Origin of the sequence: Collimonas rhizosphaerae, from assembly GCF_038896935.1 — a bacterium.
Lineage (GTDB): Bacteria > Pseudomonadota > Gammaproteobacteria > Burkholderiales > Burkholderiaceae_D > Collimonas > Collimonas rhizosphaerae.
This window is the reverse complement of record NZ_JBANDC010000009.1, coordinates 55,979-112,744: the sequence shown is the minus strand read 5'-3', so window position 1 is coordinate 112,744 and position 56,766 is coordinate 55,979. Positions and strand designations below refer to the sequence as shown.

At 60.6% G+C, this 56,766-nt stretch carries 53 protein-coding genes (2 of these 53 only partly in view); 25 read left to right on the top strand and 28 right to left on the bottom strand.

The genetic code is table 11. The annotated features are described in order from the left end of the window. The 14 genes from V8G57_RS14515 to V8G57_RS14450 all read right to left on the bottom strand — a co-directional run. On the bottom strand, window positions 1-148 hold the start of the coding sequence (locus V8G57_RS14515) for an energy transducer TonB (RefSeq protein WP_342829997.1). It extends 533 nt beyond the left edge of the window; 148 of the gene's 681 nt are visible here — the first part of the coding sequence; its start codon is at window positions 146-148; its stop codon lies off the left edge, out of view. A 23-nt stretch (window positions 149-171) separates the two neighbouring features. Continuing rightward, entirely contained in the window at window positions 172-402 is a 231-nt protein-coding gene (locus tag V8G57_RS14510; protein WP_092397171.1) for a (2Fe-2S)-binding protein, read from the bottom strand. Window positions 403-500: 98 nt separating this feature from the next. Next, window positions 501-821, bottom strand: coding sequence for a hypothetical protein (locus tag V8G57_RS14505; protein ID WP_092396957.1), 321 nt, complete (start codon window positions 819-821; stop codon window positions 501-503). A gap of 92 nt (window positions 822-913) precedes the next feature. Beyond that, on the bottom strand, window positions 914-1,111 hold the full coding sequence (gene hemP, locus V8G57_RS14500; protein ID WP_061541685.1) for a hemin uptake protein HemP: 198 nt from the start codon (window positions 1,109-1,111) through the stop codon (window positions 914-916). 286 nt (window positions 1,112-1,397) lie between these two features. After that, window positions 1,398-2,633 (bottom strand): THUMP domain-containing class I SAM-dependent RNA methyltransferase, encoded by a 1,236-nt coding sequence (locus tag V8G57_RS14495; RefSeq protein WP_342829996.1) that lies wholly within the window; start codon window positions 2,631-2,633, stop codon window positions 1,398-1,400. Window positions 2,634-2,708: 75 nt separating this feature from the next. After that, window positions 2,709-3,311 carry a 2-hydroxychromene-2-carboxylate isomerase gene (locus V8G57_RS14490; RefSeq protein WP_092396953.1) on the bottom strand — a complete coding sequence of 201 codons (603 nt, stop codon included), beginning with the start codon at window positions 3,309-3,311 and terminating at the stop codon, window positions 2,709-2,711. 19 nt (window positions 3,312-3,330) lie between these two features. After that, entirely contained in the window at window positions 3,331-3,753 is a 423-nt protein-coding gene (locus V8G57_RS14485) for a CopD family protein (RefSeq protein ID WP_092396951.1), read from the bottom strand. 175 nt (window positions 3,754-3,928) lie between these two features. After that, on the bottom strand, window positions 3,929-5,194 hold the full coding sequence (locus V8G57_RS14480; RefSeq protein ID WP_342829995.1) for a glutamate-5-semialdehyde dehydrogenase: 1,266 nt from the start codon (window positions 5,192-5,194) through the stop codon (window positions 3,929-3,931). An 84-nt stretch (window positions 5,195-5,278) separates the two neighbouring features. Further along, on the bottom strand, window positions 5,279-6,301 hold the full coding sequence (gene holA, locus V8G57_RS14475) for a DNA polymerase III subunit delta (protein WP_342829994.1): 1,023 nt from the start codon (window positions 6,299-6,301) through the stop codon (window positions 5,279-5,281). 13 nt (window positions 6,302-6,314) lie between these two features. Continuing rightward, window positions 6,315-6,884, bottom strand: coding sequence for an LPS-assembly lipoprotein LptE (locus V8G57_RS14470; protein ID WP_342829993.1), 570 nt, complete (start codon window positions 6,882-6,884; stop codon window positions 6,315-6,317). Between the two features lie 83 nt (window positions 6,885-6,967). Beyond that, on the bottom strand, window positions 6,968-9,613 hold the full coding sequence (gene leuS, locus V8G57_RS14465; protein WP_342829992.1) for a leucine--tRNA ligase: 2,646 nt from the start codon (window positions 9,611-9,613) through the stop codon (window positions 6,968-6,970). A gap of 258 nt (window positions 9,614-9,871) precedes the next feature. Beyond that, a complete protein-coding gene (locus V8G57_RS14460) occupies window positions 9,872-11,332 on the bottom strand; it encodes a DUF535 family protein (protein WP_342829991.1) in 1,461 nt (486 codons plus the stop codon). Window positions 11,333-11,716: 384 nt separating this feature from the next. Continuing rightward, window positions 11,717-12,523: a 4-hydroxy-tetrahydrodipicolinate reductase gene (gene dapB / locus V8G57_RS14455; protein ID WP_092396940.1), complete on the bottom strand. Its 807-nt coding sequence runs from the start codon at window positions 12,521-12,523 to the stop codon at window positions 11,717-11,719. Between the two features lie 31 nt (window positions 12,524-12,554). Beyond that, entirely contained in the window at window positions 12,555-13,133 is a 579-nt protein-coding gene (locus tag V8G57_RS14450) for an outer membrane protein assembly factor BamE (protein ID WP_342829990.1), read from the bottom strand. A 74-nt stretch (window positions 13,134-13,207) separates the two neighbouring features. On the opposite strand from V8G57_RS14450, the gene fur reads away from it, so the two are divergent. After that, complete coding sequence (gene fur / locus V8G57_RS14445) at window positions 13,208-13,633, top strand: ferric iron uptake transcriptional regulator (protein WP_014007830.1); 426 nt, start codon at window positions 13,208-13,210, stop codon at window positions 13,631-13,633. Between the two features lie 9 nt (window positions 13,634-13,642). Here fur and V8G57_RS14440 read toward each other — a convergent pair whose 3' ends face one another. The 3 genes from V8G57_RS14440 to V8G57_RS14430 form a co-directional block, all read right to left on the bottom strand. After that, window positions 13,643-14,014 (bottom strand): TfoX/Sxy family protein, encoded by a 372-nt coding sequence (locus tag V8G57_RS14440; RefSeq protein WP_144739355.1) that lies wholly within the window; start codon window positions 14,012-14,014, stop codon window positions 13,643-13,645. 13 nt (window positions 14,015-14,027) lie between these two features. Beyond that, entirely contained in the window at window positions 14,028-15,050 is a 1,023-nt protein-coding gene (gene hrcA / locus V8G57_RS14435) for a heat-inducible transcriptional repressor HrcA (RefSeq protein ID WP_092396933.1), read from the bottom strand. A gap of 66 nt (window positions 15,051-15,116) precedes the next feature. Next, window positions 15,117-15,866 (bottom strand): HAD family hydrolase, encoded by a 750-nt coding sequence (locus V8G57_RS14430; protein ID WP_342829989.1) that lies wholly within the window; start codon window positions 15,864-15,866, stop codon window positions 15,117-15,119. A 46-nt stretch (window positions 15,867-15,912) separates the two neighbouring features. On the opposite strand from V8G57_RS14430, the gene V8G57_RS14425 reads away from it, so the two are divergent. From V8G57_RS14425 to can, 8 genes are all read left to right on the top strand, one after another. Then, a complete protein-coding gene (locus V8G57_RS14425) occupies window positions 15,913-16,839 on the top strand; it encodes an NAD kinase (RefSeq protein WP_144739353.1) in 927 nt (308 codons plus the stop codon). 84 nt (window positions 16,840-16,923) lie between these two features. Next, entirely contained in the window at window positions 16,924-18,594 is a 1,671-nt protein-coding gene (gene recN / locus V8G57_RS14420; RefSeq protein ID WP_342829988.1) for a DNA repair protein RecN, read from the top strand. A gap of 23 nt (window positions 18,595-18,617) precedes the next feature. After that, window positions 18,618-19,718 carry a ferrochelatase gene (gene hemH / locus V8G57_RS14415; RefSeq protein ID WP_342829987.1) on the top strand — a complete coding sequence of 367 codons (1,101 nt, stop codon included), beginning with the start codon at window positions 18,618-18,620 and terminating at the stop codon, window positions 19,716-19,718. Between the two features lie 494 nt (window positions 19,719-20,212). Continuing rightward, window positions 20,213-20,752: a nucleotide exchange factor GrpE gene (gene grpE / locus V8G57_RS14410; RefSeq protein WP_092396928.1), complete on the top strand. Its 540-nt coding sequence runs from the start codon at window positions 20,213-20,215 to the stop codon at window positions 20,750-20,752. A gap of 104 nt (window positions 20,753-20,856) precedes the next feature. After that, complete coding sequence (gene dnaK / locus V8G57_RS14405; protein WP_092396927.1) at window positions 20,857-22,791, top strand: molecular chaperone DnaK; 1,935 nt, start codon at window positions 20,857-20,859, stop codon at window positions 22,789-22,791. Between the two features lie 117 nt (window positions 22,792-22,908). Further along, window positions 22,909-24,033 carry a molecular chaperone DnaJ gene (dnaJ, locus tag V8G57_RS14400; protein ID WP_092396925.1) on the top strand — a complete coding sequence of 375 codons (1,125 nt, stop codon included), beginning with the start codon at window positions 22,909-22,911 and terminating at the stop codon, window positions 24,031-24,033. A gap of 224 nt (window positions 24,034-24,257) precedes the next feature. Continuing rightward, the gene (locus V8G57_RS14395; RefSeq protein ID WP_092396923.1) at window positions 24,258-24,857 is read left to right on the top strand and encodes a chalcone isomerase family protein; all 600 of its coding nucleotides are present in this window, start codon (window positions 24,258-24,260) and stop codon (window positions 24,855-24,857) included. 134 nt (window positions 24,858-24,991) lie between these two features. Beyond that, a complete protein-coding gene (gene can, locus V8G57_RS14390) occupies window positions 24,992-25,660 on the top strand; it encodes a carbonate dehydratase (protein ID WP_092396921.1) in 669 nt (222 codons plus the stop codon). Window positions 25,661-25,757: 97 nt separating this feature from the next. Here the strand turns inward: can and purM are convergent, their stop codons facing one another. Then, entirely contained in the window at window positions 25,758-26,810 is a 1,053-nt protein-coding gene (purM, locus tag V8G57_RS14385) for a phosphoribosylformylglycinamidine cyclo-ligase (protein ID WP_342829986.1), read from the bottom strand. A gap of 263 nt (window positions 26,811-27,073) precedes the next feature. Between purM and V8G57_RS14380 the strand changes: the two genes are divergently transcribed. The 7 genes from V8G57_RS14380 (at window position 27,074) to panB (ending at window position 33,031) form a co-directional block, all read left to right on the top strand. Beyond that, entirely contained in the window at window positions 27,074-28,156 is a 1,083-nt protein-coding gene (locus V8G57_RS14380) for an AI-2E family transporter (RefSeq protein WP_342829984.1), read from the top strand. A gap of 52 nt (window positions 28,157-28,208) precedes the next feature. Continuing rightward, window positions 28,209-28,910 (top strand): DnaA regulatory inactivator Hda, encoded by a 702-nt coding sequence (gene hda / locus V8G57_RS14375; RefSeq protein WP_092396915.1) that lies wholly within the window; start codon window positions 28,209-28,211, stop codon window positions 28,908-28,910. Further along, the gene (locus tag V8G57_RS14370) at window positions 28,907-29,581 is read left to right on the top strand and encodes a histidinol-phosphatase (protein ID WP_342829983.1); all 675 of its coding nucleotides are present in this window, start codon (window positions 28,907-28,909) and stop codon (window positions 29,579-29,581) included. The genes hda and V8G57_RS14370 overlap by 4 nt, the downstream gene beginning before the upstream one ends. Beyond that, window positions 29,578-30,969: a polynucleotide adenylyltransferase PcnB gene (gene pcnB / locus V8G57_RS14365; RefSeq protein ID WP_092396911.1), complete on the top strand. Its 1,392-nt coding sequence runs from the start codon at window positions 29,578-29,580 to the stop codon at window positions 30,967-30,969. The genes V8G57_RS14370 and pcnB overlap by 4 nt, the downstream gene beginning before the upstream one ends. Next, window positions 30,966-31,466: a 2-amino-4-hydroxy-6-hydroxymethyldihydropteridine diphosphokinase gene (folK, locus tag V8G57_RS14360; RefSeq protein WP_342829982.1), complete on the top strand. Its 501-nt coding sequence runs from the start codon at window positions 30,966-30,968 to the stop codon at window positions 31,464-31,466. The genes pcnB and folK overlap by 4 nt, the downstream gene beginning before the upstream one ends. A gap of 84 nt (window positions 31,467-31,550) precedes the next feature. Next, complete coding sequence (locus V8G57_RS14355; protein ID WP_342829981.1) at window positions 31,551-32,198, top strand: deoxynucleoside kinase; 648 nt, start codon at window positions 31,551-31,553, stop codon at window positions 32,196-32,198. A gap of 2 nt (window positions 32,199-32,200) precedes the next feature. Then, on the top strand, window positions 32,201-33,031 hold the full coding sequence (gene panB, locus V8G57_RS14350) for a 3-methyl-2-oxobutanoate hydroxymethyltransferase (protein ID WP_342829980.1): 831 nt from the start codon (window positions 32,201-32,203) through the stop codon (window positions 33,029-33,031). An 86-nt stretch (window positions 33,032-33,117) separates the two neighbouring features. Here panB and V8G57_RS14345 read toward each other — a convergent pair whose 3' ends face one another. The 6 genes from V8G57_RS14345 to V8G57_RS14320 form a co-directional block, all read right to left on the bottom strand. Continuing rightward, window positions 33,118-33,990: a proteasome-type protease gene (locus V8G57_RS14345; protein ID WP_092396903.1), complete on the bottom strand. Its 873-nt coding sequence runs from the start codon at window positions 33,988-33,990 to the stop codon at window positions 33,118-33,120. Between the two features lie 114 nt (window positions 33,991-34,104). Continuing rightward, entirely contained in the window at window positions 34,105-34,917 is an 813-nt protein-coding gene (locus tag V8G57_RS14340; protein ID WP_342829979.1) for a transglutaminase family protein, read from the bottom strand. Between the two features lie 8 nt (window positions 34,918-34,925). Further along, on the bottom strand, window positions 34,926-35,921 hold the full coding sequence (locus tag V8G57_RS14335) for an alpha-E domain-containing protein (protein ID WP_092396901.1): 996 nt from the start codon (window positions 35,919-35,921) through the stop codon (window positions 34,926-34,928). A 1-nt stretch (window position 35,922) separates the two neighbouring features. Continuing rightward, window positions 35,923-37,338, bottom strand: coding sequence for a circularly permuted type 2 ATP-grasp protein (locus V8G57_RS14330; RefSeq protein WP_342829978.1), 1,416 nt, complete (start codon window positions 37,336-37,338; stop codon window positions 35,923-35,925). Between the two features lie 238 nt (window positions 37,339-37,576). Next, on the bottom strand, window positions 37,577-38,020 hold the full coding sequence (locus V8G57_RS14325; RefSeq protein ID WP_342829977.1) for a cupin domain-containing protein: 444 nt from the start codon (window positions 38,018-38,020) through the stop codon (window positions 37,577-37,579). 35 nt (window positions 38,021-38,055) lie between these two features. Further along, window positions 38,056-38,709: a glutathione S-transferase family protein gene (locus tag V8G57_RS14320; protein ID WP_092396895.1), complete on the bottom strand. Its 654-nt coding sequence runs from the start codon at window positions 38,707-38,709 to the stop codon at window positions 38,056-38,058. 142 nt (window positions 38,710-38,851) lie between these two features. Here V8G57_RS14320 and V8G57_RS14315 point away from each other — a divergent pair, with 142 nt between their 5' ends. The 5 genes from V8G57_RS14315 to V8G57_RS14295 all read left to right on the top strand — a co-directional run bounded on the left by V8G57_RS14315 (window position 38,852) and on the right by V8G57_RS14295 (window position 48,742). Further along, window positions 38,852-40,084, top strand: coding sequence for a polyhydroxyalkanoate depolymerase (locus tag V8G57_RS14315; RefSeq protein WP_342829976.1), 1,233 nt, complete (start codon window positions 38,852-38,854; stop codon window positions 40,082-40,084). 82 nt (window positions 40,085-40,166) lie between these two features. Then, window positions 40,167-43,538, top strand: a complete 3,372-nt coding sequence (locus V8G57_RS14310) for a transglutaminase family protein (protein WP_342829975.1) — start codon at window positions 40,167-40,169, stop codon at window positions 43,536-43,538. Window positions 43,539-43,664: 126 nt separating this feature from the next. Further along, window positions 43,665-46,211: a circularly permuted type 2 ATP-grasp protein gene (locus tag V8G57_RS14305; protein ID WP_342829974.1), complete on the top strand. Its 2,547-nt coding sequence runs from the start codon at window positions 43,665-43,667 to the stop codon at window positions 46,209-46,211. Then, the gene (locus V8G57_RS14300) at window positions 46,208-47,143 is read left to right on the top strand and encodes a transglutaminase family protein (protein ID WP_092396887.1); all 936 of its coding nucleotides are present in this window, start codon (window positions 46,208-46,210) and stop codon (window positions 47,141-47,143) included. Before V8G57_RS14305 ends, V8G57_RS14300 begins: the two co-directional genes overlap by 4 nt. A gap of 45 nt (window positions 47,144-47,188) precedes the next feature. Next, window positions 47,189-48,742 carry a M20/M25/M40 family metallo-hydrolase gene (locus V8G57_RS14295; RefSeq protein ID WP_342829973.1) on the top strand — a complete coding sequence of 518 codons (1,554 nt, stop codon included), beginning with the start codon at window positions 47,189-47,191 and terminating at the stop codon, window positions 48,740-48,742. Between the two features lie 91 nt (window positions 48,743-48,833). On the opposite strand, the gene V8G57_RS14290 is transcribed toward V8G57_RS14295, so the two are convergent. The 4 genes from V8G57_RS14290 to V8G57_RS14275 are packed head-to-tail and all read right to left on the bottom strand — an operon-like array spanning window position 48,834 to window position 53,464. Next, a complete protein-coding gene (locus V8G57_RS14290) occupies window positions 48,834-50,870 on the bottom strand; it encodes a sodium:solute symporter family protein (RefSeq protein WP_342829972.1) in 2,037 nt (678 codons plus the stop codon). After that, a complete protein-coding gene (locus tag V8G57_RS14285; RefSeq protein ID WP_425458278.1) occupies window positions 50,867-51,139 on the bottom strand; it encodes a DUF4212 domain-containing protein in 273 nt (90 codons plus the stop codon). The genes V8G57_RS14290 and V8G57_RS14285 overlap by 4 nt, the downstream gene beginning before the upstream one ends. A gap of 18 nt (window positions 51,140-51,157) precedes the next feature. Beyond that, the gene (locus tag V8G57_RS14280; RefSeq protein ID WP_342829971.1) at window positions 51,158-52,708 is read right to left on the bottom strand and encodes a sensor histidine kinase; all 1,551 of its coding nucleotides are present in this window, start codon (window positions 52,706-52,708) and stop codon (window positions 51,158-51,160) included. Between the two features lie 12 nt (window positions 52,709-52,720). Next, window positions 52,721-53,464 carry a response regulator transcription factor gene (locus V8G57_RS14275; protein ID WP_092400667.1) on the bottom strand — a complete coding sequence of 248 codons (744 nt, stop codon included), beginning with the start codon at window positions 53,462-53,464 and terminating at the stop codon, window positions 52,721-52,723. Window positions 53,465-53,670: 206 nt separating this feature from the next. Here V8G57_RS14275 and V8G57_RS14270 point away from each other — a divergent pair, with 206 nt between their 5' ends. The 4 genes from V8G57_RS14270 to V8G57_RS14255 form a co-directional block, all read left to right on the top strand. Next, window positions 53,671-53,949 carry a hypothetical protein gene (locus V8G57_RS14270; protein WP_342829970.1) on the top strand — a complete coding sequence of 93 codons (279 nt, stop codon included), beginning with the start codon at window positions 53,671-53,673 and terminating at the stop codon, window positions 53,947-53,949. Window positions 53,950-54,171: 222 nt separating this feature from the next. After that, a complete protein-coding gene (locus V8G57_RS14265; RefSeq protein ID WP_342829969.1) occupies window positions 54,172-55,095 on the top strand; it encodes a Tim44 domain-containing protein in 924 nt (307 codons plus the stop codon). Between the two features lie 128 nt (window positions 55,096-55,223). Then, window positions 55,224-56,258 (top strand): tryptophan--tRNA ligase, encoded by a 1,035-nt coding sequence (gene trpS, locus V8G57_RS14260; RefSeq protein WP_342829968.1) that lies wholly within the window; start codon window positions 55,224-55,226, stop codon window positions 56,256-56,258. Between the two features lie 360 nt (window positions 56,259-56,618). Then, on the top strand, window positions 56,619-56,766 hold the 5' portion of the coding sequence (locus V8G57_RS14255) for a hypothetical protein (RefSeq protein ID WP_342829967.1). 53 nt of this gene lie beyond the right edge of the window; only the first 148 of its 201 coding nucleotides appear in the window; the start codon lies at window positions 56,619-56,621; its stop codon lies beyond the right edge, outside the window.

Sequence of the window (56,766 nt, the reverse complement as noted above, 5' to 3'; positions counted from 1 at the left end):
TTGGGACAGCCTGCGCGGCCTGGTGGATCAGGCCGCTTTTCAATGCCCAGAAAAATGCGACGTGAAGCAGCAGGATCGTAGCCAAGGGGCCGATGCGTTTGATCTTTTTCCACGCAAGCGCAGGGGAACTGATTGTTGCTGACGACATGGTTGCGCTGATCCTGCCGGGTACTAGGCAGCTTGTATGTTTTGTTGAAATACCAATGCTTGAACATGGCGCAAGGCAGCCGGAGCACGGTTGTCCAGGCATTCGCGCAACACGCTTTTCGCGCAGGAATGGCATTTCCCGCAGCAGGTGGCAATCCCCAGGTTCTCGCGCAATTCAGACATGGAAGACATGCCGGAATCGACTGCCTGCCGGATTTTCCGATCCGACACGTTATTGCAAACACAAACAATCATTTTGTACCTCACTGCCATGGTTAAAGGCAGATTAAGAAATAAAAGTCCGCCGACAGAGATGTTCTTGCGGCGGTTGGTTGCTACTGCGCGATGCTTCTTTAACAGACCCGGCTTGCAGTCCCGAACCTGCTGAACAGGCTGTATTTCTCAGGCCGCGGCATCGTGCTCTCTACTACCGTGCCCCACTGCTCCGACAACTGCAGGCAGGTTGCCCGCAATACCGGCGCCAGGTTCGGCAAATCCGCCAGCGCCTTCAGATGCCGCTCGATCACCGAGGCCAGCTTGACGCAACCGCTGACTTCCTGGCTGTTGGCGGTGTACTGCGACATCAGGTGCAGCACCGCCGAGACCAGCAGCTCCGGCTGTGCCGGCGCGCCGTTTGGCTCCACAAAAGCCGGATTGATTTTCTCCGATACCATCAGCACTCCTATATCAGTATCTCGCTGGCTGGCGCTTGCTGCGGGCGGGCTGGTGTTGGATCAATTAAAAAATGCCGTGCTCAGGTTTCCAATCAAGCGGTCAGGATCAGCTTGTTCAGTTGCGTCAGCCGCAGCTTGTAAATCCGGCCGCCGTGATCGATTTCCAGTTCGCGCATTTGCTTGAACAGATCCTGGCTCTTGATTCGCGTGACTGCTGATGCAACTGACTTCGTGATGCTGGACACAGGGGTTTTCTCAACTTGTGTTTCGCGTCGGATCGTCTGGCTCATTATAGTCCTTTCTGTAAATGCGAACAATTCGTATTTGTATTATTCGTCACCTGAGCAGGGAATGCAAGCGTTTTTAGCGCATCTGTTGGCGTAATCTGGAAAAGATGTCAAGCGGGAAATATCAGCCGCGCCTTGCCGACGATGCACATAAGCAAGGCTGTTTCCAAGGAGGCTGAATTTTTGAGGGGGGGATGGGAATAGCGGCAGAGAGCCTAGGCGGCCAGACGTGAAACAAGCGCAAAGATTGCGCTTGTTTTATTAAAACCTCGTCAAGGAAGGCCGGCGGTCATTCTGCTTTTGGCTTGGCCGCTTCGCGCCGGTTGAAGCCTGCCACCATGTCGAAGCGGAACAGCCGGCATTCCAGCGCACCATTGAAGAAAGGCGTCTTGCGCGCTTCTTTCAGGCGCAGCAGCTTGGGCAAACCGAGGTCGGCCGAAAACAGGAAGATGCTCCAGCCGGCAAAGCGCTGCTTCAGCGTAGTGCCGAACGCGCTGAAGAAAGCGGTCAGCAAGTCGTCGCTGCTCAGGGTGCTGTCGCCGCGCACGCCGATCCGTTCGCCGTAAGGCGGATTGGTGAGCATGATGCCGTGTTCTGCGTCGGCAGGCGGTTTGACCTCTTGCGCTTCAATCTGCTTGACCGGCACTTCAAACAGGATGCCGGCATTGCGCAGGTTGTTCGCCGCGATCTGCACCATGTCGCCGGAGATGTCGCTGCCGAAGATGGTCGGCGTGGTGGGCAAAGGATTCGGCTTGAAACTGCCTTTGATCGCCAGCCATTTGGCGCTCTCGAAATCGTTGAATTTTTCAAAGGCAAAATGGCGGCGGGCGCCAGCCGGGATGCCGGCGAGGATCTGGGCTGCCTCCACCAGGATGGTGCCGGAGCCGCACATGGGGTCGAACAAGACGGTGCCCGGCTTCCAGCCGGAGGTGCGCAGCAGGCCGGCGGCGAGGTTCTCGCGCAGCGGCGCATCACCGGTTTCGGCGCGCCAGCCGCGCTTGAACAGGGCTTCGCCGGAGGTATCCAGGTACAGGGTAAAGTTATGGGCATCGAGGAAACCGACGATACGCATGTCCGGCGTACCGGTGTCTACCGAAGGCCGTTCATTGCACAGGTCGCGGAAACGGTCGCAAATGCCATCCTTGATCTTGAGCGTGGTGAATTGCAGGCTGCGCAGCGGCGATTTCACCGCGGTGACGTCAACCCGTATGGTGTGGCTGACCGGAAACCAGCTTTCCCATTCCTGTTCCAGCGTCATATCGTAGATATCGTTTTCGTTCTTGTACGCGCCATGCGTCAGGCGCAGCAGCACCCGGCTGGCGATGCGCGAGTGCAGGTTGATGCGCCAGGCGTCGCTCAGCAGGCCGGAGCAATGGACGCCGCCCGGCACCTGGTTATGGACCTTGAGGGTGACGGCGGGGGCGCTGAACTGCGCTATTTCATTCAGTTCTTCAGCCAGCGCGGCTTCCAGCCCGCGCGGGCAAGGGCAAAAATAGGAATGCGAATCTGTTGATAGATGTGACATGGGGGTACCCTTTATCCGTTGATACTGCAGTTGCACCTGGCTACCTTGACTAGCCAGGCGGTAAGAAAAATATATTTATCTGGCGAATGCACGCTCTACGAAGTCCAGCCGGTCCTGGCCCCAGAACGCTTCGCCGTCGACTACATACCAGGGCGCGCCAAAGATGTTGGCGGAAATGGCTTCCTCGGTAAAACGGTCGAATTCGCTCTGGACGCTGGCGGTTTCCGCCGATTTCAGCAAGGTCTTGCCGTCGTGCCCCAGTTCCGAGGCGATCGCGGCCAGGGTGGCGTGGTCAGCAATATTGCGCTGTTCGGCCCAGACTGCGCGCATTATAGCGCCGGTCAGCGCCAGGGCGGCTTCCGTGCCGTGCGCAAGCTGGCTGGCGATGATCAGTTTTGCGGCGTCGTCGCTCTGCACCGGGAAGAACGTCGGGTGCGGGTTCAGCGGCACCTGCAGGTATTCGCTCCAGCGCCGCAGCTCCTCCAGCCGGTAAGCCTGGCGCTGGGGCGCCCGTTTGGCCAGCGGCAAGCCGCCGGAGGTGTTGAAGACCTTGGACAAGTCGCAAGGTTTTAATGCGATCTTGACATCGTATTGATGGGACAACGCCACCAGGCGCGCATGGCCCAGGTAGGCGAATGGCGAATGCGGCGCAAAATAATATTCACAGAGCTTGCTCATGGCTGGTCCTTGGATAGGCTTAGAACGGTTTGACAACCACCAGGATAACGATGGCGAGCAGCAGCAGGACCGGGACTTCATTGAACCAGCGGAACCAGACATGGCTGCGGGTATTCGCCCCGTTTTCAAATTTCTTCAGCAGGCTGCCGCAGGCATGGTGGTAGCCGATCACGAGGATCACCAGGAACAGCTTGGCATGCAGCCAGCCGTTGCCTGGACCTTTGCCTATGCCATAGCCCAGCCACAGCCAGGCGCCGAATACGACTGCCGGCAGCGCCAGCATGGTCGTGAAGCGATACAGCTTGCGCGCCATCAGCAGCAATCTGCTGGTGGCTGCGGCATCGGTTTCCTGTGCCAGGTTGACCAGGATCCGCGGCAGGTAAAACAGGCCGGCAAACCATGATGCGATGAAGACAATATGCAGCGATTTGATCCAAAGCATGGCGTTCCTTTTTTTGATTATTGCGGGAAGGGTGATTGCGGTTGCATGCAACACCAATGCAAACCGGCGCTGCGGATATCGGGCAATAGCTTAAACGGGACCGGGGCTTCTTGCTCTGGTCCGCAAACAAAGAACCGGCGGCGGCAGTATCGGCACACCCGCCGCATGCTGCATTTTATTCGCGTACTTCGCCGTGCCCGAACACGACATATTTTAGCGAAGTCAGGCCCTCGAGGCCGACCGGGCCGCGCGCATGCAGCTTATCGTTGGAAATGCCGATCTCGGCGCCCAGGCCGAATTCGAAACCGTCGGCAAAACGGGTCGAGGCATTGATCATGACCGATGCGGAATCGACTTCACGCAGGAAACGCATGGCCCGCGAGTGGTTCTCGGTGACGATGCTGTCAGTGTGCTGCGAAGAATAGGTGTTGATATGGGCGATTGCCTCATCCACGTCGGCAACGATCTTGACTGACAGGATCGCCGCCAGGTATTCGGTGCGCCAGTCATCCTCGCTGGCGGCGGCCAGGTAGGGATAACCGGCGAGGATGGCCCGGGCTTCATCGTCGGCGCGCAGTTCGACTTCCTTGCCCTGGTACAGCTTGGCCAGCCGCGGCAACACCTGCGGTGCAACCGCGCGCGCCACCAGCAAGGTTTCCATGGTGTTGCAAGTGCCATAACGATGGCATTTGGCATTGAAGGCAATCTTCGCGGCCTTGTCGAGATCGGCCTGGTCGTCGATATAAACGTGGCAGATGCCGTCGAGATGCTTGATCATCGGCACCGTGGCCTCCTTGATCAGGCGTGCGATCAGGCCCTTGCCGCCGCGCGGCACGATGACGTCGACATATTGCGGCATGGTGATCAGGGCGCCGACCGCGGCACGGTCGGTGGTGTCGACTACCTGCACCGCGTCCTGCGGCAGGCCGGCGCCGGCCAGCCCCTCCTGCACCAGCCTGGCCAGCGCCTGGTTGCAATGATGGGCTTCGGAGCCGCCGCGCAGGATGGTGGCGTTGCCGCTCTTGATGCACAGGCCCGCGGCATCTACCGTGACGTTCGGCCGGGCTTCGTAAATGATGCCGATGACGCCCAGCGGCACTCGCATCTGGCCCACCTGGATGCCGGTAGGACGGTATTTCATGTTCGAGATTTCGCCGATCGGATCGGGCAGGCTGACAATCTGTTCGAGCCCGGCGACCATGGTGGCGATAGCCTGCTCCGACAGCGTCAGGCGGTCCAGCATCGCCGGCGCCAGGCCGTTGGCGCGCGCCGTTTCGAGATCGACCTGGTTGGCGGCGCGCAACAGGTCGGCGTCGCGCCGGATGGCGGCGGCGATCAGGCTCAGTGCGCGGTTCTTGACCGCAGTGTCGGCGCGCGCCATGGCGCGCGATGCGGCGCGTGCACGTTGTCCGACTTCGGTCATGTATTGTTGAATGTTCATATGCCTAAATTCTTCTTTGCAATTTACGCGTTTCGTCTGTCTAGTTAGTTGAGGACAGAGTAATTCGGCGCACGGCGGCGCCTCTTAAACTCTGTCCCCAATTAGTTTTAATTCCAACTGCAGCAATGCATCCCAAGCATCGCCGGAAAAGGCTTTTGCACGCAAGCCTTTCACCATCTTGTCGACTTGCGCCGCATCCTTCAGGGCCGCTTCCAGCGTCGCCAGGCTCAGGCGCCGCAGCGCCGGTTCCATCAGCCTCTCGCGTGGCCCCCAGATACGGTATTCCTTCAGCAGCGCGGGAATCGGACGTCCCTGGCTGGCTGCCGATTTCAATTTCAGCAAGGTGCGGATTTCCTCTGAAACCGCCCACAACACCAGCGGCAGCGCTTCGCCTTCACCTTTCAAGCCATCCATCATCCGCACCAGGCGTGCCGCATCGCCGGCCAGCATCGCTTCGTTGAGCTTGAATACGTCATAGCGCGCGACGTTGAGCACCGCATCGTGGCACTGTTCAAAACTCAGTTTGCCGGGTGGATGCAGCAAAGCCAGTTTCTGGATTTCCTGGTGTGCCGCCAGCAGGTTGCCTTCGACCCGGTCGGCGATGAAATCCAGCGACTGGCGATCTGCACTTTGCTGCTGGGCCGCCAGCCGCACGCCGATCCAGTTCGGCAAATGCGCCCGTTCCACCAGCGGAATATCAATATACACCGCGCTCTGCTGCAGGGTGGCGACCCAGGCCGCCTTTTGCGTCGCCCAGTCGAGCTTGGGCAGGGTAATGATGGTGACGTTGTCGGGATTGAGCGTCGCCGTATAGTTTTGCAAAGCCTGGCCGCCATCCTTGCCCGGCTTGCCGGTAGGGATGCGCAGCTCGATCAGTTTTTTATCGCCGAACAGCGATTGCGACTGGTTGGCGGCCAGCAGCTCGCCCCATTTGAAGCTGCGGTCGACCACCAGCACGTCGCGCTCGCTGCAACCGTTGCTGCGCGCGCTCTTGCGAATCTTGTCGGACGCCTCCAGCGCCAGCAGATGCTCGTCGCTGGTGATCACATACAAGGGCGCCAGGGTTTTCGCCAAATGGCCGTCCAGCGCGTCAAGCCGCAGTTGCATGCACCGGCCCTGGTTATTTGGAGGGGGCCGGAACTGGCGCCGGAGTTGCTGCCGGCGCGGTTTCAGGCTGGGTCGGCTGGGCGGTCTTGATGGCGGCCAGGCGGCGCAGGATCTGCTGCACCATGTCTGACTGCATGTCGCGGTACAGCAGGACTTCTTCCGCTGCCTTCGACAGTTCTTGCGACGAGTTGTAGCTGATATCGCGTTTCAGCGTGATCTGGGTGGCCGGCAGCAATTCCTTCTTTTGTGCGTCGACAACACGGAAAGTCAGCCGGTAATACAGCATGTACTCGCTGGCCCGGCCCGAACTGTTGGTGGTCAGGATGACTTTTTCACGCGTCTCGGCCAGCACATCCAGCGTTGCCTCGGCGCCCTCGGCAGAGCTCAGCACCTGGGTATTGCCGCTGGCCAGGATATTGCGCCTCAGCTCGATTCCCAGCGGCGAGTTGGCGCCGAAGGTCATGTACAGCGACTTGAATGGCAAGTTGGCCGTGCCGCGCAGATGGAAGCCGCAGGCGCACAGCAGCGCGGTCATGGCCAGTATCAACGGCCAGCGCAGCCAGTTGCGGGAATCGGCGGGCATTCTGAGAGGCATTCTATTCAACATTCGGGCATTCCTTGTTTCAAGATTCGAGGCCGGACCTGGTGGTCCGGCCATACGCGAGGTCAGGCGACGATATTGACCAGTTTTCCCGGCACCACGATGATTTTCTTCGGCGCGCCTTCGAGGTATTTCCGGACACTCTCGTTCGCCAGCGCAGCGGCCTCGATGCTGGCCTTGTCGGCATCCTTGGCGACGGTGATGCTGCCGCGCAGCTTGCCGTTCACCTGGATCATCATTTCGATTTCGCTTTGTTCCAGCGCCTTGCCGTCCACTTGCGGCCAGCTGGCGTCGAGGATGTCGCCGTGCACGGCGGCAAAGCCGAGCTCCTGCCACAGCGCGTGGGTGATGTGCGGCGCTATCGGATTGAGCACCCGCAGGAAAACCGACAGGCCCTCAGTCAATACCGCATTGCTGGCCGGCGACTGGTCGAGCTTGGCGGCTTCCAGGGTGTTCAGCATTTTCATGCAGGCCGACACCACGGTGTTGTACTGGATCCGCTTCAAGTCATGGTCGGCTTGCTGCAAAATCTTGTGCACTTCGCGCCGCAATGTTTTCTGCACATCGTTCAAGCCGGAAAAATCCGAGGTTGCGCTCGGCACAATATTGGCGGCGCGGGCATGGCTGAAGGCCCATACCCGGCGCAGGAAGCGGTTGGCGCCTTCTACTCCGGTGCCTGACCATTCCAGGGTCTGTTCCGGCGGCGAGGCAAACATGGTGAACAGGCGCGCGGTGTCGGCGCCGTACTGGTCGATCTGGGCTTGCGGATCGATGCCGTTGTTCTTCGACTTCGACATCTTTTCGGTGCCGCCGATTTCCACCGGCTTGCCGTCGGTTTTCAGGGTGGCGGTGAGCGGCCGGCCCTTGTCGTCGAAAGTCAGTTCCACATCTTCCGGGTTGTGCCAGGTCTTCTTGCCGCCGGCGTCTTCGCGGAAATAGGTTTCATTGAGCACCATGCCCTGGGTCAGCAGGTTGGTGAACGGCTCGTCGAACTTGATCAGGCCGAAATCGCGCATGACCTTGGTCCAGAAACGGGCGTACAGCAGATGCAGCACAGCGTGTTCGATGCCGCCGATGTACTGGTCCATCGGCATCCAGTAATCGTTGCGCGCGTCGACCATGGCGTCGTTGCTGTTTGGCGAGCAATAACGCATGTAATACCAGGACGAATCGACGAAGGTGTCCATGGTGTCGGTTTCGCGCCGCGCCGGCTTGCCGCATTGAGGGCAGTCGACATGCAGGAATTTTTCGTGCTTGTTGAGCGGATTGCCGCTGCCGTCCGGCACGCAGTCTTCCGGCAGGATCACCGGCAAGTCTTTTTCCGGCACCGGCACGTCGCCGCAATCGCTGCAGTGGATGATCGGGATAGGCGTGCCCCAGTAACGCTGGCGCGAGATGCCCCAGTCACGCAGGCGATAGGTGATTTTCTTTTCGCCCAGGCCGTGCGCCGCCAGGTCGGCGGCGACCGCATCGACCGCTTCCTGGTAGTGGAGGCCGTCGTATTTGCCGGAATCGACGCAGACGCCGTTTTCCTTGTCGGCATACCAGTCGTGCCAGCTTTCCTCGGAGTAGGTCTTGCCTTCGACGGCAATCACCGGACGGATCGGCAGCACGTATTTCTGGGCGAACGCAAAGTCGCGCTCATCGTGCGCCGGCACGCCCATGACGGCGCCGTCGCCGTAGGTGATCAAGACGTAGTTGCCGACCCAGACTTCGATCAGCTGGCCGGTCAACGGATGCGACACGTGCAAGCCGGTCGGCATGCCTTTCTTTTCCATCGTCGCCATGTCGGCTTCGATGACGCTGCCCTTTTTGCATTCGGCGATGAATTCCGCCAGCTCGGGATTGGTTTTGGCGGCAAAGGTGGCCAGCGCATGTTCCGGCGCCACGGCGCAGAAGGTCACGCCCTTGATGGTGTCGGCGCGGGTGGTGAATACCCACAGCTTGCCGTCCTGGATCAGCTTGCCGTCTTCTGCGATCTTGTGCGGGAATGCAAAGCGCACGCCGGTCGACTTGCCGATCCAGTTGGCCTGCATCAGGCGCACCCGTTCCGGCCAGCCTGGCAATTTGGTTTCGACGTGTTCCAGCAGTTCTTCGGCGTAGTCGGTGATCTTGGCGTAGTACATCGGGATTTCGCGCTTTTCGATCAGCGCGCCGGAGCGCCAGCCGCGGCCGTCGACCACCTGCTCATTGGCCAGCACGGTCTGGTCGATCGGGTCCCAGTTCACGGTGCCGGTCTTTTTGTAGATGATGCCTTGCTCCAGCATCTTCAGGAACATCCACTGGTTCCACTTGTAGTATTGCGGCGTGCAGGCGGTCATTTCGCGCGACCAGTCGATCGCCAGCCCCATCGCCTGCATCTGCTTCTTCATGTGCTCGATGTTGGCGTAGGTCCATTGCGCAGGCGGCACGTTATTGGCCATCGCGGCGTTTTCCGCCGGCATGCCGAACGCGTCCCAGCCCATCGGCATCAGTACGTTGTAGCCGTTCATCCGCAGATAGCGGTACATCACGTCGTTGATGGTGTAGTTGCGCACGTGGCCCATATGCAGCTTGCCTGAAGGATAAGGCAGCATCGAGCAGGCATAGAATTTCTTTTTCTCTTGGCCGTGCTGGTCCTTGGCATGTTCGACGGTCTTGTAGGCGTCGATGGATTGCCAGTGGTCTTGTGCTGATTTTTCGACGTCGGTAGGGCTGTATTTTTCTTGCATGACGGGAGCTAAAAGGTGAATGTTATTCCGCTTTGCAAAAGAACAAGGCGCCGCATCGTCGGCTGGAGATCAAACGTCGGCCGGGACGAATTCAGACATCTTGGTCGCTGCGAATCGGAATGTGAACTTGCTGAGCCAATACTCATGGCATCCGAACCAGTGATTATACTGGTTCGGATGCTGCTTTAGCGTATAGGTGGGGTGGAGTAGCGCTATGCGTACGCAATACCGGCCGGCCGGCAGGACAAGCGCAGCGTTTCAGATGGCGTTGAGGGGGCCGGCAAAGCCGTTCAGGGTGGCCGCGACCGCGCGTTCTGTGAGCTCAAGGCGTTTGCGTGCTTCCGAGCGCTTGTGTGACGGGATTTCCTGCAGGTTGGGGACAGGAATAACCTCGCAGCAGAGCTGGTATTCACCGTCGGGACGGCGGGTTGCCCCCATTTCTTGCCAAAAATCATCATAATCGGCGAGCACCTTGCCGGTGCGGATCTGATGAAACAAGACCCGGTTCCGGTTGCCTACCAGGATCAGCTTTTTGCAGCCGTAAGCCCGGCCGATTTCCCTCACCAGGCGCAGCATCAAGCCTTTCGGGCGCAGGCCGAACATGTCGCGGGTGGCGTTGCGCACCCGTTCCTGGGCATCGCTGCCGCGCGGGCCTTGCAGGCAGCCGACGCCGACGCAGGGGGCCAGTTCACTGCCGTAAAAGGTGAAGGCTACCGAGAACAGGCGTTGCTGGTCGCTGTACAGGTCGAGCGCCAGTTCGCCCTCGCGGTCAAGCGTGGCAATCGCCGACAGCTGGATTTCGTAGATGGCCCCGGATTTTCCGCTGAAACTGCCTAGCAGCAGCGGTGCTTGCGCCGCGCTCAGCACCAGGGGGCCGAGGCCTTGCCGGAAAATGAAGTCGTAGTGGCTGACCAGGATATTCATCCGGTCCTGGCTGCGCAGGCGCAGCGACTGGTAGGGGCGATAGATTTTTTGCAGCAGCCTGGGCGTGGCTTGCGCCAGTTTGGCGTGCATCGGCGTTGCATTCCAGTAGGCCAGCCAGCGCTGCGTCTGCTGGTAGTGGATCACGCTGCGGGCGCTCAGCTTGATCTGCTTGGCGAAATACGACAGGCCGCGCGGCGAGTGCTTCAGGCAGGTGTGCAGAGTAATGCGCGGACTGCCGTTGCCGGCGCGGGGCAAGGCTGGCTGGGGCAAGAAGAAAAGGGATATTTCCGACAGCAATGCCAGGTTTTGCAGGCGGCCGTGAAGGAGCCGCACGGCGCCGAGGCTGATGACTTTGCCATACCTGCTGTTCATGGCCAGCATCATCGCCAGGGAAACCAGGCCGGCGACAAAAATATCCAGCGGATAGTGCACGCCAAGGAAAATCTTGGCCCAGCTGACGGCCAGCGACAGCATCACCAGCAATACGCCTATCCATTTGATCTTGATGGTTTTTGCCGTCCACAGTGTCAGGCCGGTGGCCAGGATGATGGCAATCGTCACGCTGGGCGAGACGCAATGCGTGCTTTTAGCCTGGTACAGGTAATCATTCCATGCGGCCGGCACCAGGGTATCCCAGAGCGGGGGGATGAGTTTGCTGGCCAGCACCGCGGCGGCGGTCGTGACGATTGCCTTGAGGGAAAGCCGGCGGGTAGCCCTGCCACCGCTGATCCACAAGCCGACCAGGCTGGTCGGCACCAGGTAGACGCCCCATTCGGCGATCGCCAGCGCCAGCATGAACGGAATTCCGATATACCCGGGCGGGCCCGCCGACCACAAAAGGTGATTGTAAGAAGACAAAGTCATATGCGTGGGCGATCAGAATTGGGGTAAAAATGGTGCTAAAAATATATGTTTTGCAGGGCTGTACCTGCTTTGTTACTTTCAGACACATTAAGATACAAATAAAAATAGGATGTTACATGCAAACTTGCAAGCTGGAGTAATTTGATCGAATTATTGAATTGCCAAGCGGAAAGTGTTGATGCGGAAGCGGTGCAGCGGACTAGTGATGGGAAACCGCGAGAAGGAAGCGACGGCCGAGGGAAAAACCGGCAAGGCCAGGCGGCCCCACCGGATTCAGTGAATTACTTGGAGGGAGGAGTTTGCTGAAGGCCGGCGTCAGCGCAGGCCCAGTACATCCTGCATGTCATACAGGCCGCTGCTCTTGTCGCGCAGGAAACGTGCCGCGCGCAAGGCGCCCTGGGCGTAAGTGACACGGCTGGATGATTTGTGCGTGATCTCTACGCGTTCGCCGATGCCGGCAAACAGCACCGTATGGTCGCCGACGATATCGCCGCCGCGGATGGCGGCAAAACCGATCGAGGACGGATCGCGTTCCCCGGTGATGCCTTCGCGGGCATAGACTGCGACGTCGTCCAGCTTGCGCCCGAGCGCGCCAGCGACGACTTCACCCATCATCAGCGCGGTGCCGGAGGGGGCGTCGACCTTATGGCGATGATGGGCTTCGATGATTTCGATGTCGTAGCCATGGGAAAAGCTCTTGGCCGCCATCTCCAGCAATTTCAGCGTGACATTGACGCCGACGCTCATGTTGGAAGCGAACACGATGGCGGTCTTTTTCGCCGCCGCCGCGATTGCAGCCTTGCCGGCTTCATCGAAACCGGTGGTGCCGATAATCATCTTGATGCCATGGGCGGCGCAGTAATCCAGATGCTTCAGCGTGCCTTCGGGACGGGTGAAATCGATCAGGTAGGCCGCTTGCGCCAAGCCCTTGGCCAGGTCGGCTTCGATCAGGACATCGGCAGGCTTGCCGAGGAACGCCGCAGCGTCGGTTCCCAATTCAGGCGTGCCCGGCACGCCCAGCGCACCGGCCAGCAGCGCGTCGTCGGCGTTCTGGATCGCCTCGACCAGCATGCGTCCCATGCGTCCCGAGGCGCCTGCAACGGCTATTTTCATCTGAGTCATTATCAATTCGACGATCTGGACAATTTATAAATCAGTTCTTGGAAGGGCCTGGCGCGCTAGGCACGGTTGGGGCGATTTCCACATTCTTGACGCTCTTCCTGGCTTCTGCCGCGCCGCCTGAAAGCCGGTCCAGGTAGTCGTTCTCGGTAGGCAGGTTGCCGCCGTCGACGCGCGCCAGCAGGTTGCCGTTGAAGAAAACGCTGACCCGGCTGGTGGTGATTTCGCCATTGCCTTTTTGCAGGCGGAACACGTAGTCCCAGCGATCTTCATGGAACAGATCGGTCAGCAGTGGCGTGCCGAGCGCGAAACGCACTTGTTCCCGCGTCATGCCTTCTTTAACTTGTGCCAACATTTCTTTCGAGACAAAATTTCCCTGCTGGATATCGATCCGGTAAGGGGAGAAGATGCCCAGGAAGCGGCGATGCTTGACGGTTTGCACTCCGCTGGTATCGGTGACTACAGGGGCCGCCGCCGGATCTGCGCTGGCAGCGGACTGATCGAGCAGGGGTTTTTTTGAAGCGCAGCCGGCCAGGGCAGCCATCAAGACAACTGCAGCGGCTAAAGGGACGATGCGGGCGGAGGTACGGACAGGGGAGAGCAACATTCGCATAAGGATCTCAATTGATTGAGCAACTGTGCTAAAACGCTATATGATAAAGCAGATCATCCATTTGTGACCAAAACATGCCGAACAATCCATCCGAACTGAAAGCCAGCGGCCTCAAAGCCACGTTGCCACGCCTCAAAATCCTGGAAATATTCCAGAATAGCGAAGTACGCCACCTGAGCGCCGAGGACGTTTATAAAATCCTGCTGAGCGACAACCTCGATGTCGGCTTGGCGACCGTGTACCGCGTACTGACCCAATTCGAGCAGGCCGGGCTGTTGCAGCGCAATCATTTTGAAACCGGCAAGGCCGTGTTTGAACTCAATGAAGGCTCGCACCACGACCATCTGGTTTGCCTGGATTGCGGCCTGGTGGAAGAGTTTTACGACGAAGAAATTGAAAAGCGCCAGAAAATCGTCGCCAAGGAACACGGTTTCGAAATCGCCGACCATGCGCTGGCGCTGTACGGCCATTGCCGCGATTGCCGCAAGAAAAAAGGCTGATGCCAGTTCTTACGCTGCCTTGCGCTTGCGCGCCTTCGGCGCCGGCTTGGCGTTAGCCTTGCGCACCGCTGCCGCATAGGCCAGGCGCGCCCAGGGCGTCATCGCCGCAGCTGAATCCATCGCGTCTTCAGGCGCCGACCAGTAGCTCATCTCAATGGTTTTTCCTTTGCTTTCGAAGACGCAGGGCGTGCATCCGGCGGCGGCGAACTGCGGCCGGGTTTGGTCGTCGGTCTTGAGATACAGGACGCCATCGGCAACCAGGGCGATCATCACGCTATCGTGGTAGACGCCGTAGCCGCCGAACATCCTGCGCGCGCTGATGGCGCCCAGCGGCGCCAGCAGCTCGCGGATATAGTCGATGACGGCGTCGTTGCGGGACATGTTCCAGGCGGGTTCAGCTATGGCTCAAGGCGTTCGACAGCAGCTTGGCGGTGATATTGACGATCGGGATCACGCGTTCATACGCCATCCGGGTAGGGCCGATCACGCCCAGCGTGCCGACAATCTTGCCGTTGACCTCGTAGGGCGCGGTCACCACGCTCATTTCGTCCATCGGCACCAGCTGCGATTCGCCGCCGATGAAAATCTGGACGCCGGTGGCCTTGCCCGAGATGTCGAGCAGCTGCATCAGGCTGGTCTTTTGCTCGAACATGTCGAACAGCTTGCGCAAGGAATCCATGTTCGAGGACAAGTCGGTGACGCTGAGCAGGTTGCGTTCGCCCGAAATCACCACTTCGTCGCTGTTGTCGGTCATGGCGTCGCTGCCGGCTTCGACCGCGGCCTGCATCAGCCAGGTCATGTCGTCGCGCAGCTTGCGCAGTTCGCCTTGCAGGCGCAGGCGGACATCGTCCAGGCTGAGCCCGCCGTAATGCTGGTTGATGTAATTGGCGGCCTGCACCAGCTTGGCCGGGCTGTAGTCGACATCGGTCAGCAGCAGCCGGTTCTGGACGTCGCCGTTGGGGCTGACGATCACCAGCAGGATGCGTTTTTCCGACAGCCGCAGGAATTCGATCTGCTGGAAAATCGATTCGCGCCGCGGCGACAGCACCACCCCCGCAAAATGCGATAGAGATGACAACACTTGTGCCGCATTGGCAATGATCTTTTGTTGCGAATTTGGCTGCAGCCGCGCCTGCATCTTCGATTCCAGCGCGGTTTCGTCAATCGGCTCGACCGTCAGCAGGGTGTCGACAAACATGCGGTAGCCGCGCGGGGTAGGCACCCGGCCGGCTGAGGTGTGGGGACTGGCGACAAAGCCCATTTCCTCAAGGTCCGCCATGATGTTGCGTATCGTCGCCGGCGACAGTTCCAGGCCCGAGATCTTGGACAAGGCACGCGAGCCAACCGGCTGGCCGTCGGCGATATACCGTTCGACCAGGGCTTTGAGCAGGGTTTGAGCGCGATTATCTAGTTGCATATGGTTGTATTTTAGCGAGCGCCGGGCTTGCGTGCCAGCGGCTTATGCATGCACTTATACACTGTTTTAGCGGCTAACCGCGGTTTGTTCCAGCCACGCCTCCAGCTCAAGCAGGCTGGCGCAGCTGGCCTGGGCGCTGATGCCGGCCGGCAGCACGCGCTCGAAACGGTTGATCCAGACCGCCTGCAAACCGGCTTGCTGGGCGCCGGCCACGTCCAGCAAGGGGTCGTCGCCGACATACACCGCTTGTTCCGGCGCCACGTTCAGCGCTGCGCAAGCCGCATGGAAAATGCTGGGATCGGGTTTGGCGCAGCCGAAGCTGTGGGCCGCAATCGATGCCTGGAAATGCTGGGCCAGGCCGATTTTGCCAAGATCGGCGAAACCGTTCGAGACCGTACCCAGCGGCAGGCGCCGGCTGAGCCGCACCAAGGCCGGCTGGACGTCGGCGAACGGCGTCACCGCGTGGCGTGCTTCGGAAAATACCGCCATCGCCGCATCCACTTTGCCGGCGTCTTCGCCGACGCCGTTGAAAGCAATCGTCAGCGCCGCATGGCGCAGCCGCCACAGGTCGAACTTGAACACCGGGTTGCTCGCCACCAGTTCCATGCGCTGCTGGCGCAGGCTCTCGATGGTGAACTCGCGGGCGACCGCGGGAGCATTCTGGCGCAGCCAGTCGAACAGCAGCTGTTCGGCGCGCGCGATCACCGGCACGATCGGCCACAGCGTATCGTCGAGGTCGAACAGCACCGCTTTGACGGCGGGCGATTTGCCAGGCCGGAAACCAGGGAAGATAGCTGAATTATTCGTCAGGGCCATGTGCGTATCCTTCATTGCAAGCCTAAATTATGGTCTAATCGCCAGCATGTGGCCTATAAAATTACCTTCTCAAGCGGTTTTGCTAGAACCTATGCCGAAAACCATTGCGATCGTCGGCAAGTATTTCGCCGCCGGCATTTCCGAGTCGCTGACTGAAATCGCCGATTTCCTGCAAGGACGCGGCCACCATGTGGTGCTGGAGACCGAGACTGCGCAGAACGTCGCGCTGCCGATCGCTGCGATGACGCCGGCGCAGATCGGCCAGCAGGCTGACGCCGCGATCATTGTCGGCGGCGACGGCACCATGCTGGGCATTGCGCGCCAGCTGGCGCCTTACGATGTGCCCTTGATCGGCATCAACCAGGGCCGCCTCGGTTTCATCACCGATATCTCGCTGGAGCGCATGCTGCCGGTGCTGGGCGAAATGCTGGACGGTAAAGTCGAATCGGAGCGGCGCAGCCTGTTGCAAGGCTCGGTCATGCGCGACGGCCAGCAGATCTTCAGCGCGCTGGCGTTCAACGACGTGGTGGTGGCGCGCGGCGCCGGATCGGGCATGGCGGAACTGATGGTCGAGGTCGACGGCCGCTTCATGTACAACCAGCGTTCCGACGGCCTGATCGTGGCGACGCCGACCGGCTCGACCGCGTATTCCCTGTCCGCCGGCGGGCCTTTGCTGCATCCCTCGCTGGGCGGCATCGTGCTGGTGCCGATTGCGCCGCATGCGCTGTCGAACCGGCCTATCGTGATCCCGGACAGCAGCGAAATCGTGATTGAAATCGTCAACGGCCGCGACATGAGCGCCAATTTCGACATGCAGTCGCTGGCCAGCCTGCAGCATGGCGACCGCATCCTGATACGGCGCTCCGAACATACCATCACCTTTTTGCATCCGGCCGGCTGGAGTTATTACGACACCTTGCGGCAAAAGCTGCACTGGAACGAATATCCGTCGGCGGAAGGGCAGCTCAAGTAAGCCGCCGCCGATTTTGTTATGCTGGCCGACATTGCCTGGCGCTGCCAGGCCAGCGTTGTATTTACACCTATTTCGAGCCCTCCCATGCTGCGCACACTTTCCATCCGCGATTTTGTCATTGTCGATGCCATCGAGCTTGAGTTCGCCGCCGGCTTTACCGTATTCACCGGCGAAACCGGCGCCGGCAAATCCATCCTGATCGATGCCCTGGCGCTGGCGCTGGGCGGCCGCGGCGACGCCAGCGTGGTGCGCGAAGGCGCGGCCAAGGCGGACGTGACGGCGGAGTTCGCGCTGGCCGGCGAGACCGATGGCGAAGTCGGCGGCTGGCTGGCGCAGAACGAGTTCGCCAGCGAAGACGGCGTGATCCTGATGCGGCGCGTGATCGACAACGCCGGCCGTTCCAAGGCGTTCATCAACGGCGTGGCGGCAACCGCGGGACAACTGCGCGAGCTGGGCGAAATGCTGGTCGACATCCACGGCCAGCATGCGCACCAGTCTTTGCTGAAAAGCGATGCCCAGCGGCTGTTGCTGGATGGACAAGCCGGCTTGCAGGACGATCTGCTGGCCGTGGCCGGCGCCTTCAAAAGCTGGCGTTCGCTGGCGCGCCAGCGCGAAGAATTTGAAACCAACGCTAAGAACGTGCTGCTGGAACGGGAACGCCTGGAGTGGCAGGTCGGCGAACTGGAAAAGCTGGCGGTCAAGCCGGGCGAATGGGATGAGATCACCAACGAGCACAGCCGCCTGTCGCATGCCGCCAGCCTGATCGAGGGAGCGCAGGAAGCGCTCAGCGTGATTTCCGAAAACGACGCCAACGACAGCCCGCCGATGTTGTCGCAGCTGTCGGCGCTGAACCAGAAGATCGGCAAGCTGGTCGATGTCGACAGCAGCCTCAAGCCGGTGCTGGAAGCGCTGGAGCCGGCGCGCATCCAGCTGCAGGAGGCGGTCTACGCGCTGAACGATTACCTGAGCCGGGTCGAGCTCGATCCGGCGCGCCTGCACCAGGTCGAAGACCGGATGGAAGCGATCCATTCGGCCGGCCGCAAATTCCGGCTGACGCCGGACGAACTGCCGCAGGAGCTGGAAACCTTGTCGCAGCAGCTGCGCCAGCTGGCGGACGCCAGCGATCTCGACGCCATGAAGGCGCAGGAAGAAAAGCTGAAAGCAACCTACCTGGGGTTGGCGCAAAAGCTGTCGAAAGCGCGGACCAAGGCGGCCCAGGCGCTGGGCTCGGCGGTGACTGCGGCGATGCAGGATTTGAGCATGAGCGGCGGCCGTTTTGCGGTTGCGCTCAATCCTTGCGAGGCAGCCAGCTATGGCGTCGAGCAGGTGGAGTTCCTGGTGGCGGGCCATGCCGGCGTAGTGCCGCGGCCCTTGGCCAAAGTTGCCTCGGGCGGCGAGCTGGCGCGGATAGCGCTGGCGATTTCGGTGATTACTTCCAGTTCTACCGCAACGCCGACCTTGATTTTCGATGAAGTCGACAGCGGCATCGGCGGCGGCGTGGCGGAAGTGGTCGGGCGCTTGCTGAAACGCCTGGGACAGGATCGCCAGGTGCTGTGCGTCACCCATTTGCCTCAGGTTGCAAGCCAGGCCAACCAGCACTTCCAGGTCAGCAAGCAAAGCCAGGGCAACAAGACGGTGTCGGCGATCGACGGCCTCGACGCCAAGAACCGGATCGAAGAAATCGCCCGCATGCTCGGCGGCCTTGAGATTACCGCAACCACGCGCAAGCATGCGCGTGAACTGCTGGCGCTCTAACCCTGTTTCCTGGATCTGTTCGCATGGCATTCCGTAAAGAACCTCCGTTCACCCATGGCAAGGCCGGCAAGACCGCAATCGTGCTGGTCAACCTGGGCACGCCGGATGCGCCTACCACCAAGGCGGTGCGCAGCTACCTGAAGCAATTCCTGTCCGATCCGCGGGTGGTGGAAATACCGCGGGCGCTGTGGTGGCTGATTTTGCATGGCGTGATCCTGCCGTTCCGCTCCAGCAAGTCGGCGCATAAATATGCTTCCATCTGGAGCAACGAAGGCTCGCCGCTGAAAGTCCATACCAGCAAACAGGCGATCCTGTTGCGCGGTTACCTGGGACAACGCGGCCATCAAGTGCAGGTAGCTTATGCGATGCGCTATGGTTCGCCTTCGATACCGGAAGTGCTGGAGCAGCTCAAGGCCGACGGCTGCGAACGGATCCTGGTCTTGCCCGCGTATCCGCAATATTCGGCGACCACCACGGCATCGATCTATGACGCGGTATTTGCGCACTACGCGCAGGTGCGCAACGTCCCCGAGCTGCGTTTCATCAAGCATTACCACGATCACGAAGCTTATATCCAGGCGCTGAAGGAGTCAGTGCTTGCTTACTGGGCGATGCACGGCACGCCCGACAAGCTGATCATGAGTTTCCATGGCGTTCCCAAGCGTACCCTGCTGCTAGGCGACCCCTATCATTGCGAATGCCAGAAAACCGCGCGCCTGCTGGCGCAGCAGCTGGGGCTGGGCCCCGAGCAGTACCAACTGACCTTCCAGTCGCGCTTCGGCAAGGCCGAATGGCTGCAGCCGTATACCGCGCCGACCCTGCAAAAGCTGGCCAAGCAGGGCGTCGGCCGGGTTGATGTGATGTGCCCGGGTTTCACCAGCGATTGCCTGGAGACGCTGGAAGAAATTGCGATAGAGGCGAAACAGGATTTCCTGAGGGCGGGCGGCAAGGAGTTCCACTTCATCGCCTGCCTGAACCAGGCGCCGGCCTGGATAGCGGGCATGGCTTCGCTGGCCGAGGAGCACCTGATCGGCTGGCCTACCACAGAGAGTGAGCGGGAAGAATTGAAGCAGCAGGCTGAAGCGTCGCGGCAACAGGCAATGCGCCTGGGCGCCAGCCAATAAAGCGGCCTGGCCGGTCTGGAAAATTTGAGTGTTCTTGCGCCGCTGCGGCTAGGCACAACTATAATGAGCGCCCGATACCGGGTGCTTATGGACGGTTATTGTTTGTTTTGCAAGTTGCAAAGGCGAATAGCCAAAGTCAATATAATGCGATCAGTTGCGAATAGCTGATCCAGCTTGCTGCAAGCAAAATATAAACGACCAGAAATGCGGAAATTAACGGCAGTTTCACGATATTTCCTTTTTTGTTTGTTGGGACAGGGCAACATTCATTTCTTGGAGCCCACACCTGCAGCTTAGTTCCAATGCCGCGTTGCAGCAAACCTTGGCTGGTAAATCTTGTTTCAAATTGTTGCCGGGTTTGATCATTTCCCGGCGATTGAACCGCGGCTCGCAGCCAAATCAGGGCGCATTTTTTTTAACCCTTGAAAAAGTAAGGGCATAGCCTCATTTGGCTTCCTATACTTAGTAAGTTATTGATTGTTGGAGATTTTTGAATGGAACACATGGAAAATCAGAACGAACAGGCGCAAACGGAAAAGACCCCGGTTGCCGAAGATGCAACGGTAATTCCCGAAACAACGCTGGAAACCCAGTTGTCGGAAGCGCAAGCCAAGATCGCTGAAATGCAGGATGCTTTCCTGCGCGCCAAGGCTGAGTCGGAAAACGTTCGCCGCCGCGCTCAGGAAGATATTGCCCGTGCTCACAAATTTGCGATCGAAGGTTTTGCCGAAGCCCTGGTGCCGGTCAAGGACAACCTGGAAATGGCGCTGAAGATCGAAACGCCGTCGCTGGAGTCGCTCAAGGAAGGCGTGGAAATGACGCTGAAACAGCTGTCTTCCGCCTTTGAAAGAAACCGCCTGACGGAAATCTCGCCGCAAGTCGGCGACAAGCTCGACCCGATGAAGCACCAGGCAATTTCGACCGTGCCGGCGGAGCAGGAAGCCAATACCGTGGTGACTGTGCTGCAGAAGGGCTACGCCATCGCCGACCGCCTGCTGCGGCCTGCGCTGGTCGTCGTGGCGCAAGGAAAATAGAAAAAACGCCAGGAATAAGCGTGCCAGCGCTTGAAAGCGCCGCTTTTCTCCCTATATTCAGACCATCAAAACATTAACCAGATATTCAGTAAAGGACACACACCATGGGTAAAATTATCGGCATTGACTTGGGTACCACCAATTCTTGCGTTTCGGTCATAGAAGGCGGCCAGCCGAAAGTGATCGAAAACTCGGAAGGCGCGCGCACCACGCCTTCCATCATCGCTTATCAAGAAGACGGCGAAATCCTGGTCGGCGCTCCAGCCAAGCGCCAGGCGGTCACCAATCCGACCAACACGCTGTATGCAACCAAGCGCCTGATCGGCCGCAAATTCGACGAAAAAGAAGTGCAGAAAGACATCGCGCTGATGCCTTACAAGATCATCAAGGCCGACAACGGCGATGCATGGGTCCAGGTGCGCGAGCAGAAACTGGCGCCGCCGCAAATCTCGGCGGAAGTGCTGCGCAAGATGAAAAAGACTGCCGAAGACTACCTCGGCGAAGAAGTGACCGAAGCCGTGATCACGGTGCCGGCTTACTTTAACGACGCACAGCGCCAAGCCACCAAGGACGCCGGCCGTATCGCCGGCCTGGACGTCAAGCGCATCATCAACGAGCCGACCGCGGCTGCGCTGGCATTTGGCCTGGACAAGGCGGAAAAAGGCGACCGCAAGATTGCCGTGTATGACCTGGGCGGCGGCACCTTTGACGTTTCGATCATCGAAATCGCCGATGTCGATGGCGAAAAGCAGTTTGAAGTGCTGTCCACCAACGGCGACACTTTCCTCGGCGGCGAAGACTTCGACCAGCGCATCATCGACTACATCCTGGACGAGTTCAAGAAGATCAACGGCATCGACCTCGGCAAGGATGCGATTGCGCTGCAACGCATCAAGGCATCGGCCGAACGCGCCAAGATCGAGCTGTCGTCCTCGCAACAGACAGAAATCAACGAACCGTACATCGCCATGGCCAACGGCGCGCCTATCCACCTGAACCTGAAGATGACCCGCGCCAAGCTGGAATCGCTGGTGGAAGAGCTGATCGCCAAGACCATCGAGCCTTGCCGCATCGCCATCAAGGACGCCGGCGTCAAGGTTTCCGACATCGACGACATCATCCTGGTCGGCGGCATGACCCGCATGCCTAAGGTGCAGGAAAAGGTGAAGGAATTCTTCGGCAAGGATCCACGCAAGGACGTCAATCCGGATGAAGCGGTTGCCGTCGGCGCCGCGATCCAGGGTTCGGTCTTGTCGGGCGACCGCAAGGACTTGCTGCTGCTGGACGTGACGCCGCTGTCGCTGGGTATCGAAACCATGGGCGGCGTGATGACCAAGATGATCCAGAAGAACACCACCATCCCGACCAAGTTCAGCCAGGTGTTCTCGACCGCCGACGACAACCAGCCGGCCGTGACCATCAAGGTGTTCCAGGGTGAGCGCGAAATGGCTGCCGGCAACAAGGGCCTGGGCGAATTCAACCTGGAAGGCATTCCGCCGGCAGCGCGCGGCACGCCGCAGATCGAAGTGACCTTCGACATCGACGCCAACGGCATTTTGCACGTAGGCGCCAAGGACAAGGCTACCGGCAAGGAAAACAAGATCACCATCAAGGCTAACTCCGGCCTGACCGAAGAAGAGATCCAGAAGATGGTGCGCGACGCCGAGGCGAATGCCGAAGAAGACAAGCGCTTGAAGGCAGTGGCCGAAGCCCATAACCAGGGCGATGCGCTGGTCCATTCGACCAAGAAGTCGCTGGCGGAATACGGCGACAAGCTGGAAGCCGGCGAAAAGGCCAGCATCGAAGCAGCGATCAAGGAACTGGAAGAAGCGTTGAAGGGCAGCGACAAGGCTGCCATCGACAACAAGACCGCTGCCTTGACCACTGCCGCGCAAAAGCTCGGCGAAAAGATGTACGCTGACATGCAGGCGCAGCAAGCTGCCGCCGGCGGCGCTGAAGCCGGCGCAGCAGGTGCGGAAGCCAAGCCGAAGGAAGACGACGTGGTCGACGCCGACTTCAAGGAAGTAAAAGACAAGTAAGATCTTCGTCAGCGCTGTTTTGCCGCTTTATATCGGCGAACCAGCGCGAAGATGCGCCGGGCAGATGCTATTGCAGCTCTGTTCGGCGTTTTCGCTTAAACAACTGGGTGCAAAAAGATGGCGAAGCGTGATTTTTACGAAATATTGGGTGTTGCGAAAAACGCTACTGATGACGAAATCAAGAAGGCGTACCGCAAGCTCGCAATGAAGCATCATCCGGACCGCAATCCGGACAGCAAAGGTGCGGAAGAGAAATTCAAAGAGGCGAAAGAAGCCTACGAAATGCTGGCCGATCCGCAAAAGCGCGAGGCCTACGACCGTTACGGCCATGCCGGAGTCGACCCTAACATGGGTGGCGGCGGTGGCGGCGGCGGTTTTGCCGACGCCTTCGGCGATATCTTCGGCGACATCTTCGGCGGCGGCGGTGGCCGCGGCGGCCGTGGCGGCGGACCGCAGGTGTACCGCGGCGCCGACCTGCGCTACAACCTCGAAATCACGCTGGAACAAGCGGCGCACGGTTTCGACACCACCATCCGGGTGCCAAGCTGGGACGAGTGCGAGCCCTGCCACGGCAGCGGCGCCAAACCCGGCACCGAGCCGATCACCTGCCCAACCTGCGGCGGCCACGGCCAGGTCAGGATGCAGCAAGGTTTCTTCAGCATCCAGCAGACTTGCCCGAAATGCCACGGCAGCGGCAAGATCATTCCGGAGCCATGCCCATCTTGCGCCGGCGCAGGACGCATCAAGCGCAACAAGACGCTGGAAGTGAAGATCCCGGCCGGGATCGACGACGGCATGCGGATCCGCTCTTCCGGCAACGGCGAGCCAGGCATGAACGGCGGACCGACCGGCGACCTGTACGTGGAAATCCACATCAAGCCGCATGCGGTGTTCCAGCGCGAAGGCGACGACCTCCATTGCGAAATGCCGATCTCGTTCGCCAAAGCCGCCCTGGGCGGTGAAATCGAAGTGCCTACATTGAACGGCAAGGCTTCCTTCACGATTCCCGACGGCACCCAGTCCGGCAAGACTTTCCGCCTGCGCAGCAAGGGCATCAAGGGCGTGCGCTCGGGTTATGCCGGCGACCTGTTCTGCCATGTCGTGGTTGAGACCCCAGTCAAACTGAACGACCGCCAGAAAGCGCTGCTGCAGGAATTCGAGCAACTGACCAGCGAAGGCGGCGCCAAGCACAGTCCGCAGAGCAAGTCCTGGAAAGACAAGGTAAAAGAGTTCTTCGAGTAAACAGGACTACCCTTAGCCTCGCGAAAGCCGCCAACCGTACAAGGTTGGCGGCTTTTTTCATGGCGGCTCCCATAGGCATGGGCGCTGCCCAATCATCGTTAACAAATTCTTTATTGCATAATTTTGTCCAGCTCACTATTCTGTATAGGGTAATAATAAAACGATCGTTCTTTTATTTGCGGTCGATACAAACTCAAACTCCATATACAAACATAGGGGGAGACATGAAGATAGTTGCTCGTTTGAAGCGTGCAGGGGCTTGCGCCTGCGTGTTGTCTGCGTTGTTCCTGGCGCAGGGTGCATTTGCGGTAGACGTGGCCGGCGTCAAGATCGAAGAAACCGCCAAGGTCGGCAACCAGGACCTGAAGCTCAACGGCGCCGGGATCCGCTATAAGGTCATTTTCAAGGTCTATACCGCTGCCTTATATTTATCCGACAAGAAAACCACGGTGCCGGACGTACTGGCAGCGCCGGGCGCGCGCCGGATCGAACTGGTGATGCTGCGCGACGTCAGCAGCGAAGATTTCAGCCGTGCTTTCATGAGCGGCATCCAGAACAATGTGGACAAGGCGGACAAGTCGAAGATCGTCAACCAGCTGCTGAAATTCGGCGAACTGTTTGCCTCGATCCCGGAGCTGAAAAAAGGCGATGTGATGACCACCGACTGGATTCCGGGCGTCGGCACGCAGATCCACTTCAACGGCAAGCCGGTATCGGAGACGTTGCCTGACCTGGTGTTCTACAACGCTCTGCTGAAAATCTGGCTGGGCGAGAAGCCGGCGGACAGCAAGCTGAAGCTCTTGTTGCTGGGCCAGACAGGATAGGTTGCGCCAAAGGGAATGCTGCATATCGGATAAAAGCCGATGGCAATATCCAACTTTCTATAAAATAAGGCCCAGGATGTCGCGCATGTGTTGCAAAAACACTATGCAGATGGAACTTTATTGAATAGAAAACGATGACAGCAAACAACAAGCAATCCCTGACCCGAGAAGACCTTTTCCAGAGAAACCGCGAGTGGGCGGCGGCAATTACCGCCCGCGATCCGGAATTTTTCAAAAAACTGGCGTCGCAGCAGGCGCCGGAGTATTTCTGGATCGGGTGTTCCGACAGCAGGGTGCCGGCAAATGAATTGCTGGGCTTGCTGCCGGGTGAGCTGTTCGTTCACCGCAACATCGCCAACGTGGTCGCGCACAGCGACCTGAACTGTTTGTCGGTGCTGCAGTTTGCGGTAGACGTACTGAAGGTCAAGCATGTTTTTGTGGTCGGCCATTACGGCTGCTCCGGGGTCCATGCGGCGCTGACCAAGCGCCGTGTCGGGCTGGCTGACAACTGGCTGCGCCACGTTGAAGACGTGCACCAGAAGCATGAACGCTACCTGGGCGAAGCCTTGCCGGAAACCGTGCGCCACGACCGCCTGTGTGAACTGAATTCGATGGAGCAGGTCGCCAACATCTGCCGCACCACCATCGTCCAGGACGCCTGGGACCGCGGCCAGCCGCTGACCATCCATAGCTGGGTGTATGGCGTGCGCGACGGCCTGTTGCGCGACCTGGAAGTGACCGTCAGCTGCATGTCCGACCTGGAAAAGGGCATGGCGGCCAGCTTGAAGCGCTACGAAGATTAAAGCCGCCTGAGATTGCCGGGCGCCTGGCAATCATCGGACAAAAAAAAGACGACCAATCAATGGTCGTCTTTTTCTTTTGGCGCAGGCCGTACCGCGGTTACACCACGATAGTTTGCGCTTCGCCTTCGGCGCGGGCGCGGATTTCGCCGATCCGGTAGACGGTTTCGCCCGCGGCTTGCAGTTGCGCGACGGCAGCGTCGGCGTTTTCCTTGGCGACGATGACAGTCATGCCGATGCCGCAATTGAAGACGCGGTGCATTTCTGCGTCAGCCACCTTGCCGTGCTGCTGCAGCCAGGCGAACAGCGGCGGCATGGTCCAGCTGTCGCTGTGCAGCACAGCGGTCAGGTTGTCCTGCAGTACGCGCGGAATGTTTTCCACCAGGCCGCCGCCGGTGATGTGCACCATGCCCTTGACTTCCATCGACTCCATCAGCGCCAGCAACGGCTTGACGTAGATGCGGGTAGGCTCCATCAGCACGTCGGCCAGCTTGCGGCCGTGGAAGTCTGCATCCAGGTCGGGCTGGGCGACTTCGATGATCTTGCGCACCAGCGAATAGCCGTTGGAGTGCGCGCCGGAGGACGCCAGGCCCAGCACCACGTCGCCCGGGGTGATTTTGGTGCCGTCGATCAGTTTCGATTTTTCCACCGCGCCGACCGCGAAGCCGGCCAGGTCGTATTCGCCGTCCGGGTACATGGTCGGCATTTCAGCGGTTTCGCCGCCGATCAGGGCGCAGCCTGCCAGCTCGCAACCTTTGGCGATGCCCTTGATAACGTCGGTGGCGCTAGGCACGTCAAGCTTGCCGCACGCGAAATAATCCAGGAAAAACAGCGGCTCGGCGCCTTGCACCAGGATGTCGTTGACGCTCATCGCCACCAGGTCGATGCCGACCGTATCGTGGCGCTTCAGGTGGAAAGCCAGCTTCAGCTTGGTGCCGACGCCGTCGGTGCCCGACACCAGCACCGGCTCCTTGAATTTCTTGCTGATTTCGAACAGGGCGCCGAAACCGCCGATGCCGCCCATCACGCCTTCGCGCATGGTGCGCTTTGCAAAGGGTTTGATGGCCTCGACCAGGGCGTCGCCGGCGTCGATATCAACACCGGCATCGCGGTAAGAGAGAGGAACGTTGGACACGTTTGAAGTGGAAGTCATGATGTGATTGGCGGCAGAGGCGGTAAAATAGGGGGAATTCGGCCACGCACCTGAAATTCAGCGCTGCATCAGCGTTGCCTGTCAGGTCAAATAACCGGCCAAAAACAGCCAAACAAGAGGTAAATCAGTGGAGAATACGGCTTTCCCACGGGTTTTGTCTTGTTTTCAGCTTGTTTTTAACTTTCCAATCGCTTGGTTTCGGCCAGGTTATTGCGCGGTAAAAGCGGTATTTTATCAAACCGATCCATCAAACTTTCGATTCCATGCCATTTTCTTTTACCGACGAACAAAAACAAACCGCATTATGGCTAGGACTGGGCCTGTTGCTGATAGCGCTGATGGTGGCCTTGGGACCGATCCTGACGCCTTTCATCGCCTCCGCCATCCTCGCCTACGCGCTCAATCCCGGCGTTGACTGGCTGGCGCGCAGGAAGATCGGCAAGTTTCCCTTTCCGCGCGCGCTGGCGGTGCTGATCGTGATACTGCTGCTGGTGTTCGCGATCCTGGCGGTGATCCTGATCGTGGTGCCGGTGTTGCGCAAAGAGTTTCCCCTGCTGCAAGACCAGATCCCCAATTTCCTCAACAAGCTGGACGGCGTGATCGGCCCGCACCTGCAGGATTTCGGCATCAATGTACGGCTGGACGGCACCGGCATCAAAGAGATGCTGACCAAGCAGCTGGCCACCAGCGGCGACGAGATCTGGACCTCGGTGCTGGCTTCGGTCAAGGTCGGCGGCACCGCGGTGCTGGGCTGGCTCGCCACCATCCTGCTGGTGCCGGTTGTGCTGTTCTACCTGCTGCAGGACTGGCATGCGATCGTCGAACGCGCGAGCCGGCTGGTGCCGCGCCGCTGGCAAGGCAAGACCGGCAACATGACGCAGGAGGTAGACAGCCTGCTGGCGCAGTATTTGCGCGGCCAATTGCTGGTAATGTTGGTTCTGGCGATTTATTATTCGACCGGGCTGGCGATCGCGGGTTTTGACGTGGCGTTGCCCGTGGGCATTATTACCGGCCTGCTGGTCTTCATCCCGTATGTCGGCTTCGGCCTCGGGCTGGGGCTGGCGCTGATCGCGGCGATGCTGCAGTTCAGCGGCTGGCACGGACTGATTGCAGTCGCCATCGTGTATGGCATCGGCCAGGTGCTGGAAAGTTTTATCCTGACGCCGCGCCTGGTAGGCGAGCGCATCGGCCTGCATCCGCTGGTAGTGATTTTTGCCTTGATGGCCTTCGGCCAGCTGTTCGGTTTCGTCGGCATACTGCTGGCGCTGCCGTGTTCGGCGATCATGTCGGTGGTGGTCAAGCATGTGCGCGCACATTACCTGGACAGCAGTTTTTATAATACCTAAGCAATAATGCTCTCCAATTGATTGAGTTTAAGTAACAAGTGAAGAAACAAGAATGAGGCAGCTAACGCTGGACATTACTGCGGACGAGCCGCAGACCCTGGCTACTTTCGTGGTCGGGCAGAACCAAGAAGCCTTACAGTTCTTGCAGCGTCTGGTCGCGCCATCGGCGAAATCCCTCACCGCGCCGGGCGACCGCTTCGTTTACCTGTGGGGCCAGGCCGGCGCCGGCAAGAGCCATGTGCTGCAGGCGCTGGCCAGCAGCACCAGCGCGCGCCTGATCCATGGTCCGAATAACGACGCCGGCGCCTTCATTTTTTCGCCGGATGTCGCCGGCTACCTGATCGACAACTGCGACAAATTGTCGGCCGGCGACCAGATAGAAGCCTTCAACCTGTTCAACCAGATCCGCGAGCACGGCGGTTGGCTGGTCACCAGCGGCGAACTGCCGCCGTCCGAGCTGAGCGTGCGCGAAGACTTGCGGACCCGCCTCGGCTGGGGCCTGATCTACCAGCTGCACGGTTTGAGCGACGAAGAAAAGATCGCCGCCCTGACGCACGCGGCGCAAGCGCGCGGCCTGCATCTGTCGAGCGGCGTGTTACCCTACCTGATTACGCATTTCCGGCGCGACATGCGTTCTTTGTCGGCCATGCTGGACGAGCTCGACCGCTATTCGCTGGAAACCCAGCGCCCAATAACGCTGCCTTTGCTGCGCAGCCTGCTGCAACTCGAATCCGAAGATAAACAATCACTATGAACCTGGCCCTATTCGACCTTGACCATACGCTGCTGCCTGTCGACTCAGACTATGAATGGGGGCAGTTCCTGGTGCGCATCGGCGCAGTCGATCACGACGCCTTTGAAAAGAGCAACGCCGAGTGGTTTGCCCAATACCAGGCCGGTACGCTGGATCCGGTCAAATACCTGGAATTCGCATTCGGCACCTTGTCGCAATTCCCGCGCAGGCAGCTTGATGCCTGGCATGAGCAGTTCATGGCGCAAGTGATCCATCCGCAGATTACCCCGGCGGCGCGCGCCTTGCTGCAGAAACACCAGGACGCCGGCGACCTGGTGGCGATCGTGACCGCCACCAACAGCTTTGTCACCGAGCCGATCGCCAAGGCCTTCGGCGTCGATTTCCTGATCGCTTCCGATCCGGAAACCACCGGCGACGGCGAGATCACCGGCAAGCTGCTGGATACGCCCACCTACGGTCCCGGCAAGGTGATCCACACCCATGCCTGGCTGGCGACCATGGACATGACGCTGGCCAGCTTCCCGCGCAGTTTTTTCTATAGCGATTCGCACAACGACCTGCCGCTGATGGCGCTGGTCACCGACCCCATCGCCACCAATCCGAACGCCCGCTTGAAAGAGCATGCAATTGCCCACGGCTGGCCCATCCTGAATTTATTCGACGCGCAATGATCAAGAAGCTGATTCGCTCCATCCTTGGGAAAAAGAAAAAAGATCCCACCCAACCGTTGGTACTCGGCCCTAAACAGCATGGCATCGATCCGCAGCTGGTATCGCCGAATGCGGTAAGGGTCACCAAGACCCTGCAGGATAACGGCTTCAAGGCCTTTATCGTCGGCGGTGCGGTGCGCGACCTGCTGCTGGGCGTGAAGCCCAAGGATTTCGACGTCGCCACCAACGCCACGCCGGAACAGGTCAAGCGCCTGTTCCGGCGCGCCTTCATCATCGGCAAGCGGTTCCAGATCGTGCACGTGATGTTCGGCCAGGAACTGATCGAAGTCACCACCTTCCGCGGCGCTTCCTCCGACGGCTCGCCGAAAGATGAGCATGGCCGCGTATTGCGCGACAACACCTTCGGCGAGCAGCACGAAGATGCGGTGCGGCGCGATTTCACCATCAATGCGATGTACTACGATCCGGCCACCGAAAGCGTGCTCGACTACCACGGCGGCATCGACGATATCCGCGCCAAGACCTTGCGCATCATCGGCGAGCCGGAGGCGCGCTTCCGCGAAGACCCGGTGCGCATGCTGCGCATCGTGCGTTTCGCCGCCAAGCTCAAGTTTACGATCGACCCGGCCACCCGCGCGCCGATACCGGTGATGGCGGCGCTGATCGACAATGTGCCGGCGGCGCGGGTATTCGACGAAATGCTGAAGCTGCTGATGAGCGGCCACGCCCTGGCCTGCCTGCAGCAATTGCGCAAGGAGGGCCTGCATCACGGCTTGCTGCCTTTGCTCGACGTGGTGCTGGAGCAGCCGCTGGGCGAAAAATTCGTCACCCTGGCGCTGGCCAATACGGATGTCCGCGTACAGCAGGGCAAGCCGGTTTCCCCCGGCTTCCTGTTTGCATCCCTGCTGTGGCACCAGGTGCTGGAAAAATGGACCGCCTACAAGGCCGCCGGCGAATTCCCTATCCCGGCGCTGCACCTGGCGGCCGACGACGTGCTGGAAGCGCAAACCGACAAGCTGGCCCTGCAGCGCAAGATCGCTTCCGACATGCGCGACATCTGGGCCATGCAGCCGCGCTTTGAGCGCCGGGTCGGCAAGGCGCCATACAAGCTGCTGGAACACCTGCGCCTGCGCGCCGGCTACGACTTCCTGCTGCTGCGTTGCGCTTCTGGCGAGATCGACGGCGAAATCGGCGAGTGGTGGACCGCCTTCATGGAAGGCGACGGCGCCGAGCGCGAACTGCTGCTGGCGCAAAAGCCGAAGGTGGCAGCCGAAGCGGCTCCCGCCAAAAAGCGTGCGCGCCGGCGCGGCTCGCGCAGCGGCGCCAAGGGTGTGAATCCAGGCAGCAGCGCGGGCGGCCGCGGCAACGACGATCAAGGTGGTCAATGAGCGGAATTTCTCCTGCCGCCGAAGCGGTCACCGCCTATATCGGTATCGGTGCCAACCTGGGCGACGCCAGCGGCCAGGTCCAGCGCGCCATCCTGCAGCTCGGCAAATTGCCTGACACCAGCCTGGATGCGCAATCCAGCCTGTTTTGCACGGCGCCGCTGGATGCCGGCGGCGACGATTACACCAACGCCGTGGCGCGCATCAAAACCCGCCTGAGCGCGCATGCCTTGCTGCAAGGCTTGCAGCAGATCGAACAGGATTTCGGCCGCCAGCGCCCCTATCCCAACGCCCCGCGCACGCTGGACCTGGACCTGCTGTTATATGGCCAGTCGACATTCGCCGATGCGGTGCTGACCGTACCGCACCCGCGCATGACGCAACGCGCTTTCGTCCTGATTCCGCTGCTGCAGCTGGATCCTTTCGTCGTCATTCCCAAGCAGGGGCCGGCGCACCAGTTTGCCCCGCAAGTCGCGGACCAGGCCATCCGCAAGATATAAGAATCCGTTTTATGAGGACAGCCTGCCGGATGCGCCAGCTTCTGGCACACTGATCCTTTCACGCATGCAGCACATCTCTCAAACATGAATCTAGACAGCTACAAGTACATCGTCGTCGAAGGGCCGATCGGGGTCGGCAAGACCACGCTGGTCAACAAGATCGCCATGCACCTGGGCGGCAAGGTCTTGCTGGAGCAGCCGCAAGCCAATCCCTTCCTGGAAAAGTTCTACCGCGATGCGCCGCGTTATGCGTTGTCGACCCAGATGTTCTTCCTGTTCCAGCGCATCAACCAGCTGCGCGATTCGGCGCAGAACGACATGTTCGACAGCCCGGGCCACCTGGTCGCCGATTTCCTGCTGGCCAAGGATCCTATCTTCGCCCGCCTGACGCTGGCCGACGAGGAGTTGAAGCTATACCGGCAGATGTACGATCATCTGCGGCCGCAGGCAGCGACGCCGGACCTGGTGATTTACCTGCAGGCCGAGCCGGAAACCTTGATCGAGCGCATCAGGAAGCGCGGCATCGAGATGGAAGCAAGCATTTCGCCGGAGTACCTGGCGCGCCTGTGTGAAAGCTACAGCCGCTTCTTCTATCACTACGAGGAAGCGCCGCTGATGATCGTCAATAACGAACACCTGGACCTGGCCGGCAGCGATGCCGATTTCAGCTTGCTCTTGGCGCGCATCGACGGCATGCGCGGCAAGCGCGAATTTTTCAATCGTGGAGAATGACAATGGCAGGATATTTACAAGGCAGCGACCCGGCGGCACGTAACAAGCCGATCACCATCCCGGCGCTGCAAGCCTTGCGCGACAAGGGTGAAAAGATCACCATGCTGACCTGCTACGACGCCAGCTTTGCCGCCCTGATGGACCGCTGCGGCGTGGAAACCCTGCTGATCGGCGATTCGCTCGGCATGGTGTGCCAGGGCCACAGCTCGACCTTGCCGGTCACCCTGCAAGACATCGTGTACCACACCGCCAGCGTGGCGCGCGGCAACCGTACCGCGCTGGTGCTGTCGGACCTGCCGTTCGGCACGTACGCCACGCCGGAAAGCGCATTCGAGAATGCGGTGCCGGTGATCCAGGCCGGTGCTCAGATGGTCAAGATCGAAGGCGGCACTTGGCTGGCGCCGACCGTACGCTTCCTTACCGAACGCGCGATCCCGGTCTGCGCCCATCTCGGGCTGACGCCGCAGTCGGTGCATCAGATGGGCGGCTATAAAGTGCAGGGCAAGTCGCACGCGGCTGCCGAGCAGCTGAAGGCCGACGCCTTGGCGTTGCAGGCGGCAGGCGCCAGCCTGCTGGTGCTGGAAGCGATTCCGGCGGCGCTGGGCAAGGAAGTCAGCGAACTGCTGACGATCCCCACCATCGGCATCGGCGCCGGCCCGGACTGTTCCGGCCAGGTGCTGGTGATGCATGACCTGATGGGCGTTTTCCCCGGCCACAAGGCGCGTTTCGTGAAAGATTTCATGGAAGGGCAGACCAGCATCGATGCCGCTGTGCAGGCCTATGTCAGCGCGGTGAAGGACAAGTCGTTTCCGGCGCCGGAACACTGTTTCTGAGAGCCTCCGGCCACGGCGGGCACCGGGCCGGCGCCTGAATTGAAAACGGCGCCGAGAATCGGGCGCCGTTTTTTTCGTGATCAGACTTAGTGTTGCCGGCCGTTGCCGCCTTGCGCCAAGGTTTGCAGCGGCGCCGGCTGGCTGTCGTTGCCGATGCCTTGCGGCGGCGTGACCACCAGCGGTTCGCTGCGCGAGCCTTGCGCCGACAGCACGTTCGAGGTGGTTTCGGGATTGGCGTTCCAGACCGGGTCGGCGATGCCGTCGAATACGCTCTTGAGCTGCTTGCCCCAGTTTTCGCGGATCATCTGGAAGTACTGGTTCTTCTCGCCGATGGTGACAAAGCGCGTGACCGCCAGCGTATCTTTTTCATACAGCAGCATGTCCAGCGGCAAGCCAACCGAGACATTCGAGCGCAGGGTCGAGTCCATCGAAATCAGCGCGCATTTTGCCGCTTCGTCCAGCGACGAGGCTGGCGTGATGACACGGTCGAGTATCGGCTTGCCGTATTTCGATTCGCCGATCTGGAAATACGTGTTTTCATTGTGCGACTCGATGAAATTGCCGGCCGAATAAATCTGGAACAGGCGGCAGCGCTCGCCCTTGATCTGGCCGCCGAAAATGATGCTGACGTTGAAATCGATGCCGAATTTCTCCAGCGCCTGCGCTTCCCGTTCATACACCGAACGGATTACTTCGCCGACGATCTGCGCCGCTTCGTACATCGAGTCCACGGTCCAGATGGTCTTGCCGGCGGCATTCACGCGCTCGCCGATGATTTCCTTGATCGACTGCGAGATCGACAGGTTGCCGGCGGTCATGAACACCATCAGGCGCTCGCCGGGATTTTCGAACACGCTCATCTTGCGCGACGTGGCGACATGGTCCACGCCCGCATTGGTGCGCGAGTCGGAGAGAAAAACCAGGCCGGTTTCCAGGCGGAGGGCAACGCAGTAAGTCATGGTGTCGAAGAAAAATACAAAGTGGCGATTTTACAGGAAGCCAAGGCGGTTTCTCGATCAGATTGAGTTTTACATTAACAATACGACAATTTATTGTAAGTTGATGTAAGCCGCTTATTGATCGGATGGTAAAGCAGAAACGTTGACTTGCACAGTCAGGGTTTCTTCTCCGCCGCCGCGCCGCACGCCGCGCACCGGCGCGGCGGAGTCGTAGTCGCGTCCAATTGCCAGCCTGCAATAATTATCGCTGGCAAAACATGCATGGGTGACATCGATGCTGATCCAGCCGGCGAAGCCGCTTTCCTGCACCCAGACGTCGACCCAGGCATGGCTTTCGGCGTGGCTGGTGTTGCCGGGATCGATATAGCCCGATACATAGCGCGCCGGGATGCCGGCGATATGGCAGCAGGCCAGGAACAGGTGCGCATGGTCCTGGCACACGCCCTGGCCCAGCGCCAGCGCATCGTCGGCGCTGCTGGTTACCGCGGTCGAGCCGCTTTGATAGGCGACCGCCGCGCAGATCGCCTGCGCCAGCTCCAGCAGCTGCCTGCTGTCGGCGCCGCTGCGCAGATTCCGGTGGGCGAACTCCATGACTGCCGGCGTGGCTTGCGTCAGCAGGGTCGGCACGGTAAACACCAGCGGCGAAAATTCTCCCGCCTGCGGCAGCCGGCCCTGCTGTAGCGGCGTCACCGCTACCGTGCCCTCGGCGATGATGCGCACCTCGTGGTGCGGTTTGGTGACCGTCAGCGTATGGCTCAGGTTGCCGAACGCATCGATGTACGGATGGCGGTTGCCTGAACTGCTGATATGCCAGGCCAGCGTGCGCTGCTGCGCTTCCGCCCGCGGCGACAGGCGCAGCTGCTGGATGGTGTAGGTGAGCGCCGCGGTGTAGTGATAAACCGTTTCATGCCGGATGGTCAGTAGCATGTCAGGCATCAGGTGTTGAGGGGCACCAGGAAATCGCGGCTGATGCGATTGCCAAGCTCGAAGATCCGTTCGAAAAAGCGGGTCAGGTAGTCATGCAGGCCGGCGTCGAGGATTTCCTCGAGATTGCTGAATTTCAGGTCGGCATGCAGTTTCCCCGCGAACCGCTCGGTATCGGAGGAGGTGTCGTTGTGCACATGCTTGAGGTTGCCGACCACCTGTTCCATGCAAGACAGCAGCGAACGCGGCATGTCCGGCCGCAAGATCAGCAAGTCAGCCACGCGCGCCGGCGTAATCACGTCGCGGTACACCTTGCGGTAGATTTCAAAACCGGATACCGAACGTAGGATCGCCGCCCAGTAGTAGAAGTCGATTTGCGGATCCGCGATGGAATCCTGCTCCTGGCTTTGGCGCTGGCCGGTTTGCAGGTTCTTGGTGTAGGTGCCTTCCTTGGCGCCGTGGAATTTGACGTCGATGATGCGGGCCGTATTGTCGGCGCGTTCCAGGAAGGTGCCGAGGCGGATGAAGTGGAATGCTTCATCCTTGAGCATGGTGCCGATGGTGACGCCGCGCGACAGGTGAGAGCGGTGCTTGACCCATTCGAAAAACTCGCTCGGGTTTTGCTCCAGCGCGTTGGTCTGCAGGTAACCCTGCATCTTGATCCAGGTGGCGTTCTGGATTTCCCATGCTTCGGTAGTCAGCGCGCCGCGCACCGCGCGCGCATTCTCGCGAGCCTGCTTCAGGCAGGAAGCGATCGAAGAAGAATTGCTGGGATCGCGCACCATGAAATCGATCACGTCTTTTTGCGTGACGACGCTGTATTTCTTGTCGTAGGCGTGGGTCAGCTCGGAAATGCCGAGCACTGCGCGCCAGCCTTTTTCAACGTCTTCGATCGACTGCGGCAGCAGCCCCGTTTGCACGTGCACGTCGAGCATGCGTGCGGTGTTTTCTGCCCGCTCGGTGTAGCGGGACATCCAGAACAAATGATCGGCGGTGCGACTGAGCATGTTATTTCTCCAGAATCCAGGTGTCTTTGGTGCCGCCGCCTTGGGACGAGTTGACCACCAGCGAACCTTCCTTGAGGGCGACGCGGGTCAGGCCGCCGCGCACCAGGGAGACATTCTTGCCGGACAATACGAACGGCCGCAGGTCAAGGTGGCGCGGTGCGATGCCGGATTCGACATAGGTCGGGCAGGCCGACAAGGCCAGGGTCGGCTGTGAGATATAACCGTCCGGCTTGGCGATCACGCGCTGCCGGAAATCCTCGATTTCCTGCTTGGTCGAGGCCGGGCCGACCAGCATGCCGTAGCCGCCGGCGCCATGCACTTCCTTGACCACCAGGTCCTTCAGGTTGTCCAGCGTGTACTGCAAGTCTTCTTTCTTGCGGCACTGGAAGGTCGGGACATTGTTCAGGATCGGCTTCTCCGACAGGTAGAACTGGACCATGTCCGGCACGAAAGGATAGACCGACTTGTCGTCGGCGACGCCGGTGCCGATGGCGTTGGCCAGCGTTACGTTGCCGGCGCGGTACACCGACAGCAAGCCCGGCACGCCCAGCGACGAATCGGGGCGGAAGGCGAGCGGATCGAGGTAGTCGTCGTCGATCCGGCGGTAGATCACGTCGACCCGCTTGGGGCCGCGCGTGGTGCGCATGTAGACGTGGTTGTCGTTGACGAACAGGTCCTGGCCTTCGACCAGCTCCACGCCCATCTGCTGGGCCAGGAAAGCGTGCTCGAAGTAAGCCGAGTTGTACATCCCCGGCGTCATCACCACCACCGTCGGATCGGTCACGCCGACCGGCGCCACCGAGCGCAGGTTATCGAGCAGCATGTCGGGATAATGGTCGACCGGCGCGATCTTGTGGCGCAGGAACAGCTCGGGGAACAGCCGCATCATCATCTTGCGGTTTTCCAGCATGTAGGACACGCCCGACGGCACCCGCAGGTTATCTTCCAGCACGTAGAACTCGCCCTGGCCGGCACGCACGATATCGACGCCGGCAATGTGCGCATAGATGTCGGAAGCGACCGAGATGCCTTGCATTTCGGGACGGTACTGGGCGTTGCGGAAAATCTGTTCAGCCGGGATCACGCCTGCCTTGACGATGTTCTGGTCGTGGTAGATGTCGTGGATGAACATGTTGAGCGCCTTGACGCGCTGGATCAGGCCGGCTTCCAGGACCGCCCATTCCTGCGCGTGGATGATGCGCGGAATGATGTCGAAGGGGATCAGGCGTTCGGTGCCGGCGTCGTTGCCGTACACGGCGAAGGTAATCCCGACCCGGCGGAAAATCAGGTCGGCTTCGGCCCGTTTGCGGGCGATCGTTTCAGCAGTCTGAGCGTTGAGCCAATTGGAAAATTCGCTGTAGTGCGGGCGCACCGACGAATTGCCATCGGAGTACATTTCATCGAAAAAATTTGCCATGATCTTGCTTTGCTGTGGTTTGATCGGAAACTATCAAGTAGCTATCAAGAAGCGTGCCCGTAGCAAGCTGCTGGTTGCCTATTAAGCATTGTCTTAATTAAAGACTAACATGCGGTCTTGCTTGTTGAATAGGCTTTATTTTCAGTATTGCCAGGACAGCTCTTAGCAAATTTTGCTTAATCTGAGTGGCGTCCTCCGTCATGTTTGGATTGCAAAAAACAGCCATGTGAAATGCCGCTCAACCCGCCTTGCCCCATGGCGCCGGCGCCGGGACGGCGCACGGTGCGGGCATGTCGATCGAGGTGAATGCCGCCGGGCTAACGATTTCAAGATACTCCATGTCTTCCGAGTAGTCGAATAAAAAATGCACGATGCCCGGGCGCTGGTGCACGCAGTCGCCGGCCTTGACCAGCGTTTCCTTGTCCTCGTACATGAAGCGCGCCCAGCCTTTGAGCATGTAGACGATGTGGAAATTGGCTTCATGCCGGTGCCAGCCGGTGCCGATTTCGGGCGCCATGTTGGCCTTCACCAGGTGCGCCACCACCTGGCCGCCGGTAGCGGCGGCGATGCCGAGGTCGCGGTACAGGAAAAAATCGCGCAGGCCGCCTGATTCGAATGCGGTGTCGCCTTCGCGCACATGGGAGAACACAGTCTTGGGTCCCGCTTCAGTCTTGGTGTCCATTGCAGCTATCCTTTCCTTGGCATCGGAAATCGTTTTCAGAATTCCACGTCCAGTTCATTGATATCGTCCGGCTCCAGCTTGGCCGCCTTGATCCATTCCTGCATTTCCGGCAGCGCCATGATGCGCTTGCAATAGGCGCTGCAGACGGAATCCAGTTTTACATCGTACGTCAGAAAACGCGTCGCCACCGGCGCATACATGGCGTCGGCCATCGAGCGCTCGCCGAACAGGAAGGGGCCGCCATAGGTTGCCAGGCACTGTTTCCAGATGGTGGTGATGCGCTTGATGTCGGCTTCGGCGCGCGACCACACCTTGAAGTCGGGGAAATGCGCCTTGATGTTCATCGGCAGCGCCGAGCGCAGGGCGCTGAAGCCGGAATGCATTTCGCCGCAGATCGAACGGCAGTGCGCGCGCGCGGCGCGGTCCGCCGGCAGCAGCCCGGCCTTGGGGCGGATTTCGTGCAGGTACTCGCCGATGGCCAGGGTATCCCACACCACGATGTTGCCGTGGTATAGACAGGGCACCAGGATCGACGACGACAGCAGCAGGATTTCGGCGCGCGCATCCGGGTCGTCCGGCGAGATCAGGTTCTCCTGGAATTCCAGGCCGGAGAACCGGGTCAGCAGCCAGCCGCGCAAGGACCACGACGAATAGTTTTTACTGGTGATGCTCAGGGTGGTCTTAGGCATGGCAATATTCTTCCGTATTGGATCGAAAGCGTTTTTGATTGGCAAACCGTTTGATGTCTACTGAGCAAAGGCCGTGCCAGAGATATGGGCATGGATATTGCACCTAGCATGTTTGCCGGCATTCCAATAACAGGGTAGTCCCATGACTAAAATTTACCAGGCATATCAGGGCTATGCGGATTTCAGCGATCCGATGCGTGCATGGGCTGGCGCTGCCGCACCGATGTTGGGCTACCGTTTTCCCGGCTGGCCCGACAGCCTGGCGCTGCGCAAGCTGGCTGCCGCCTGCGAAGTTTTTTCATGCACCCGCTTGACGCATCAGCGCCCCGCATTCGGGATCGACAGCGTGGAAGAGAGCGGCTGCACGGTTTCGGTGCACGAAGAGATCGCCGACCAGACGCCATTCTGCACCTTGTTGCATTTCCGCAAGGAAACCAAGGCCGCGCAGCCGCGCATCCTCCTGGTTGCGCCCATGTCCGGGCATTTCGCCACTTTGCTGCGCGGCACCGTAAATACCCTGCTGCGCGACCATGACGTGTATATCACCGACTGGCACAACGCCCGTGACGTGGCGCTTAGCGACGGCCGTTTCGGTTTCGACGAATATGTCGCCCACCTGATCCGCTTCATCGAGAAGATCGGCCCCGGCGCGCATGTAGTGGCAGTCTGCCAGCCGACCGTGGCGGCGCTGGTGGCGGTGTCGCTGATGGCGGTCGACAAGCACCCGGCGCAACCAGCCAGCATGACCCTGATGGCGGGGCCGATCGATACCCGCATCAATCCGACCGCGGTCAACCAGCTGGCCAAAAGCAAGCCGATCGACTGGTTCGAGAAAAACCTGGTGAGCACCGTGCCCGGCCGTTTCGCCGGCAGCCAGCGCCAGGTTTACCCCGGTTTCCTGCAGCTCAATGCATTCATGAGCATGAACCTGGAACGTCACCTCAAGGCTTTCCAGAACCTGTACAACTACCTGGTCGATGGCGAAGACGAAAAAGCCAACGCCATCAAGACGTTTTACGCCGAATATTTCGCCATGTCGGACCTGGCAGCGGAGTTTTACCTGGAAACCGTGCAAAGCGTGTTCCAGGATCATGCATTGCCGCTTGGTGAAATGCAGGCATTAGGGCGTACGATAGAGCCGGCGGCAATCCGGCGTACCGCATTGTTTACCGTGGAGGGAGAAAAGGATGACATTTGCGCAGTAGGCCAGACCGTGGCGGCCCAGGACATGTGCAGCGGCATACGGCCGTACATGAAATCGCACCATGTGCAGACCGGCGTCGGCCACTACGGCGTCTTCAACGGCCGCCGCTGGGACAATGAAATCTATCCGCGCTTGCGTGATTTCATCCACAGCCATCATCAGTACCAGTAATATCAGTACCAGTAATTCTGGTTTTGTGGCAGCTGCAGAAGTTCATGCACTGAATGATTATTGATTGTCGCAGAGGATATCCATGTCAATTCACGTAGCACTCAATCATCTCACCACCTATCGTTATGAGCGTCCGATCAGCCTGGGCCCGCAGATCATCCGCCTGCGGCCGGCGCCGCATTGCCGCACCCGCATCCTCAGCTATTCGCTGCGGATACTGCCGGAGCCGCATTTCATCAACTGGCAGCAGGACCCGCAAGCCAATTACCTGGCGCGCCTGGTGTTTCCGGAAAAGGCCAGCGAATTCCGCATCGAGGTCGACCTGGTGGCGGAAATGTCGGTGCTCAATCCCTTCGATTTCTTTCTTGAGCCGTATGCCGAGAAAGTGCCGTTTTCCTACGCGCCTGAGCTGCAGAACGAGCTGGAACCGTACCGCAAGAAGCTGCCGCTGACGCCTCTGCTGCAAAAATTCCTGGACCAGGTGCCGCGCGAAAGAATCCGCACCGAGGATTTCCTGGTCAGCCTGAACCAGCAGCTGGCGCAACTGATCAGCTACACCATCCGCATGGAACCGGGCGTGCAGACGCCGGAGCAGACCTTGAGCCTCGGTTCCGGCTCCTGCCGCGATTCGTCGTGGCTGCTGGTGCAGATACTGCGCTATCTCGGGCTGGCGGCGCGTTTCGTCTCCGGTTACCTGATCCAGCTGACGGCCGACCAGAAATCGCTGGACGGCCCGTCCGGCCCGCAAACCGATTTCACCGACCTGCACGCCTGGTGCGAGGTCTATCTGCCGGGCGCCGGCTGGATCGGCCTCGACCCTACTTCCGGCCTGTTCGCCGGCGAAGGACACATCCCGCTGTCCTGTACGCCGGAACCGTCGTCGGCGGCGCCGGTGAGCGGCATGGTGGAGCCATGCGAAGTCGAATTCGAGCATGCGATGAGCGTGCGCCGCATCTGGGAATCGCCGCGCGTCACCAAGCCGTACAGCGAGCAGCAGTGGGAGGAAATCGAAGAGCTGGGCCATGCCATCGACGACGACCTGGACGAACTCGACGTGCGCCTGACGATGGGCGGCGAGCCGACTTTCGTCGCGCTCGACGACCCCGAAGGGGAGGAATGGAATACGGCCGCCATGGGGCCTACCAAGAAACCGCTGGCAGCCGAACTCTACCACCGGTTGCGCCAGCAGTATGCGGCGCAAGGCTTGCCGCATTTCGGCCAGGGCAAGTGGTATCCCGGCGAGCAGCTGCCGCGCTGGGCGCTTAACTGCTACTGGCGCCGCGACGGCGAGCCGATCTGGTCGACGCCGGCCTTGATTGCCGATGAAACCAAGAAGCAAGCCACCGACGACACTATCGCCGAACGTTTTTTGCTGGGAGTTGCAGCGCGCCTGACGCTGGACCGGCAGTATGTGTTCGCCGCCTATGAAGATATCTATTATTACCTGTGGCGCGAACGCCGCCTGGCGATCAATGTCGATCCCTCCGATGCGCGGCTGGACGACAAGCAGGAACGGGCGCGGCTGGCGCGGGTCTTTTCGCAAGGCTTGCGCAAAGTCGCCGGCTACGTTTTGCCGCTGGTCCGCTCCGATGATGAAAGCGGCTGGCAAAGCAGCAGCTGGTATTTGCGCGGCGAACACTGCTACCTGCTGCCGGGCGATTCTCCCCTGGGCTACCGATTGCCGCTCGATTCGCAGCCGTGGGTCAAGAAAGCCGATTATCCTTTTGTGCACCAGCAGGACCCGACCCAGGAATTCCAGCCGCTGCAGGTAACACAGCAAATCCGCCAGCAGCTGGCGACGCCGGCTGCCACCACTAGCAAGGCAACTGCGGCGGATGCGCTGAAGTACAGCTCGACCTCGTACAGCTCAACCTCGTACAGCGCGGCTTTCACCAGCGAAGCGCAAGCGGCGCCGGCGCCGTTCGAATCGGCCGACCAGATTGCCCGCACCGCCTTGTGCGCGGAAGTGCGGCAAGGCGTGCTGTACCTGTTCATGCCGCCGCTGGCGCGGCTCGAGGATTACCTGGAACTGGTGGCGGCGATCGAAGCGACGGCGCTAGCCCTGGAGCAGCCGTTGCTGATGGAAGGTTATGAACCGCCGCATGATCCGCGCCTGGGCAAGTTCAGCGTCACGCCCGATCCCGGCGTGATCGAAGTGAATATCCAGCCCATGCACAGCTGGGGCGAACTGGTCAGCAACACCACCTACCTGTACGACGTGGCGCGCGAGACCCGGCTCACCACCGAGAAATTCATGCTCGACGGCCATCATTCCGGCACCGGCGGCGGCAACCACCTGGTGCTGGGCGGCGCCACCACCAGCGATTCGCCGTTCCTGCGCCGGCCCGACCTGCTACGCAGCCTGATCAGCTACTGGCACAACCATCCGGCGCTGTCTTACCTGTTCTCCGGCATGTTCATCGGCCCGACTTCGCAGGCGCCGCGCGTCGACGAAGCGCGCAATGACGCGGTGGTCGAACTGGAGCTGGCGTTTACCGAAATGGAGCGCCAGCTGGCCGGCGGCGAATGTGCACCGTGGCTGGTGGACCGGCTGCTGCGCAACCTGCTGATCGACGTCACCGGCAATACCCATCGCGCCGAATTCTGCATCGACAAGCTGTATTCGCCCGATAGCAGCACCGGCCGCCTCGGCCTGCTGGAATTGCGCGCGTTTGAAATGCCGCCGCATGCGCGCATGAGCCTGACCCAGCAGCTGCTGTTGCGGGCGCTGGTGGCGCGCTTCTGGAAGACGCCGTACAAGCCGCGGCGCCTGGTGCGCTGGGGCACCGAACTGCACGACCGTTTCCTGCTGCCGCACTTCATCTGGCAGGATTTCTGCGATGTGATGGACGACATGCAGCAGGCCGGCTACGCGCTCAAAGCGGAATGGTTCGCGCCGCATTTCGAGTTCAGGTTCCCGAAAATCGGCGATTTTGCGATCAACGGCATCGGGCTCGAATTGCGCACCGCGCTGGAACCCTGGCATGTGCTGGGCGAGGAAAGCCGTTCCGGCGGCAACGCCCGTTACGTCGATTCCTCGCTGGAGCGCTTGCAGGTGAAGGTGAACGGCATGGCGCCGGATCGTTATGTGCTGACCTGCAACGGCGTGCCGGTGCCGCTGCAGCCGACCGGACGCGTCGGCGAGTTCGTCAGCGGCGTGCGTTACCGCGCCTGGCAGCCGCCGTCGGCCCTGCATCCGACCATCGGCATCGACTCGCCGCTGACCTTCGACCTGGTCGACACCTGGAACGGCCGCAGCCTGGGCGGGTGCCAGTATCACGTGGTGCACCCTGGCGGGCGCAGCTACGAGACCTTCCCGGTCAATGCTTTCGAGGCGGAAAGCCGCCGCCTGGGGCGTTATTTCCGCCTCAACCACACCCCGGGACCGATGCAGGTAACGCAACCGATAGCATCCATCGAGTTCCCATTTACGTTAGACTTACGTCACTTCTGATCAAGCTCGGCAACCGCGGTGTAAAGGAACTGCAGCGCAACTATTTCCGGTTTGCGCTGCAGTTTTTCAGCACCCTGTCGGCAGGGTTTGCATTTAAATTGTTCCAGGTGATGCAAGCGATCAACTATGTACCGGCGTTTACTCGAGAGTTATCCCGCAGAGGCGGATCGTTACGACGAAATGCTTGAAGCGGGCGGCCGCCTGCGGCCGCACTGGCGGACCTTGATCGACCAGCTTGAAGGGCTGTCGCCGGAGATCCTGCGGCGCCGTGCGCGCGAGGTGCGCGAAGCGATTGCCGCCGACGGCGTGACCTACAACGTATACGCCGATCCGCAGGGCGCCAACCGGCCCTGGGAACTGGATCTGTTGCCGCAAATCATTTCCGCCGACGAATGGCAGATCTTGTCCGCTGCGGTGGTACAGCGTGCGCGCCTGCTCAATGCCGTGCTGGCCGACCTGTACGGCCCGCAAACGCTGCTGTCCGAAGGACTGCTGCCGCCGGCGCTGGTATTCGGCCAGCATGGCTACCTGTGGCCTTGCCGCGGCATCGAACCGCCGGCCGGCATACACCTGCACCTGTACGCGATCGACCTGGCGCGTTCGCCGGATGGTCACTGGTGGGTCATGTCGGACCGCACCCAGGGACCGTCCGGCGCCGGCTACGCCTTGCAGAACCGGCAGATCATGTCGCGCGCATTGCCGGAGACGGTGCGCGACATGCATGTGCAATCGCTGCTGAAGTTTTTCCATACCCTGCACGACAGCCTGAACGCACTGGCGCCGGCCGCCGGCGAAACGCCGCTGGTGGTGCTGCTGACGCCGGGGCCGTATAACGAAACCTATTCCGAACACGCGTTCCTGGCGCATACCCTGGGTTTCCCGCTGGTCGAAGGGGCCGACCTGATGGTGCGCGGCGACATGGTGTACCTCAAGACCCTGAGCGGCTTGCGGCGCGTCCATGCGATCCTGCGGCGGCTGGACGACGATTATTGCGATCCGCTCGAGTTGCGCGCCGATTCCGCGCTCGGCATTCCCGGGCTGGTGCAGGCGGCGCGCCTCGGCAATGTGCTGATCGCCAATTCGCTCGGCAGCGGCGTGCTGGAGTCGGGCGCCTTGCATGGTTTCCTGCCGGCCATCTGCCAGCGTTTGCTGGGCCAGCCGCTGGCGCTGCCGGCGGTGGCGTCCTGGTGGTGCGGCGAAAAACCGGCGCTCGATTACACCTTGGCCAACCTGGAGCAGCTGGTGATCATGCCGGCGTTCCCGTCGATGCGCATGCAGCCGGTCTATGGCCATAGCCTGAATGCGCAATCGCGCCAGCGCCTGGTGGAGAGCCTGCTGGCCCAGCCGCATGCTTATGTGGCGCAGGAATGGGTGCGTCTGTCGCAGGCGCCGGTATTGTCGCGCAGCGGCGAATACCGCCTGATGAGCCGTGCGGTCAGCTTGCGGGTATTCGTGGTCGCCGCCGCCGACGGCAGCTACCATGTGATGCCCGGCGGCTTGACGCGGGTCGCGCCGCGCCAGCGCAAGGATGTGGTGTCGATGCAGCAGGGCGGCGCCAGCAAGGATGTCTGGGTGCTGAGCCCGGTGCGCGCCGAGGCCGGCGATGCGGTCGCGCCGGCGGTGGCGCCGCTGGAGGATGGCGACGGCCGGCAGCGCACGCTGGATTTCATCCGCAGCACGGTCGACATTTCATCGCACGCCGGCGAAAACCTGTTCTGGATGGGGCGTTACGCCGAGCGCTGCGACAACCTGGCGCATCTGCTGCGCGCCACCTTGCAGCGCAGCACCGACCTGCAGGGCGAAGTCCGTGAAACCTTCTACCAGCTGTGCGAAATCTGCCGCGGCCTCGGGATTGCCCTGCCGGCCGCATCAGCGACGGCGCGGCCGACCGTCGCCGCCCTGCAGCAGGCGCTGATTGCCGCCATCGCCGATCCCACCGCCAGCGTCGGCATTGCCGGCAACCTGCGCCACCTGCATCATTGCGGCTATCAGGTGCGCGAACATCTTTCGCTGGACAACTGGCAGGCGCTCAACCGCATGCCGGGCCTGACGACCGACAGCAGCGGCCCCGGCGGCGTGACGCCCGCCGCCGCGCTGTACATGCTCAACAATGTCATCCAGGCTTGCGTCGGCCTGGCCGGCCACGCGCTGGACGACATGACGCGCGACGAAGGCTGGCATTTCCTGATGCTGGGCCGGCATATAGAACGCATGACGCACCTGGCGGCCTTGTTCAGCCAGTTCCTGCTGCTGCCGGCGGAGCGCCAGAACCGGACGCTGCCGTGGCTGCTGGAATCGGCCAACAGCGTGGTCACCTACCGCGTACGCTACCGGCGCGCGCCGGAATGGCTGCCGGTGCTGCATCTGCTGATATTCGACGTCAGCAACCCGCACGGCATTGCATTCCAGTTCCATATGCTGGAGCGCTATCTAAGCGATATCGGGGAACAGCTCGGCACCCTGAACATGGACACGCCGGCGCACCTGTCGGCCTTGCTGCGCGAATTCGAATTGCAGGACCTCGGCCATGATTCCTTGTTCGTGGCCGACGCCCACGCCCGCCTGGTGCAATTGATGCGCGACGCCATCGGCGGCGCCTTTTCGCTGTCCGACGAGCTGGCGCGGCATTTCTTTACGCCCTTGAATGCGCCGGTCAGCCAGGGAGTGTCATGATGGACCAGCATACCTACCACATCCGCCACGACACCCATTACGCGTATTCGCAGGCAGTGCGCCTGTCGCACCAGATGCTGCGCCTGACGCCGCGTTCCCTGCCATGGCAAACCTGCACTTCGCACGGCATCAGCATCACGCCGGAGCCGCAAAACCTGCGCATGTTCCTGGACAGCTTCGGCAATCCGCTGCAATCGTTTTCGCTGGAAAACGACCATACCGACCTGCGCGCGCTGGCCGAATCCTGGGTCACGCTGACGCCGCGCCAGCTGCCGCCGGCCACGCCGTCCTGGGAGCAGGCCCGCGCCGCGCTCTCATACCAGGCGGGCCAGTTTCTATTGCCTGACGACCTGGAAGCCACGCGCTACCTGTTTGAGTCGGCGCACGTGCGGATCAAGCGTGAATTCCTGGCGTATGCAGCCGAGTCGTTCACGCCCGGGCTGCCTTTGCTGGCCGGGATCGATGCCTTGATGACGCGGATTTTCCAGGAATTCACCTTCGACCCGCTGGCTACCACCGTCTCTACCCCGGTCACCGAGGTATTCGCTACCCGGCGCGGCGTATGCCAGGATTTTGCCCACTTCATGCTGTCCTGCCTGCGCTCCCTCGGCCTGGCGGCGCGCTATGTCAGCGGCTACCTGCTGACCGAACCGCCGCCCGGACAGCCGCGCCTGATCGGCGCCGATGCGTCGCATGCCTGGGTGTCGGTGTATTGCCCGGGATTCAATGGACAAGCCAGCAGCTGGATAGATGCCGATCCGACCAACGGCATCTTCCCCGACACCAGCCATATCACGCTCGGCTGGGGCCGCGATTTTCTCGACATTTCGCCCTTGCGCGGCGTGCTGATCGGCGGCGGCCAGCAAACCATGGATGTCGCCGTCACCGTCATGCCGGCCCATGAAGCGCCAGGCTTCGGATTCGCGGTTTGACCGATGCATGCTCTGACCTCATTTGATCGCACCTGAAAAAAACATATGAAAACATTCATCCAGCACTGCCAGTTGGCCGCCTGTGCCATGGCCATATTTTCGACGCCGTCTGTTCATGCGGCTGAACCGCCGATCGCACCACAAGTGCAGGATGCTGCGCAAGCAAGTTTCAAGGAATGGGCCGAGGTGCTGGCAATTCCCAACGACTCTGCGGTAGCCGCCGATATCCAGCGCAATGCCGCCTGGTTTGAACAGGCTTTTCAGCGGCGTGGTTTCCATACCAGGCAATTGCCCAATAACGGCAAGCCGCTGCTGTTTGCAGAGTTTCCAAAGAGCGGTCCCGGTCTTCCCACGGTACTGTTTTATGGACACATGGATGGACAGCCGGTTAATCCTTCTGAATGGCAGCAGAAAAGCCCGTGGACGCCGGTATTGAAACAGCGCAATGCAGCCGGCCAGTGGGAAGCCATGCCGCTGGACAAGCTGTTCGCCAAGGATGTCGATCCTGAGTGGCGTTTGTTCGCCAGGGCTTCAGCGGATGACAAGGCGCCGATCATGATGTTGCTGGCTGCGATCGACGCACTCAAAGCCGGCGGCAAGGCGCCGGCGATCAACCTCAAGGTCATTCTTGACGCGGAAGAAGAAAAAGGATCGCCGTCATTGGGCAGCGTCATCAAGCGGAATCAGGATGTGTTGAAGTCCGATATGCTGGTCGTGCTGGACGGTCCGATGCACCCCAGCAATCAGCCGACATTGGTATTCGGCAATCGCGGAATCGTTGTCGGCACTTTGAAGGTTTATGGCCCGAAGCAAGATAGCCATAGCGGACACTACGGCAACTATGCCGCCAACCCGGCGCAATTGATGGCGCGTTTGCTGGCATCGATGAAAGATGACGAGGGCCGAGTGACGGTTCCCGGTTATTACGATAGCGTCAAGCTGGACGCCGATTCATTGCGTGTCATGCGCGCAGTGCCAGACGACGAAGCGGCGCTGCGTCAGCGCCTCGGGATTGCGGTGGCAGATAAGGTCGGACAAAATTATCAGGAAGCGATGCAATATCCGTCGCTCAATGTGCGTGGCATGCAATCTGGAGATGTCGGCGAGAAGGCTCGCACTGTCGTGCCGGCGATGGCCGTCGCCGAACTGGATCTGCGTACCGTGCCTGAAACCGAGCCGGCGGCCTTGGCGGCTTTACTCAAGGGATTTACGGAGAAGCAGGGCTTTCATCTGGTCAATGGCGAACCGAGCGATGCGGATCGCGCCCGCTATCCTAAACTGGCTTCGCTTGAGTTCGAGTCGGCATCGGCTTCCAGCAGCGCCGTTCGTACCGATCTGCATGCGCCAATCAGTAATTGGCTGCGCCGCTCTCTGACCAAGACCTACGGCAAGGAACCGGTGCAGATCAGAATGATGGGCGGCACTGTTCCGACTGGCGCGCTAGTCGATGCTCTGAAAGTGCCTTTCGTGATTGTGCCGCTGGTCAATGCCGATAACAATCAGCACAGCGCCAATGAGAATATGCGGTTGGGAAATTACGTCAATGGTGTGAACAGCCTTGTAGGTATCCTGTCGGAGCCCTTCGGCAGCAAACCCTGAACGATCTGGAAACCGGCACGACAGCAGTCAAATGGGGTCAGAGTTTTTTTTCGCGGGTTTTGCGAAAATTACTCTGACCCCATTTGACGTTCTACGGCGCACGGATTTGATCTACCAGCTTCGTTGCGCGCGGGTCTGGCGGCGGCGTCAGCAGGCTGACCACGACCAGCGCCAGCAAGCCGGCCGGCACGCCGAAGATGCCGGCCGCCATCGGCGCGATGTGGAACCACTGGCCGGCGGCCGAACCGCCCAGCGCCGGATAGGTGTGCAGCATGTAGTAGATGCACGTGCCGAAGCCAACCACGATGGCGGCGATCGCGCCTTGCTGGTTGCCGCGTTTCCAGAACACCCCCAATGCCAGCACCGGGAACAGGGTCGAAGCCGCCAGTGAAAATGCGGCGCCGACCATCGACAGGATATCGCCCGGCTTCAGCGAAGCGGTATAGGCCGCCAGCAGCGCCACCACCAGCAACAGCAGCTTGGACACCGTGACGCGCTTGGCGGTGGAAGCGTGCGGGTCGATCATCTTGTAATAGACATCGTGCGACAAGGCGTTGGAAATCGTCAGCAGCAAGCCGTCCGCGGTCGACAATGCCGCCGCCAGCCCGCCGGCCGCCACCAGCCCGGACACAAAATAGGGCAGGCCGGCGATCTCCGGCGTCGCCAGCATGATCATGTCGCCGTCCAGGGTGATCTCCGACAATTGCACCAGGCCGTCATGGTTGAAATCGGTAATGCTGACCAGCGGATTGCTCTTGTCGATATTGGCCCAGTACGAGACCCATTCCGGCAGGTGCGCATAATCGGAGCCGACCAGCGAGGTGTAGATATAGTATTTCACCAGCACCGCCAGCGCCGGCACGGTGAGATAGATCAGCAAGATGAAAAACAGCGTCCAGAACACCGACTTGCGCGATTCCTGCACCGACGGCGTGGTGTAGTAGCGCATCAGGATATGGGGCAGGGATGCGGTGCCCATCATCAGGCAAAACACCAGGGCCAGGAAATTGTTGCGCCTGATATCGGATGCTTCGCGGGTGGCGCCGGGAAACGGCGTTGCCTGCGGCACCGGCGGTTCGGCGCGCGCCAGGTTGCTGGCCTTGTCCTGCTGCCATTTGCGTTCGGCTTCCTCGGGCGTTTTAGGATAGCTGTTCAAGGCGCGGTTGGCGGCGCGGATCTCGATCAGGGAACTGTTGTTGCGTTTCAGCAGTTCCAGGTGCTGCTGCGCTTCGATCCGTCCCCGTTCCCAGGATTTCGGCAGGTCGCGCAGGCGCGCGTCGTAGTCGTCCGCATTGGCCTTGAAGATCGCCCGCACTTCGATTTCTTTCGGATCGACGTCGAGCTTTTTCTCGATGCTGCTGATCTGCGCCAGCACCGAGCCGTAGGAAACCTGCGCCACCGGGCTGTGCGTATGTTCCATCGACAGCCAGACCACCGGGATCAGGTAGGCAAACAGGATGATGATGTATTGCGCTACCTGGGTCCAGGTGATCGCCCGCATGCCGCCCAGGAACGAGCAGACCAGGATGCTGGCCAGGCCGAGGAAAATGCCGACCGAAAAATCGACGCCGGTAAAACGCGAGGTGATCAAGCCGACGCCGTAGATTTGCGCCACCACGTAAATGAAGGAAATCACCACCGTGGCGGCCACCGCCAGTATCCGCACCGGATTGCTGCTGGTGCGGCCGCGGTAGCGCGCCGCCAGGAAATCCGGGATCGTGTACTGGCCGAACTTGCGCAGATACGGCGCGATCAGCACGGCTACCAGGCAGTAGCCGCCGGTCCAGCCGATGATATAAGCCAGGCCATCGAAACCTTGCAGGTAGAGGCCGCCGGCCAGGCTGATGAACGTGGCGGCGGAAATCCAGTCGGCGGCGGTCGCCATGCCGTTGAACAGTCCAGGCACCCGCCGCCCCGCCACGTAATATTCGGAGACGTCCGAAGTGCGGCTCATGATGCCGATGCCGGCGTACAGGACGATGGTGGCGAACATGAACAGGTAGCCGATCCAGGTGCGCGGCAACCCTTCTTTTTCGAGTATCGCCAGCACCACCAGCAACAGGATGAAGCCGCCGGTGTACCAGGCGTAATAGCGGACCAGGCGCCGGAAAAAAGAGCTGTCCTTCATTGCAGCTCGCGGTCCGGCTGGCGGCGGTCTATTTTTCGCATTTGCCAGGTGTACACCGCGACAATCAGCAGGTAGGCCAGGGCCAGTCCTTGCGCCGCCATGTAAAACGACAGCGGCCAGCCGAACCAGCGCATGCCGGACAATTCACGTGCAAAGAAGATGACGCCGAAGGTCAGCACAAACCAGACCAGCAGCAGGCCCAGCGTCAGCCGCCTGGTGCTTTGCCAATGGCTGGGGGGAGAATGTGGACGGGTTTTCGGCATGCGCATGTCTGGTCCGGTAACTGGTTATGGTCGGTAATGGAAGTCGGAATTGATATCGAGCGCGGGTTTTTCCAGCAAGCGGAATGCGACGCGGAACAGGCTGCCCGGCAGTTCCGGTTCGCTGCTGCGCGGATTATAGGAAATCGTCACCTGGGCGTCATGCTGCTGCGCGATCTCGCGCACGATCGCCAGCCCCAGGCCGCTGCCGCCGCGGCCGCTGTCGAGGATGCGGTAAAAGCGCTGGAACACGTGGTCGCGTTCGGCCGGCGGGATGCCCGGGCCGGTATCTTCGACTTCCAGGATTGCCAATCCTGCCGCGGCGTCATCGCGCACGCGGACGGTAACCCGGCCTTCGACCGGCGTGTAATGCAATGCATTGTCGATCAGGTTGCCCAGCAGTTCGCGCAGCATGAGCGGATTGCACAATACCGGCAGCGGCCGGTCGGCCTGTTCGAAGCCGAAATCGATGCGCTGGCTGAACGAGGCTTCGACCCAGTCCTGCACCACGGCGCGCGCGAATTCGGACAGGTCGGCTTCGACAAACGGCGCGCTTTCCTGCGACTGGTTTTCCGCCCGCGCCAGCGACAGCAGCTGGTTGACCAGCCTGGTCGCCGATTCCGAACTCTTCGCCAGCTGTTCCAGCGAGCGATGGATGTCATGCTGGCTGGTCTGCCGCAACGCCAGTTCGGATTGCATGCGCATGCCGGCCAGCGGCGTTTTCATCTGGTGCGCGGCGTCGGCGATGAAACGCTTCTGGGTCTGGATCGACAACGACAAGCGCGACAGCATGTCGTTGAGCGAGCGCACCAGCGGCGAGATTTCTTCCGGCACCTGGCCGGAATCGATGGGGCTCAGGTCGTCCGGGCGCCGGGCTCGGATCCGCTGCTGCAGTTCAGACAGGGGCGAGAGGCCGCGCGACAGGGCAAACCAGATCAGCGCCAGTGCAATCGGCAGGATCAGGAATTGCGGCAAGATCACGCCCTTGATGATTTCATTGGCCAGCCGGGCGCGTTTTTCCAGCGTTTCCCCGACTTGCACCAGCGCTACCCGCGGCCGCTCCTGCTTGTCGGCGGCGCGGCCGGCGTCGATCGCGCTGCGCAGGTCGACGTAGGTATAGGCAATCCGCACATCGCTGCCATGCAGGGAGCTGTCCCAGAACTTCACCTTGCCTTGATGCGCGGGTTCATCTTCCGCGGCCGGCACGTGCATGTCGCGGTCGCCGTCGATATATTCGCCGTGCGGGCCGGTGATCAGGTAATACACATTGTCGACATCGTCGGCGCGCAGGAAATCGCGGGAGGGGGTGGTCAGGCGCGTGATGACCTTGCCGTTGACTTCGCTTACCTGCTGCGACAGGACCGTGACGCTGTCGTCCAGCGCCTGGTCAAAGGGCTGGTTGGCGATCGACTTCGCCACGACATAAGTGATCGCGATACTGATCGGCCACAGCAGCAGCAGCGGCACCAGCATCCAGTCCAGGATTTCGCCAAACAGCGAGCGCTGCACGCGTTCTTCGGTTTGGGTGGCTGGGGTGGCCGGGCTTGGCTGCGCAGCCAGGGATTGAGCGTCGCGCATGGGAGGCTGGCGTCAGCGGCGGCTGGACGTATCGACTGGAGAGAGTGGGGCTGGAGGGGGCGCGGAAATCGCGGAGCCGGCTTGCGGTTCGCTGATTTTTTCCAGGCAATAACCGAGGCCGCGCACCGTCGCAATCCGTACGCCGCCGACTTCGATTTTCTTGCGCAGGCGATGTACATACACTTCGATGGCGTTGTTGCTGACTTCTTCACCCCATTCGCACAGGTGGTCGACCAGCTGTTCCTTGGAGACCAGGCGGCCGGTGCGTTGCAGCAACACTTCCAGCAGGCCCAGTTCGCGCGCCGACAAATCCAGCATCTGCTCATTGATATAGGCGATCCGTCCGACCTGGTCGTAGCTCAGCGGGCCGTGCTTGATGACAGTAGGGCCGCCGCCGGCGCCGCGCCGGGTCAGGGCGCGCACCCGCGCTTCCAGTTCGGACAGTTCAAACGGCTTGGCCATGTAGTCGTCGGCGCCCAGGTCCAGGCCCTTGACCCGCTGCTCCAGGGAATCGGCGGCGGTCAGGATCAGCACCGGCAGCCGCGAATTCCTGGCGCGCAGGCGGCGCAGCACTTCCAGGCCGGTCATCTTGGGCAGGCCCAGGTCCAGGATCAGCAGGTCGAAATCCTGGGTCGACAAGGCCGAATCGGCTTCCACGCCGTTCATCACGCAGTCGGTGGCATAACCCGACTGGCGCAGCGAGCGCGTCAGTCCATCGGCTAGGACACTGTCGTCTTCGGCAAGCAGGATGCGCATGATGGGGATGTTTTCCGTACGGTGGATGGAAGGTGCTGCTTGTAGTCTATGGCGTTTCATTCTTCCCAGCAAGGTCGGCGTGACATTGCTGCGGTTTGGTATAATCAACACCACCCAACCTGGCCAGGACCTGCTTTCCTACTTCGATGCAACGCTTACTGATTCTTTTGCTGATGTTTCTGCTGCCTATGCAAGTTTTTGCAGGCATGTCCGAATCCCAGGCAAATGCAGCAGCGGTAGCGTCGTTGGCAGTCCAGCAGGATGCCTTGCAAGATGCGCCTGCCTGCACGGCTGGCGGCGATTGCGATCCAGAAGATGTCGCGGTCGACGACATCGAGATGCATGTCGATCTCGGCGATGAAACAGTCCCTGCTTTTCCCCTTGTATTTGCCGCCGCGGCTATGGTTTCGACGCCTGCGCTGAGCAACGACAAGGCGCTCCAGCCTCCGTTCCTGCCCCCGGCCGGACCTCCGCCCAGGGCTTAAGCGCCTTTAAGCCGCCCTTGCGATTGCATCTGGCGGCCGGCGCCTTCCTGTCTGCCGGGTTATCGCCCGGCGATTCCAGCCATCCATGACGTTGACCGGCAGGCCGTGCGCCTCTGGCGCCTTGCCTTAATTCCGGGCCGGTCCAACGCCATGGCATGGCTGCGAAGTCTTAAAACTTAGCGGTCCGTATGGCCGTGATGGCATCAAATCTCAGGAGAAAGTATGAAGAAATTATTCGTGGCGCTGATCGTCGTTGCAATGACGTTGTCAGCCGGCATGTCAACCGTTGAAGCCAAGCGCATGGGCGGCGGCGGTTCTTTCGGCAAGAAATCGCAAAGCATGAATCGCCAGGCCGCGCCGGCGCAGAACCAGGCCGGCAACGCCGCCAAGCCAGCCGCAGCCGCGGCTGCCGCCAAACCCAGCATGTGGAAAGGCATGCTGGGCGGCGCGCTGCTAGGCCTGGGCCTGGGCGCCTTGCTGTCGAGCATGGGCCTGGGCGGCGCCATGGCGGGCATGATCAGCAATATCATCATGATCGCCTTGTTCGCATTCGCCGCCATGTTCATCTACAAGCTGGTGCGCCGCAAGATGGGCAATGGCGCAGCCGGCGGCAACGGCATGCGTCCCGCGTATGCCGCTGCCGCGCCTTCCAGCTTCACGCCGGAAATCGCTTCGCGCCTCGACCAGCCGATGCAGCGCACGGTGTTTGACGCCGCGCCTGCAGCGGCGGCGACGGGCGCCATGGGCGCCGCTGCCTGGGGTGTGCCGGCCGATTTCGATAGCGCCGGTTTCCTGCGTCATTCCAAGACTTATTTCCTGCGCCTGCAAGCCGCATGGGACAAGGGCGACAGCAACGATATCCGTGAATTCACCACGCCGGAGATGTTTGCCGAGCTGCGCATGCAACTGCAGGAACGCGGCGCATCGGATAACCACACCGACGTCGTGACGCTGGATGCCGAACTGCTGGGAATCGAGACGACCGACGCCGAATACCTGGCCAGCGTGAAATTCTCCGGCATGATCAAGGAAGACGATGCAGCTTTCGCCGCGCCGTTTTCGGAGGTCTGGAACCTGTCCAAGCCGACCGTAGGACAGGGCGGCTGGATACTGGCGGGGATTGAGCAGGTCGAGCAAAAGGCCTGAAACTAGCTTTCGCTGCAACTTGAGGGCCGCCGGCGAGAAATTGCCGGCGGCTTTTTCTTTTGGCGCGCGCCAGCGGCGCCAGTAGTGGCACAATACGGGGTTTCCAGGATACCGCTAAAGGAATTTCAATGAGTTTGCCAACGAGTTTGTCGACGACGGCCCCGGGTTCTGCCGTGATTCTGACCGGCGACCGTCCGACCGGCCCTTTGCACCTGGGCCATTTTGTCGGCAGCTTGCGTAACCGCATCGCTTACCAGCACACTTACCGCCAATTCATCATGCTGGCCGATGCCCAGGCGCTGACCGACAATATGGACGACACCGGCAAGGTGCACCGCAATGTGGTCGAAGTCGCGCTGGACTACCTGGCGGTCGGCATCGATCCGGCCTTGTCGACGATCCTGATCCAGTCGCAGATTCCGGAGCTGGCGGAGCTGACTTTCTATTACCTGAACCTGGTGACGGTGGCGCGGCTGGAGCGCAATCCCACGGTCAAGGAAGAAATCCGCCTGCGCGGGTTCGAGCGCGATATCCCGGCGGGATTCCTGACTTATCCGGCCAGCCAGGCGGCTGACATCACGGCGTTCAAGGCTGCGCTGGTGCCGGTGGGGGAGGACCAGATTCCGATGATCGAACAAACCAACGAGATCGTGCGGCGTTTCAACCGTACCGCGGGGCGCGAGGTGCTGGTGGAAGCGAAGGCCCTGGTGCCGGAGATCGGGCGCTTGCCTGGCATCGACGGCAAGGCGAAGATGAGCAAGTCGCTGGGCAATACCATCAACCTGGGCGCCACCGCCGACGAGATCCGCGCTGCGGTCAAGCAGGTGTATACCGATCCTCTGCACTTGCGGGTGCAGGATCCTGGCCACCTGGAAGGCAACGTCGCGTTCCTGTACCTGGATGCTTTCGATCCTGACCAGGCTGGTTTGGCCGAGATGAAGGCGCACTACGTGCGTGGCGGCTTGGGCGACAGCCTGGTCAAGGCGCGCCTGGAGGCCTGCCTGCAAGACTTGCTGGCGCCGATCCGCGTTCGTCGCGAGGAACTGGCCAAGGACAAGGGGCACGTCATGCAAATCCTGAAGGACGGCACCGCCAAGGCGCGCGAAGTAGCGGCGAAAACCGCCGACGAAGTCAAGGCAGCCCTAGGCCTAACCTACTTCTGAAGCAGTTAATTGGGGTCAGAGTTTTTTTTCGCGTCCTTTGCGAAAATTACTCTGACCCCAATTAACGGGCTACGGAGTGCGTGCGGTGGCATGCTATGGACGTCTGTCGTTACTTAAAACGTTTTCTACTCCGTGGGTACATGCCGGGGGCGGCCCGGCAGCCGCTCACTTTCTTTTGCTTCGCCCCTAGCCGGGCGCCAAAAAGTAAGCAAAGAAAGGCGACCGCAAAGCCGTTGCCTTCCCTTCGGTCAGGTCCCCAAATGAGCCAGCAGTCAGCCGGGTGGGAAGACAAACTCGCTTCGCTCAAACATGTCTTCCCACAATTCCCGGCTGACCGCTGACTCATTTGGCAACGTCTCAATGCGGAATTCAAAAGCAACCCCAACGTCAAAAGCAACCGCAAATTCAAAAGCAACCGCAAATTCAAAAGCAACCGCAAATTCAAAAGCAACCGCAAATTCAAAAGCAACCGCAAATTCAAAAGCAACCGCAAATTCAAAAGCAACCG

Excerpts from the sequence above, each read along its gene's own strand:
- V8G57_RS14510 (WP_092397171.1), bottom strand. The coding sequence starts at position 402 with ATGATTGTTTGTGTTTGCAATAACGTGTCGGATCGGAAAATCCGGCAG.
- V8G57_RS14505 (WP_092396957.1), bottom strand. The coding sequence starts at position 821 with ATGGTATCGGAGAAAATCAATCCGGCTTTTGTGGAGCCAAACGGCGCG.
- hemP (WP_061541685.1), bottom strand. The coding sequence starts at position 1,111 with ATGAGCCAGACGATCCGACGCGAAACACAAGTTGAGAAAACCCCTGTG.
- V8G57_RS14495 (WP_342829996.1), bottom strand. The coding sequence starts at position 2,633 with ATGTCACATCTATCAACAGATTCGCATTCCTATTTTTGCCCTTGCCCG.
- V8G57_RS14490 (WP_092396953.1), bottom strand. The coding sequence starts at position 3,311 with ATGAGCAAGCTCTGTGAATATTATTTTGCGCCGCATTCGCCATTCGCC.
- V8G57_RS14485 (WP_092396951.1), bottom strand. The coding sequence starts at position 3,753 with ATGCTTTGGATCAAATCGCTGCATATTGTCTTCATCGCATCATGGTTT.
- V8G57_RS14480 (WP_342829995.1), bottom strand. The coding sequence starts at position 5,194 with ATGAACATTCAACAATACATGACCGAAGTCGGACAACGTGCACGCGCC.
- holA (WP_342829994.1), bottom strand. The coding sequence starts at position 6,301 with ATGCAACTGCGGCTTGACGCGCTGGACGGCCATTTGGCGAAAACCCTG.
- V8G57_RS14470 (WP_342829993.1), bottom strand. The coding sequence starts at position 6,884 with ATGCCCGCCGATTCCCGCAACTGGCTGCGCTGGCCGTTGATACTGGCC.
- leuS (WP_342829992.1), bottom strand. The coding sequence starts at position 9,613 with ATGCAAGAAAAATACAGCCCTACCGACGTCGAAAAATCAGCACAAGAC.
- V8G57_RS14460 (WP_342829991.1), bottom strand. The coding sequence starts at position 11,332 with ATGCTGGCGCTGGCGATCGCCGAATGGGGCGTCTACCTGGTGCCGACC.
- dapB (WP_092396940.1), bottom strand. The coding sequence starts at position 12,523 with ATGACTCAGATGAAAATAGCCGTTGCAGGCGCCTCGGGACGCATGGGA.
- V8G57_RS14450 (WP_342829990.1), bottom strand. The coding sequence starts at position 13,133 with ATGCGAATGTTGCTCTCCCCTGTCCGTACCTCCGCCCGCATCGTCCCT.
- fur (WP_014007830.1), top strand. The coding sequence starts at position 13,208 with ATGCCGAACAATCCATCCGAACTGAAAGCCAGCGGCCTCAAAGCCACG.
- V8G57_RS14440 (WP_144739355.1), bottom strand. The coding sequence starts at position 14,014 with ATGTCCCGCAACGACGCCGTCATCGACTATATCCGCGAGCTGCTGGCG.
- hrcA (WP_092396933.1), bottom strand. The coding sequence starts at position 15,050 with ATGCAACTAGATAATCGCGCTCAAACCCTGCTCAAAGCCCTGGTCGAA.
- V8G57_RS14430 (WP_342829989.1), bottom strand. The coding sequence starts at position 15,866 with ATGGCCCTGACGAATAATTCAGCTATCTTCCCTGGTTTCCGGCCTGGC.
- V8G57_RS14425 (WP_144739353.1), top strand. The coding sequence starts at position 15,913 with ATGTGGCCTATAAAATTACCTTCTCAAGCGGTTTTGCTAGAACCTATG.
- recN (WP_342829988.1), top strand. The coding sequence starts at position 16,924 with ATGCTGCGCACACTTTCCATCCGCGATTTTGTCATTGTCGATGCCATC.
- hemH (WP_342829987.1), top strand. The coding sequence starts at position 18,618 with ATGGCATTCCGTAAAGAACCTCCGTTCACCCATGGCAAGGCCGGCAAG.
- grpE (WP_092396928.1), top strand. The coding sequence starts at position 20,213 with ATGGAACACATGGAAAATCAGAACGAACAGGCGCAAACGGAAAAGACC.
- dnaK (WP_092396927.1), top strand. The coding sequence starts at position 20,857 with ATGGGTAAAATTATCGGCATTGACTTGGGTACCACCAATTCTTGCGTT.
- dnaJ (WP_092396925.1), top strand. The coding sequence starts at position 22,909 with ATGGCGAAGCGTGATTTTTACGAAATATTGGGTGTTGCGAAAAACGCT.
- V8G57_RS14395 (WP_092396923.1), top strand. The coding sequence starts at position 24,258 with ATGAAGATAGTTGCTCGTTTGAAGCGTGCAGGGGCTTGCGCCTGCGTG.
- can (WP_092396921.1), top strand. The coding sequence starts at position 24,992 with ATGACAGCAAACAACAAGCAATCCCTGACCCGAGAAGACCTTTTCCAG.
- purM (WP_342829986.1), bottom strand. The coding sequence starts at position 26,810 with ATGACTTCCACTTCAAACGTGTCCAACGTTCCTCTCTCTTACCGCGAT.
- V8G57_RS14380 (WP_342829984.1), top strand. The coding sequence starts at position 27,074 with ATGCCATTTTCTTTTACCGACGAACAAAAACAAACCGCATTATGGCTA.
- hda (WP_092396915.1), top strand. The coding sequence starts at position 28,209 with ATGAGGCAGCTAACGCTGGACATTACTGCGGACGAGCCGCAGACCCTG.
- V8G57_RS14370 (WP_342829983.1), top strand. The coding sequence starts at position 28,907 with ATGAACCTGGCCCTATTCGACCTTGACCATACGCTGCTGCCTGTCGAC.
- pcnB (WP_092396911.1), top strand. The coding sequence starts at position 29,578 with ATGATCAAGAAGCTGATTCGCTCCATCCTTGGGAAAAAGAAAAAAGAT.
- folK (WP_342829982.1), top strand. The coding sequence starts at position 30,966 with ATGAGCGGAATTTCTCCTGCCGCCGAAGCGGTCACCGCCTATATCGGT.
- V8G57_RS14355 (WP_342829981.1), top strand. The coding sequence starts at position 31,551 with ATGAATCTAGACAGCTACAAGTACATCGTCGTCGAAGGGCCGATCGGG.
- panB (WP_342829980.1), top strand. The coding sequence starts at position 32,201 with ATGGCAGGATATTTACAAGGCAGCGACCCGGCGGCACGTAACAAGCCG.
- V8G57_RS14345 (WP_092396903.1), bottom strand. The coding sequence starts at position 33,990 with ATGACTTACTGCGTTGCCCTCCGCCTGGAAACCGGCCTGGTTTTTCTC.
- V8G57_RS14340 (WP_342829979.1), bottom strand. The coding sequence starts at position 34,917 with ATGCTACTGACCATCCGGCATGAAACGGTTTATCACTACACCGCGGCG.
- V8G57_RS14335 (WP_092396901.1), bottom strand. The coding sequence starts at position 35,921 with ATGCTCAGTCGCACCGCCGATCATTTGTTCTGGATGTCCCGCTACACC.
- V8G57_RS14330 (WP_342829978.1), bottom strand. The coding sequence starts at position 37,338 with ATGGCAAATTTTTTCGATGAAATGTACTCCGATGGCAATTCGTCGGTG.
- V8G57_RS14325 (WP_342829977.1), bottom strand. The coding sequence starts at position 38,020 with ATGGACACCAAGACTGAAGCGGGACCCAAGACTGTGTTCTCCCATGTG.
- V8G57_RS14320 (WP_092396895.1), bottom strand. The coding sequence starts at position 38,709 with ATGCCTAAGACCACCCTGAGCATCACCAGTAAAAACTATTCGTCGTGG.
- V8G57_RS14315 (WP_342829976.1), top strand. The coding sequence starts at position 38,852 with ATGACTAAAATTTACCAGGCATATCAGGGCTATGCGGATTTCAGCGAT.
- V8G57_RS14310 (WP_342829975.1), top strand. The coding sequence starts at position 40,167 with ATGTCAATTCACGTAGCACTCAATCATCTCACCACCTATCGTTATGAG.
- V8G57_RS14305 (WP_342829974.1), top strand. The coding sequence starts at position 43,665 with ATGTACCGGCGTTTACTCGAGAGTTATCCCGCAGAGGCGGATCGTTAC.
- V8G57_RS14300 (WP_092396887.1), top strand. The coding sequence starts at position 46,208 with ATGATGGACCAGCATACCTACCACATCCGCCACGACACCCATTACGCG.
- V8G57_RS14295 (WP_342829973.1), top strand. The coding sequence starts at position 47,189 with ATGAAAACATTCATCCAGCACTGCCAGTTGGCCGCCTGTGCCATGGCC.
- V8G57_RS14290 (WP_342829972.1), bottom strand. The coding sequence starts at position 50,870 with ATGAAGGACAGCTCTTTTTTCCGGCGCCTGGTCCGCTATTACGCCTGG.
- V8G57_RS14285 (WP_425458278.1), bottom strand. The coding sequence starts at position 51,139 with ATGCGCATGCCGAAAACCCGTCCACATTCTCCCCCCAGCCATTGGCAA.
- V8G57_RS14280 (WP_342829971.1), bottom strand. The coding sequence starts at position 52,708 with ATGCGCGACGCTCAATCCCTGGCTGCGCAGCCAAGCCCGGCCACCCCA.
- V8G57_RS14275 (WP_092400667.1), bottom strand. The coding sequence starts at position 53,464 with ATGCGCATCCTGCTTGCCGAAGACGACAGTGTCCTAGCCGATGGACTG.
- V8G57_RS14270 (WP_342829970.1), top strand. The coding sequence starts at position 53,671 with ATGTCCGAATCCCAGGCAAATGCAGCAGCGGTAGCGTCGTTGGCAGTC.
- V8G57_RS14265 (WP_342829969.1), top strand. The coding sequence starts at position 54,172 with ATGAAGAAATTATTCGTGGCGCTGATCGTCGTTGCAATGACGTTGTCA.
- trpS (WP_342829968.1), top strand. The coding sequence starts at position 55,224 with ATGAGTTTGCCAACGAGTTTGTCGACGACGGCCCCGGGTTCTGCCGTG.